The organism is Mycobacterium sp. MFM001, from assembly GCF_003402475.1.
In the GTDB taxonomy this organism is placed as follows: domain Bacteria; phylum Actinomycetota; class Actinomycetes; order Mycobacteriales; family Mycobacteriaceae; genus Mycobacterium.
Genome location: NZ_BFAB01000015.1, coordinates 1 through 56322, shown reverse-complemented (window position 1 = coordinate 56322; position 56322 = coordinate 1). Strand labels below are relative to the sequence as shown.

Below are 56322 nucleotides of genomic sequence, written 5' to 3'. Positions count from 1 at the left end.
GGTTCGCCAGGTAGCCGCGGAAGGTAGGGGTCACAAACAGGTCCAGAGACGGCTCAAACCCTTCGGGAAAAGCGCCGCTCATGGTGGCGATCAGCTCTTCGGCCGAGTGGAAGTGGTGTGCGATGATCAGCTTCCACGGCCCGTTGTTGTGCACAATGTCCAGCAGTCGTTCCCGTTGATCGTCCGTGTAGACGTCGCGGATCTCCTGGGGAGGCGATGCGGGCCGCAACACGTCGGACAGCTCTAGGCGCCGCTGATCGGTGAGCATCGGATCTCCTCTGGTTGTCGCTGGCCTCGATTTTGCGGTTGCCGCCGGTGCCGCAGCGACCAGGTGTCCGTTGACCGGGACGCCAAAGGCTCAGAACGGCAATGGGTGAGCAAATTTCGCACGCAGCAGGGCGCCGACTTCGGCGATGGCCAGCCGGCCCCGCGCGGTCGTGTCGGCGCGCATCAGGAACCCGTGGTACATACCTGGGTAGCGGGTCATGGTCACCTGTACTCGGGCCTCGCGCAAGCGGTTTGCGTAGCGCTCGCCCCAGTCGCGGATCGGATCGCACTCGGCGCTGACGACGATCGCGGCGGGCAGGCCGGACAAGTCGGTGGCGTATGCAGGTACCCGATACGGGTCGCGCGAGGTGCTTCCGCAGCCATCGGCAAGCTCGTGCATGTAATTGATGTCGTCGAGGCAGAGCATCGGTGCATCGGCCAGCGCCGTGATGGACGGCGCATCCATGTCGCGGTCTAACCCCGGATAGAGCAGCACCTGGCAAAGGATTGGCGGGCCGCCCCGGTCGCGGGCCGCCAGCGCCACGGCGGCCGCCAGCGAGCCGCCCGCGCTGTCGCCGATCACCGCAAGCCGAGCCGGATCAACGCCGAGTAGGTGGGCATTGCGCGCCACCCAGCCGGTCGCGAAGTAGGCGTCGTGGAATTGCGCGGGCGGCGGATTCTCTGGGGCGAGGCGGTAATCGACGGCCACCACGGTCGCGCCGCTCTCGGCCGCCAGCGTCCGGGCCAGCGGCTCGAACGAGTGATTGGAGCCGAGAACCATTCCGCCGCCGTGGAAATACACCAGCACTGGCGTCCGGGCAGCGCGAGTTGGGTGGTAAATGCGCAAGGGAATCGGTCCGGCCGGGCCGGGTGCCGTGCTGTTTGCCACGGTGGCCATTTCCGGCATCGCGTCGGGCAGGGGCGCCGATTCGATGGCTTTACGAATGGCGGCCAGTCCGCGCTGTCGCATCGGCGGAATATCGCCGAATGACGCGACACGGGCAGCGGCGTCGGGATCCAGCCTCACCGGCGCGCCGGATCGAATCGGCGGCCCCTCAGCGCGGGAGGACGCTGCGAGACAAGGGATTCGCCGCGCTCGGCCATCGCCGCGCCGACGTACTCGGGCTGCGTGAGCAAGTAGAAGCGCCCTTCGGTGGCTTGATCGAATATCGCCTCGGCGGCGGTAAGGGCATCCATCGCCCCGGCCTTGATCTCGAGCATCGCCGAGCGCTGCGCCTCGGCAGCGGCGACGTCGCCGTCATTCACCCCGCCGCCGGACTCGAAGATGTTGGATGCCACCGCACCTGGCAGTACGGCCTGTACGTGGATGTGATGATCGTGTCCGGCCAACTGCACCTCTAAGCGCAGGCATTCGGTGAGCGCGAGTACCGCATGTTTGCTCATGATGTAGGGCGCCTGCAGCGGAACAGTCGCGACGCCACCAATCGACGACACATTCCACACCCACGCAGGTTCCGGCAAGGGCAGCATCTTCGGCAGAAACGCGCGTACGCCGTGGAAGACGCCGCTGATGTTGATGTCGACGACGTGCTTCCAGTTCTCCACGGGGGTATCCCACAGGTAACCGAATTGCTCGACAGCGGCGTTGTTGACCAAGAGGCGCACAGGTCCGATATCGCGATATGTGCGCTCGGCCAGCTGCTGCATCGCATCCGATTCGCGTACGTCGCACACCGTGTCGACCGCGGTCGCACCTTGCGCGTTCAGTTCCCGGCGTAGCGCCGCGACGGCCTCGGCGTCGATGTCGGCGAGCACGACAGTCATGCCCAGTTTCGCGGCGTAACGGGCCAGGCCCGCCCCGATCCCGGCGCCGGCGCCGGTGATGACCGCCACGCCACCGTCGAACATGTTGCGCGCGGTCACAATCAGGTGCTTTTTGCAGTGCTGTCGACGGACAACTCGGAAAGCAACACAGAGTCCCGTGTGTCGAGCACGACCTCCATTTTGGTGAACTGCAGACTGGCACGTGCTCGCCGCACAGCGGCGTCGACGACGGCGGTGGAGTTGACGAATGGGACGGAATTGGCGATGTGGGATACCAAGAGGTAAAAGCGGACACTGGCCGCCTCGCCGTCGAACCCGGTGCGGAAGACATTGATGGCGTTGTGGCGCAACGGGTATGGACTTGCGTTCCGGTGCTCGACCAGCCACGCGAATGCCTCGTGGCGCCCGCGGACGTCAGCGGTCAGCAACTCCTCGAACGGGCTGGCTCCGCTGTCGCTGCGACTGACGTAGTGGATGTCGTCGGCAAATCGGACCGCCAGCTCGTCGTAGTGCGCCTCGTCGTAATGGAACCAGAACTCGGCGATGAATTCCTGCAACTCGGCCAGCGAGATGTCGTTGCTCACGATCCTGCAGTCAAGCAGCCGGTCGGCGTGCCGGCACCGCCGATGACCGGTCAGTGGGAGCCAAAACGCGTCCCGCTCAGTAGACACGCCGGGCGCTGTGGGCCCCGTCCGGGCCGATACTGGCGCCGTCATGCTTACCCAGACTGCGGCCGCCGAACTGCGCGCCAATCTCGAGCAGGCCGACCCTGGCGTGCTGGTGGCGGTATTGGCGCAACTGAGCGGTGATCCCGCCGTTGTCGACAAATTCGGGCCTGCGATCTCACATGTGCCTGATCCGCCCGAGCAGGCGGGTGTCACCGACCCCGAGACCGCCGCCACGATCGTTGACGCGCTGCTGGACATCCTGACCGGCGCGTCGGAACCCATCCGCGCCGTCCCCGCCGACGACCCGGTTCTGTTCGGCCGGATCGCGCCCATCGCGCTGGGCGTAGCCCTCGAGGATCGAAACGTGCCAATGCTGCTGGAACAGGGCGGTTTTCACAAGCCGCGGCCGGTACTGCCGCGCACCGCATCTGTCCGGTTGACGACGAAGATCGCCATCGTCGGATGTGGGATGGCCGGGATCGCCGCCGCGATCGCGGCCGCCGACGCCGGCGTCGCCTACGAGATATATGAACGCAATCCCGAGGTCGGCGGCACCTGGCTGACCACCACCTATCCGGGCATCGGGGTGGACACCCCGTCGACCTATTACTCGCTGTCGCGCGAGCTCAACCCCGACTGGTCCAACTACTACCCGATGGGATCGGAATACCAGTCGTACTTGCAGGCTGTCGCCGACAAGTACAAGATCCGCAACCATACCCGGTTCAACACCGAGGTCGAGGCGCTCTGGTGGGACGACGAGAACCAGCGCTGGCAGATTCGTGCCTGCTCGGCCGACGGTGCGCGCACCGTCAGCCACGCCAATGTGGTCATCACCGCGACCGGATACCTCAACAGACCGCGCTTCCCCGACCTCGACGGCCGAGAGACGTTCACCGGCATCAGCATTCATTCAGCGCAATGGGATCGCGAACTCGACTTGACCGGCAAGCGGGTCGCTGTCATCGGGGCGGGCTGCACGGCGGTGCAGATCGTCGACGCGGTCGTCGACGACGTCGCGCGCCTCACCGTGTTCCAGCGCCAGCCGCACTGGGTGGCGCCACGGCGGCGGCCGTCGGACGACGTGCCCGACTACCACCGCTGGTTGGCCAGGCATGTCCCGCACTACGCGAATTGGATTCGGCTGAAGTCCTATTGGTCGACTGCGGACAACAACTACCCGGTCATCCAAGTGGACCCCGAGTGGGCGGCCTCGCACCAGTCGATTTCGCCGGCCAATGATGTACTGCTGAAGTACTGCCTCGACTACATCGACCGCACCTTCGGCGCGGGCAGCGAACTGGCGAAGAAGGTCACCCCGGACTTCGCCCCGTACGGCAAGCGCATCATCCGCGATCCCGGCGGTTACTATGCCGCCCTCACCCGTCCCCACGTTGACGTCGAAGCAAGCGAGCCGGCGCGGGTCACACCTGACGGCATCGTGACCGAGGACGGGCGGGAGATCAGCCTGGATGTAATCATCTACGCGACGGGCTATTACCTCGACTTCCTGTCGACGATCGACATTCGTGGACGCGGCGGCCGTACTTTGCAAGACGAGTGGGCGGGCACTCCACGCAGCTATCGCGGCGGCACCGTGCCCGGATTCCCGAATTTGTTCGTGACGTCCCATCCCAACGGCAGCCCCGGCCACGGCGGCGGTCACAACTTCGGCGTCGAGGTAGCCGTGCACTACATCACGGAGTGCCTGCAATTGATGGCGTTGCGTGGGGCGCGGTCGATGGAACCCACGCGCGAGGCCTACGACGAGTACGTCGCTCGCCTCGACGATGTGATGGAAAACCTTGTGTGGCGGCACACTCCGACAGCGCACACGTACTATCGCGTGCCCTCCGGCCGCGTGGTGGTGGCCAATCCACTGCGGATGATCGACTGGTGGGAGGAACACCGCGCGCCCATCGAGGAGCACTTCCACCTACGATGACGCACTTGCTTTCCGGTAGAACAGCTCTGGTCACCGGCAGTAGCCGTGGCATCGGACGCGCGATTGCGCAACGGCTCTCGGCGGAGGGCGCCACCGTGGTGGTGACTGCGCGGTCCTATCGGCCGTCGGCGTCGGTGCGGGCGGGTAAAGCCGCCGCGCTGCCCGGGACGATCAATGAGACGGTCGAACTGATCAGGCAGGCGGGCGGCGACGCGCTGGGCATTGCCGCCGATCTCGAAGACGCCGAACAGCGCGAGCGGTTGATCGATCAGGTGCTCACCCGCACAGGGAGACTCGACATTTTGGTCAACAATGCCGGATACGCTGACTACTCGCTGGTGGAAGACATGAGCCTGGACACCTTCGACCGAACGGTGGAGCACTATCTGAAGGCGCCGTTCGTGCTGACGAAAGCCGCAGTGCCTCATATGCGTTCACAGGCAGCGGGCTGGATCGTCAACATCGGTTCGGTGACCGGGGTGCCGCCCGTCCGGCCGTATCGCGACTACAACAAGACCGCAGGTGACGTTGTCTACGCATCGATGAAGGCGGCGTTGCACCGCTTCACGCAAGGGGTGGCAGCCGAGTTGCTCGACGCGAACATCGCCGTCAACTGTGTCGGCCCGTCTACCGCGGTCCGTACTCCCGGTGCCGCACAGTTGATTCCGGATGGATTCCCGACCGAGCCTGTTGAGTACCTGGCCGAGACCGTGCTGGCAATGTGTCACCGGCCCGCTGCGGAGCGCACTGGGCTGGTGGCGTTTAGTCTGCACTATGCCTGGTCTGAGGGGTTGCCGGTGCGCAGCCTGGACGGCAAGACCTTGTTGCCTGCGATGGAACCACCGGTGACCGCCAACCCGAATGTCGCGCCCGCGGGCTTGTAGTACTCAGCCGAGTACCGCGCGATCGGCCCGACAGAAGCTGTGGCAGACACGATCCCGCACGATGACGTCGGGGCATTCCGGGTCGAACCAGCGATCCACATGGCCCCAATGAATCGGATGCATGAGATACGGGCCCATCAATCCCTCGACGTCGGTGAATTCCTGTTCGAACACATGTGTCCAGGGCGAGTCGCCGGTGGCATCTTCAACACGGCTCAGCTGCCAGGCGGCGATAGTGCGCACGTGGCGGGGCAGCAGCCGCAGGTCGGCCTCGAAGCGGGCGATGGTGGCGTCGTCGGTGCCGGGCGCCACGTGCAACAACAGCGCGCGGTAGACGGCACCCTGGCCGAGGGACCAATCGGTGCGAGCGGGATGACCCGTATAGCCGGCCCCGTTGACCCGGCTGACTGCCGGGTCCTGCAGCACGTCGTTGAATTCACCTGCGATGCGGTCCCATTCGCTTCGATCGGCCAACCGCAGATGCATCAGGATGTCGCCGCCGTTACGGCTGCCGGGCAGCGTCGACTCCACCAGCGCGGCTTCGGCGCTTACCTTCGTTGCCGCGCCCCGCAGCGCGGCCAACAGACGGTCGCGGCCGTCCTCTGCGACGTCGATGAGTTTGACGACGCTAAACATCGCAGAGTCCGTCCACGTCTTGGGCGTCCGAAGCGACGCTGCGAGTACGCTCGACGATCCACTCGGAGGTATCGGCCCACCACTGTCCAACAGTGGGATCCGGCCGCGCCTGCCACGTCATTGCCCACCACGCCCGCGGATCCGGAAGTGACCAGATGATCGTGACCGTGTTGGTCTGGTCGGCAAACCAGATCGGCGGACTGACCAACACCTGTTGCAACGTCATTCCCCGCTGACGGGCCCGCGGTGCGTAGCCGGAAAGGTAAGCGTCGACGAACTTTCTGGCGCAGCCGGGGCGAGTGATCACCCGGTCGATGACGTACACCCGACCGTCAGCCATTCGGCCGAACCTACGGTCGTCGACAGCCATGGGGCACGGGCGCTCCCGCCCATCGGGACGCCTCTGGGGCACCCTAACCACCGACTCGGCGCGAAACGTCCGGTGCCAGGCGACGCGACAGTTCGCCGCAGACCTCTACGCGTGCCCGCTGCGCCAGGCCGAGCATCGGCATCGTCATGAAGCCGTGGATGGCGCCGTCGTAGGTGCAGCACACCGTCTCCACACCCGCTGCCATCAGTGCGCGGCCGAACGCAAGGCCCTCATCCCGCAATGGGTCATGGCCGGCGACGACCACGACGGCCGGCGGCAGCCCCTCTAGATCGGCGTGCAGTGGCGAGGCATAGGGATGCATGCGGTCGGTGGGGGCGGGCACGTACTGATCCCAGTACCACTGCAGTGCGGGGCGCGGGTTGTAAAAGCCCTGGCCGAACAGCTGATACGACTCTGTGTCGAAGTCCGCCGCGATGATCGGATACAGCAGCAACTGGCCGGCCAGCGGCGGCCCACCACGATCGCGCGCCATCACCGCGGTCACGGCGGCCAGGTTGCCGCCTGCGCTATCGCCGCCAACGACGATCCGGCTTGCATCTCCGCCGAAATCCTCGGCATTGCTCGCCGCCCAGTGCGTCGCCGCGTAGACGTCCTCGGCGGCCGCCGGCCAGCAGTGCTCGGGTGCCAGCCGATAAGCCACCGAAACCACCACGGCTGGAATGCGATTCGCGATGCTGCGGCACAGCTCGTCGTGGCTGTCGAGGTCGCAGAACACGAACCCGCCCCCGTGGGCATACACCAGCACCGGCAGTGGCGAACCGGCCGCAGGTCGATAGATCCGGACGCCGACGCCGCCGGGGATGGTCTCGTCGCACACCATCCCGACCGGCTCCGGGTTAGCGGGAGCGACAAACCGAGCCCGAATCGCTTGCCGCGCTTGAGCACCCGTCATCGTCTCCACACGCGGGAAGCCGGCGTCGAGCGCCTCGAGCATGCCCGCGATTTGCGGGTCCACGGTCTTGGCGTCGCCGGCGCGCGTCATGCGTACTGCAGGACACGATCGCGGGGCGCCGGCCCGACCCGCAACGGGCGCACCTGCTGCAGCGTCGGCGCGACGCGTCGCGAACCGTTTTCCACGTTGTGCCAGATGCCCATTGCTGCCATCCGAACCGGCGCAGCCATCCGCTGATCGAACATCATCCGGCTCATCGGCCCGCATATCGACACCGCCGCGACGGCCTCGCCCGGATCGCCGATCGGTGCTGCGACACAACCGAATCCGGGCAGCGACTCCTCCCGGTCGAACGCCACGCCGCGCGCGCGAACCTTGGCCAGTTCGGCGGCCAGCTGCGCCGAACTGCTGATCGAGTACCTGGTCTTGCGGTTGGCGAGATCGGGGGTTTCGACGCCGTCGTTGTACGCCAGGATTGCTTTGCCCACCGCTGTGCAGTGCGCTGGCTGACGCCCGCCGACGCGGCTCGGGATCGCGGCGGCCATCCGGTCGCCGATCTTCTCCAGGTACACGACGTCGGTGCCGTCCAAGACGGCCAAATGGACCACCAGCCCGGTGACACGGTGTAAGTCATGCAGCACCGAGACTGCCGCGCGGTGCAGCCGGTCCTGGTGAACGGCCAGCGATCCGAGTTCGACCAGCCGCATGCCGAGTTCGTAGTCGCGACCGTTGCGCCGTAGCCAGCGCAGCTGCACCAGCCGCTCCAGCATCCGGTGTGCCGACGACCGCGGCAGACCCGTGCGGCGCACGATCTGAGCCAGATTCAGCCGACCCGGCCCGTCAAAAGCATCCAGTACCAACGACACCCGATCGATGACGGCACTGGGAGTAGCGGATTCCACGGTCACGCTCACGACGCCTCCTTGCGCGGCAGCATATGACTAATAGAAATATGTCTGTTTGTATCACACCGGTGTGGTCGCTGTCACACCGACAGCCGAAATCAACCCGGCACATGCCGGCTGACCTCGATGACGGGTTCAGCCCTTGGCGGCGGCTCGGCCGGCACGGCGCCCGTAGAAGCTGCCGTCGCCGAGCGAGATGCCACTGGCGTAACCCCACGCCGCCAGGCCTGCGGTGCAGCGGCCCGCCGCGTACAGGCCGGGGATCGGTTCGCCGCTGACATGCAGCACCTCGGAATCCAGCGTGGTCTTCAGACCGCCCAGCGTGAAGCCGCCGGTGCTCTCGCGCAGATCGATTGCCCCGACCGGAGATCCGATGGGCCGCAACCACTCCGCCTTCTTGTGCAGCAGCGGATCCTCGCCGCGCGCGGCGCCGTCGTTGTAGGCGGCCACGGTGGCCTGCAGCGAACCGGGCGCAAGTGCCATCTCCTGCTCGAGCTCGGCAACGGTTTCGCACACCCAGCTCGGCGGGCGCAGCATCAACTTCGGCGACAGCGACGCCATGGCCTCGTTCTGCGCGGCCTCGTCGATGACCAGGTATGCGGTGTTGTCCTGCTGGTAGAGCGTGAGCTGTCCGATGCGGCCCGGATAGGTGTCCTCGGCGACATAGCGCTGACCGCGGCCGTTGACCAGGATCCCGCGCACCAGTTGCTGTGGGTCGATGAAGATCGCCACCTCGGTGGCGTCCATGTGCGCCAGATCCGCGCCCAGCGCCTGCGCCATCCGGATGGCCTGGCCGTCGTGCTGCTCGATCGACGCGGCCGGGCGCCCGGCGATCCGCGGCGCGTACTGGGCAACCATCGCGTCGTTGTAGGCGAAGCTGCCCGTCGCGAGCACCACGCCGCGGCGCGCGCGGATCGTCACGTCATGGCCGTACTGGCGGGCGCACAGTCCCGCAACCCGGCCGTCGGACTCGACGACCAGCCGCTGCACTCGCACGTCGTAAATCGCCTGTGCGCCGGCCGCAGTGGCGGTCTCCACAAGCGGCTTCATCAGCATGTAGCCGGCGCTGGCCTCGCCCTGCTTCTTGTTCGACATCTGCGGCACGTGGCCGCGCGGTGCGGGGGTTGCGATGGTGTTGAACGGAAACGAGTTTTCCCCGCCGCTGTACATCAGGCCCTGATCGCCCATCGGCTCCCAGCCGGGTTCGGAGAAGAACTCGGCTTTGAACGGCACGCCGCAGTCGACCAGCCAGTTGAAGTGCTCGACGCTGCCGGCGCAGTAGTCGGCGATGCGGTGTTCGTCGGCACCCGGCCCCATCGCGACGTTCAAGAACGCCGCCATGTTGTCGACGGAATCGTCGAAGCCACAGGCCTTTTGCAGCGGCGTGCCGCCGCCGAGGTAGATGAACCCGCCCGCCATCGCGGCGGCTCCACCCCATGAACCGGTGCGTTCGAGTACCAGGGCGTCGGCGCCCGATCGAGCGGCTTCGAGCGCTGCGGCCGCGCCCGCCACCCCGTATCCGGCGACGACGACGTCGGCCTCGTGATCCCACGACCCGATCGACGACGCCGGGACGGGATGGACGTCGGTGTCGGGTGTCATAGGCGCATTGCGGCAGGCATCTCGCCGACCCACTGGTGGCCCCAGTAGCTGTCGGCAGTGATTTCCTCTGCGGTGTAATACGTTTCGTCGACACGCATGCCGTCGGTGCCGAACTCGATGTCCCAGTCGCCCGGTGCGCGCACGTAGAACGACACCATCTTGTCGTTGGTGTGCCGGCCCAGCGTCGACGACAATTGGAACCCTTCGGCGTTGACCCGGTCGAGTGCCTGACCGACCGCGTCGAGGGTGTCGACCTCGACCATGATGTGCACCAGGCGCGGATCCCGCTGATGCGCGGCGGGGACGATGGCCAGGCTGTGGTGTCGCGCGTTGATGCCCAGGAAGCGCACCCGCACCGGACCGAATTCCTTGGGCAGCGGTACGCGGAACGCGCCGCGGGAGCGGAAACCCAATACCTCGGTGTAGAAGTCGAACAGCCCATTGGGGTCGGTGGCCGGTACGACGACGTGGCCCATGCCCTGATCGCCGGTGACGAACTTCGCGCCGAACGGGGTGACGACCGGGCTGTGGTCCAGCACCGCACCGTGGAACACCTCGAGCGTCGTGCCCGCGGGATCCTCGAAGGTGATCACCTCTTCCACCCGGCGCGCCTCGGCCTCGTCGGTGGACAGCTGCTTGAACGGCACCCCGGCGCCGTCGAGGGCCGCTTTGACCCGCTGCAGCGCCGGGTGGTCACGCACTTCCCAGCCGATCGTGAGTACCCGGTCGGTCTCGCCGGGCACCACGATCAGTCGCGCCGCGCGTTCGTCCATCCGCAGGTACAGCGCCGATGGGTCAGGTCCCTTGCCTTCGGCGAAACCCAGCACGCCGAAGGCGAATTGCCGCCAGCGTTCGATGTCGTTAGTCGAGATAGTAACGTATCCAAGGCTTTTCAAGTCGGTCACGACTACTCCTAGATCAGGGCACGAAGCGGGCCCTCTGGTGGATCGATGCCCAGCGAGCTGAGCGCCGACGCGTGGAAGACGGTACCGGGGACGTGGATAGCGTGCAGGTGGCCGACGTGGACGTCGCGCCAGTATCGCTGCAGCGGCTTGTCCATCCGTGCCGCGTTGCCGCCCGAGCGGGCGAAGATCTCGTCGACCGCCGACACCGCGCGCCACGCCGCGCGGATCTGGGTGCGCCGGCCCGCAGCGCGGTCGGCGAACGACACCTCCTTGCCCGACGCCACGATGTCGTAGATGCGGTCCACGTTGGCCAGCAGCTCCTGGCGCGCGGCGTTGATGTCGGCCGCGGCCTCGCCGATGGCGTACATGACGTACGGGTCGTCTTTGATCGCGGTTCCGGTGGCGCCGACACGCTCGCGCTGGTACTCCAGGTGCGCGGCCAGCGCCCCCTCGGCGATGCCGACGACCGCGGCCGTGATGCCCAGCGGGAACATCGTCGACCACGGCATGAGGTAGAGCGGCTCGGTCATGCCGGCCTCGCGCTGCGCGGTGCCGTCCATCACCTTGGTCGCGTCCATGGTCCGGTAGGCCGGGACGAACGCGTCGGAGACGACGACGTCCTTGGACCCGGTTCCGCGCAGCCCCACCACATTCCACGAATCCTCGACGATCTGGTAGTCCTTGCGGGGCAAGATCATGTGCAGCATCTGGGGCGGCATCAGCGGCACACCCTTTTCGTCGCCGAGCATCGCGCCCAGGATGATCCAGTCGCAATGGTCGGTGCCCGAGCTGAACTGCCAACGGCCGTTGAAGATATAGCCACCGTCGACCGGCTTGGCCACGCCCTGCGGCGCGTACGGAGAGGCCATCCAGGTGTCGACGTCGTCGGCCCAAATTTCGGCAGGCACCTTCGGATCCGCGTAGGCCAGCTGGTAGGGGTGCACGCCCACCACACCGACGATCCATCCGGCCGCGGGGTCCAGCGCCGCAGTGGCCATCACCGTCTCGGCGAACTCGCGAGGGTGGGCCTCGAACCCGCGGTACTGCTTGGTTTGCAGCAGCCGGATCAGGCCGGCCCCTTTCATCAGCTTGACCGTGTCGTCGGTGAGCCGGCCGATCCTCTCGGCTTCCGCGGCCTGCTCGCGTAACTGGTCGGCGATGTCGGTCACCCGTTCGATTACCCGCTCGGTCATGGTGTGGTCCTTATGTCGTCGCTGCCAAGAGATGGTCTCCTGCCGGTGATGATGACACCGTTGGCGATCCCGGTGAGCGGAAATGTTGTTCACGCGGACAGTCGCAGTTCCCAAGCCCGATGCGCCGTGGCATGGTCGGCGGCGTGTGGGCGATGCAAGACTCCGCGTGGTGAGCACACCAGGATTCGACTCGTTCTTGGGTGACCGGCTCTAAGGCGAGCGTCCGATGACCGGGAAAGCTGGTGCCTGCGCGTGGTCGACATGGCCTACGGTCCCGTCGTGACCCTTGATGCAGTGGTTGTCGGCGCCGGGTTCGCCGGCCTGTACGCCTTGCACAAACTGCGCTCCCAGGGGCTGTCGGTGCGGGTGTTCGAAGCCGCCCCCGACGTCGGCGGCACCTGGTACTTCAACCGGTATCCCGGTTGCCGCTGCGACGTCGAAAGTGTCGACTACTGCTACTCGTTCTCCGAGGAGCTGCAGCAGGAGTGGAACTGGACCGAGAAGTACGCCAGCCAAGCCGAGATCCTGCGCTACATCAACTGGGTCGCCGACCAGCTCGACCTACGCAAGGACATCACCTTCAACACCCGCGTCTCCTCGGCGGTGCTCGACGAGCACACCCTGCAGTGGGCGCTGACCACAGATGCCGGCGAGGCCGTCACCGCCCGGTTCTGCCTGATGGCCACCGGCTCGCTGTCCGCCGCCCTGACGCCCGGCTTTCCAGGGCTCGACCGCTTCGCCGGCGAGGTGTACCACACCGCGCACTGGCCGCATGAGCCTGTCGACTTCTCCGCGAAACGTGTCGCCGTGATCGGAACGGGATCCTCTGGCATCCAGTCAATTCCGGTCATCGCCGAACAGGCCGGGCAACTCTACGTGTTCCAGCGCACCCCCAACTTCAGCGTCCCGGCGGGCAACAAACCGCTGACCGCCCAGGACATGGCCCAGATCAAAGCCAATTACCCGGAGCGACGCCGGCTTTCGTGGCGCAGCGGCGGCGGCTCACCGCACATCACTCACCCCAAGAACACCATGGAGGTGTCCCGCGAGGAGCGCCGGGCCGCGTTCGAAAAGCGTTGGCAGCTCGGTGGTGTGCTGTTCTCCAAGACATTCCCCGACCAGATGATCGACCCGGTCGCCAACGAGGAGGCCAAGCGGTTCTACGAGGAGAAGGTCCGTGCCATCATCGACGACCCGGAGGTCGCCGACCTGTTGATCCCGGACGACCATCCCATCGGAACCAAACGTATCTGCACTGACACCAACTATTTTCAGACCTTCAACAAATCACACGTCAAGTTGGTCAGCGTGCGTCAGACACCCATCGAGTCGATCGACGAGACCGGCATCAACACCACTGACGCGCATTACGACGTCGATATCATCGTCCTGGCAACCGGTTTCGACGCAATGACCGGTGCACTGGCCAACATCGACATCGTTGGCCGCGGCGGCGAACTGCTGCGCGACGACTGGAAAGACGGCCCACGAACGTATTTGGGCCTGGGTGTGGACGGGTACCCCAACCTGTTCATCATCTCGGGCCCGGGCGCGCCGGGCGTGCTGGCCAACATGGTGTTGCACGCTGAGGCGCATGTGAACTGGATTGCTGAGGCCATCGGCTATCTCGACAAGCATGGTTACACCGCGATCGAAGCCGCCGCGGACGCGGTGGACAACTGGATTGCGGAATGCGCCCAGCGGGCGCAGGCAACGCTGTTTCCAATGGCGAACTCCTGGTACCTGGGTGCCAACGTTCCCGGCAAGCCGCGCGTATTCATGTTGTTCGTCGGCGGATTCGCGGTCTACAACGACATCTGCGCCGAGGTTGCCCGGGCCGGCTACAAGGGCTTTAACCTGATCAAGAAGCCCTGAGTGATCCGACAGGAGTGCAGATGAAGCGTCTAGAAGGTAACCGCATCCTCGTGACCGGCGCCGGTTCGGGTATCGGGCAGGCCACCGCGCTGCGCCTGCTCGACGAGGGCGCCACTGTCGTCGCCGCCGACATCTCTGCGGACGGATTGGCCAAGACCCGGGCCGAGGCCGGCAGCAATGGGCGCCTCAGCACACTCGAGATGGACATCGGCGATGAGGAGTCGGTGGTCGATGGTGTGCGGTCGGCCGTCGACACATTGGGCGGCCTGGATTCGTTGGTCAACTCCGCCGGGATCTTGCGCGCCGCCCACACCCACCAACTGAGTCTCGACGACTGGAATCAGATCATCGGCGTCAACCTCACGGGGACGTTTTTGGTGGTGCGCGAGGCGCTGCCGGCGCTGCTGACCAACCCCCGAAGCGCCATTGTCAACTTCAGTTCGACGTCGGCGTCGTTCGCGCACCCCTACATGGCGGCCTATGCGGCCAGTAAGGGCGGCGTCCAGTCGTTCACCCACGCGCTGGCCCTCGAATACGCCAAGCAAGGCCTGCGCGCGGTGTGCGTGGCACCCGGCAGCATCAAATCCGGAATCACCGATGCCACAGCGGGTTACCTTCCTCCGGACAGCGATTGGTCGCTGTTGGCCAAACTGTCGCCGATCATGCCCACCACGCTGGAATCGAGTGGCGCGCCAATGGCCAGCCCCGACGCCGTCGCCGGCGTCATCGCCATGCTGGTCTCCGACGACGGCGCGTTCATCACCGGCACCGAGATCCGCATCGATGGCGGGACGCACGCGTGACGATCACGTACGAAGAAACACTAAGCGAAATCGCCACCGAGCCAGGCGTTCTGCGTTATCACGAAGCCGGCGACGGTCCGCCGCTGCTGCTACTGCACGGCTCCGGGCCGGGGGTGACGGGCTGGCGCAACTTCCGCGGCGTGCTCGACGCATTCTCGGAGTCCTTCCGTTGCCTGGTGCTGGAATTCCCGGGCTTCGGCGTCAGCGACGACTTCGGCGGGCACCCGATGATCACCGCGTTCGACGCGGTGGTGCGCTTTGTCGATGCGCTCGAACTCGACACCGTCGACATCATCGGCAACTCGATGGGCGGCGGTGTCGCGCTCAACTTCGCGATGGCCCACCCCGACCGGGTGCGCCGACTGGTGACCATCGGCGGCATCGGCCGCAACGTGTTCAGTCCCGGTCCGGCCGAAGGCATTCGGCTGTTGCAGGAGTTCACCGAAGAGCCCAGCCGCGAACGGCTGATCCGCTGGCTGCACTCGATGGTGTACGACCCGGCGGTGGTGACCGACGAGCTGATCGAGGAGCGGTGGAACCACGCCACCGATCCGGCGACCCTGGCCGGCGCGCGCCGGATGTACAGCCGCGAAGCGTTCGAGCAGATGACCAAGGCCATGGAGTCGTCCAAGGGCCCGCAGCCGTGGGCGATGATGCACCGCGTCAAGGCGCCGACGCTGATCACCTGGGGCCGCGACGACCGGGTCAGCCCGCTGGACATGGCGCTGATCCCGATGCGCACCCTACCGAACGCCGAACTGCACGTGTTCCCCAACTGCGGGCACTGGACGATGATCGAGGCCCGGGAAGCCTTCCAGAGCGTGGTGCTGGCGTTCTTGTTGCGTAAGGCGTCTGGCGCTTAGTTGACGCAGGGCACGCCGCCGCCGTCGATCGGGGCGCCCTGGTCCGGGGTGGGCTCGGTGCTGCTGGTGGAGGTGTGCGAGCCGTGGTACGAGCCGGCCACCGTCGACGCCGTGGACGTTTCCTCTTGCGACGGGACGGAGTAGTCGTCGCCGACGAAGACTTGAACCTTGTCGGCGCTTAGCGCGGAGTCGCTGTGATCGGCGACGTCGATGCCCAGCAGTGCGGCGATGGCCTGCGCTTCGGATTTGGCACCGGAGCCGTAGTCGACGGTGGTCGAGCTCGGCTCGCCATACTCGCGGTCGCGTACCGTGCCGGCGGTATACCCCTTCTGGCTGAGCGTCTTTGACACCTTGGTGGCGAGCCCGGAGGTGCTGCTGGCATTGACCACGTCGACGACGGTGGACGGGTTGGGCGCCGTGGTTGTCGTGGTGGTGGGCGCGCTGGTGCCGAACGCGGTCGCGACCTCAGCCTTGATCGCCTTGGGGTCGACGATGTTGACGTCTTGGCCGTCGATGTTGTCGTAACGGACTACCGGCAGCGTCCGGTACTCGACGTTGCCGCCGGCAAGCGCGCCCATTCGGCGGAACAGGTTTTCGTCCCAACCCGCCGACAGCACAACGTCTTTGCGCGCGACCGACATCAAGCCCTTGAGCTTGCTCAAGTCGGTGAACGTGCCCGAATCCTGGAGCTGATGCATGACCGACGACAGGAACGCCTGCTGGCGGTGAGTGCGGTCCAGGTCGCCGTTCTCCAAACCGTGGCGCTGCCGCACGAACGCCAATGCCTGTTCGGCGTCCAGCGTCTGACGGCCGGCGGGGAAGTCAGCCCCCGAATATGAGTCGTACACAGCGTGTTTCAGACACACCTGGACGCCGCCCAGGCTTTCGGTCAGGTCGTAGAAGCCGGCCAGGTTGACCTCGGCGAAGTAGTCGATCGGGACACCGGTCAGGTTTCGCACCGCCCGCAGAGTCGCCGAGCGGCCGGCCTCGCGGCCTTTCGTCTCAAGTTCCTTCTGACTGCTCACGCCCTTGTCCATGAGCTTCTGCTCGGTGTAGGCCTTCGTCAGCCCGTACGCTTCCTTGATCTTGATGTGGTTGTAGCCCGGCACGCCGCTGAACGGCACATAGTCGTCGCGGGGGATCGAGAAGGCGGCGACTTTGTCGTCGGCGCCCACGTGCACCAGGATCAGGGTGTTGGTGTTGTAGCCGCCGTCTTCCGAGTCGCCGGCGTGCAGATGCTTCAGCACCGCCCACGGCAGCTCGTCGCCGTCCTGGTCTTTGCGGGAGTCGAGACCGATCAGCAGGATGTTCATCGCGCCGCCGCTGGAATGCGGGTCTTCCGAACGCAGTGCTTCCGAAACGGTGATGCCGCCCAGCACGCCGTGCGCCATCCACCAGCCGGCACCGGTCGCGGCCACCGCCAGCACCGCAACCAGCGCCATGCCGCCGCGGGCCAGCCGTCGGCGGATCTGCCATGGTTTCGCACGACGGTGCTTGCCGCCGGATCGGTTCACCACAATCTCGACTCTGTCGGGAAGCGCCGCGCCTGCCCCCCGACGGCAACTTGCGGCGACAACATCTACTACTTGACGTTCTAGTATGCCGGAGCTTGCCCGAAAGTGCCTCGCCAAGGTGTCTGACCAGGCAGACTTTGGCAAATCGGCCAGTGAAGTGAGACCAGACGATGCATGCCGTTGCGATGGGAATGAGTTTGGCGACGGTAGCGGGCGGCGCAGTGATCATCACGTCCGCGCCGGGAGGCCGATGCGGTTGCCTGCCTGGTCAACGGTCCCTGATCTGTGGGACCGCCACCTAAGAATCCCGGGGGATAACCCCGTGAAGGGAGTCTGGCAGATGTTGAACACCGTTACGGTCCACAACAACCGGGTGTCTGAGCAGCACGCAGCCGATGCCGAGTTACTCAAGGACTCGGGCGTGCACAAGCTCGTCGTCGCAGACCGCGACGGCAACTGCCTGGCGTTCGTATTAGCTTGGGACAGCTTCGAATACGACGCCGAAACCGACACCTACGTATGCGTCGCCGACGCTGATGGCGGCGAGCTCATGACGATGTATGCCGCCGGGGAAATCAAGGCAGCACCCGGCGCGAACATGTATGTCGTGACGGCGCCGGATCGGCCGGCTGGCCGCAGGGCATTACGCCCCTGTTGACCCCGCGGGTCACCAGGTAAGCGCCAAGAGGCTAATCCCCGAAGCCGGCTCGCGCCCATCCGCAGCCGCTTCTGACGTGCATTTTCGATGCCGTCTTGCCGGATCCGGCGACTCGGAGGTTACTCGCGCGGCGAAAGTATGATAGACCGGTCGTACGGTTAGTTTGCCCCGAAGGGTCGAGATGCCCAGATCACCTGGCAGACGCAGCGAGATCCTGGATGCGTTTGTCCGCTACGTCGCCGAACGTGGCTATGAGAGAACGAATATCGGTGACATCGCCGACGAGCTCGGCATGTCCAAGGGCACCATCGTTCATCACTTCGGGACAAAAGCGCAGATGCTGCGGGAGCTCGAAGAAACCCGGTTGGCCCGTCAGCTCGACGTGCTGCGGCTGGTATGGGACCGTCTGGCCGCGCCGCACGAACGCCTCGCCGCGATCATTTACGCCTCCACCCTGCTGCAGGTGATTGCGCGCGATGCGACGGTGGCCAGCCAGCGCGAAGTGCTTCAGCTGTCAGATGATCCGGCGATGCAGCAGGTACGCAAGTCGCGCCGGCAGTTGCAAGCGTTGACGATTGACGAAATCCACAAAGGCGTGAAGAGCGGACTGTTCCGAAACGTGGACGTCGAACTGGCAGCACTCCAGCTGTGGGGATCGCTGGAGTGGATGTGGGTGTGGTTCGACCCCGCCGGTTCCCGGACCGCCGAAGGAGTCGGGGCCGCTTTCGTCGACGTTTTCCTCGGCGGCCTGCTCCTCGACCGCTTGGGGCTCGGCAAGTGGGCAGACCCTTCCACGGAGGTCGTCTCAGTGGTGCGCGAATGCCTTACTGCCGTAACCGGTGTGACGGATTGACCGCCTGACCGCCCTAGTGGCATATGACCGTACGTGTAGTCGGTATCTGAGGCCTGGGCCGACGTGGTCCGTGGAACCCGTGATCTCGCTAAAAGCCTGGTAAACACGGCAAAGGCGCGGGTGATCCTGCGATTGACCAGAGCAAGCCCCAGCCAGTTCTCAAGCTGATTATTGACTGACCGTACGGTCTGATGCCATAGTTGCGATGTGGCACACACGAGGGCGACATGGATTCAGGGCGCGGCCGCCGAAACTGCCCGCCGGGAATGTGACACCGTGTCAGGCCGCAGAGCCCGTCAAGAACCGTTGCGCCGCACTGTGAATCCAAGACGCTGGAGCCCTCCCGCATTCGCGGAAAGCTCGAAATACCTTCTGGTGCACCGCCGATGACTACCGCGGATATGGTCGCCGGCAAGATAGTCAACCGAATCCGGCCCGGAGCCGAAGTGATCGGCGGGTTCTTCCGGATGTGCGTGCTGACCGGCAAAGCCCTGATGAGGCCATTCGAATGGCGCGAATTCATCTGGAACGGCTGGTTTCTCATGCGGGTATCGCTGTTGCCGACCATCGCGGTGTCCATCCCGGAAACCGTGCTGCTGATCTTCACGCTCAACGTCCTGCTGGCCGAGTTCGGCGCGGCCGACGTTTCCGGCGCCGGCGCCGCGATCGGCGCGGTCACCCAGCTCGGCCCGATCGTGACGGTGCTCGTGGTCGCCGGCGCCGGTGCCACCGCCATCTGCGCCGACCTCGGCGCCCGCACCATCCGCGAAGAGATCGACGCAATGGAAGTGCTCGGCATCGAGCCGATCCAGCGGCTGGTGGTGCCCCGCGTCGTCGCCTCGATTGTGGTCGCCGTTTTGCTCAACGGCCTGGTGGTCGCCGTCGGCCTGGGGGGCGGCTACCTGTTCAGCGTGTACCTGCAGAACGTCTCGAGCGGTGCTTACCTCTCCACACTGACGGCGCTCACCGGCCTGCCCGAGGTGGTGATCGCGAATGTCAAGGCGGCGATGTTCGGCCTGATCGCCGGGTTGGTCGGCTGCTACCGGGGCCTGGTCGTCCGCGGCGGGTCCAAAGGGCTGGGCACGGCCGTCAACGAGACGGTGGTGTTGTGCTTCATCGCCTTGTTCGCGGTCAACGCGGCGCTGACGACCATCGGTGTCCGCTTCGGAACAGGACGCTGACATGTCGACCGCCGTCGCACCGCTTACTCGCTTCCCGCAGGCGGCGGCCATCTTTCGCCGATACCGCCGCGCCCCCGCGCACCAACTGACCGAGCTCGGCCAGATCGTCTGGTTCGCCCTGACCGCCGTCGGGCAAATCCCCTTCGCCCTGCAGCGTTACCGGCGAGAGTTGCTGCGCCTGATTGCCCAGATGGGCATGGGTACCGGCGCCATGGCGGTGGTCGGTGGCACCGCCGCGATCGTCGGCTTCATCACCCTGTCCGCCGGTTCGCTGGTGGCCATCCAGGGCTTCGCGTCCCTGGGCAACATCGGTGTCGAGGCATTCACCGGATTTCTGGCCGCCATGGTCAACGTGCGGTTCGTGGCGCCGGTGGCCGCCGGTCAGGCACTGGCCGCCACGGTCGGCGCCGGCGCCACCGCCGAACTGGGCGCCATGCGCATCAGCGAGGAGATCGACGCGCTGGAGGTGATGAGCGTCAGGTCGATCGCCTATCTGGTGTCCACTCGGGTGGTGGCGGGCTTCGTCGTCATCATCCCGCTCTACGGGCTGGCGATAACCCTGGCCTTCCTGTCCGCACAGGTCACCACGGTCTTGTTCTACGGGCAGTCCATCGGCACCTACGACCACTACTTCCACACGTTCCTGCGCCCCAACGACGTCGCGTGGTCGTTCGCCGAGGTGATCCTGGTCGCGCTGGTCGTGATGACCACCCACTGCTACTACGGCTACACCGCCAGCGGCGGGCCGGTCGGCGTCGGCGAAGCGGTCGGCCGGTCGATGCGGCTGTCGCTGATCACGATCGTCGTCGTGGTCGTGCTGACCGCCATGTCGGTCTACGGCAAAAACCCGAACTTCAATCTCACGGTGTAGTCGTGATGGCGACATACATCCAAGGCAAGCTCAACAAGCCTCGCATCCCCCCGTACAAGACCGCGGCCGTGGTCTTTTTGTTGGTCGCCGCGATGGTGTTGGCGTTCGTGTGGCTGCAGTTTCGCGGCCTGCTCACCCCGAAGACCACGTTGACCATGGTGGCTCCCCGAGCCGGTCTGGTGATGGATCCTGGCTCCAAGGTCACCTACAACGGCGTGGAAATCGGTCGGGTGTCCCGTATTTCGGAGGTCCAGCGGGACGGCGAGCCGGCGGCCCAATTCGCCATGGATGTGAATCCCAAATACATCCGGCTGATTCCGGCCAACGTGACCGCCAACATCAGGGCGACCACGGTCTTCGGCAACAAGTACGTGTCGCTGACATCGCCCAAACACCCTGTGACACAGCGCATCACGGAACAGCACGTGATCGATGCAAGGTCGGTGACGACGGAGTTCAACACACTGTTCGAGACGCTCACCTCGATCACGGAGAAGGTGGACCCGGTCAAGGTGAACTTGACGTTGTCCGCGGCCGCAGAGGCGCTGAACGGGTTGGGCGAGCGGTTCGGGCAGTCGATCGTCAACGCCAACGCCATCCTCGACGACGTCAATCCGCGAATGCCCCAGCTGCGCCACGACATTGCGCAGCTGGCGACGCTTGGCGACACGTACGCCAATGCCGCACCGGATCTGTTCGACGCCCTCAACAATGCGGTGGTCACGGCGCGCACGCTGCACCGGCAGGAAGCGGACCTCGATGCCACCTTGCTGGCCGCGGCCGGGGTGGGCAACACGGGCCAGGACATCGTCGCCCGCGGCGGCCCCTACCTGCAACAGGGGATCGCGGATCTGGTGCCCACCGCCGAGCTCCTCGACACCTACAGCCCCGAGCTCTTCTGCATGATCCGCAATTACCACGACGCCGAACCCAGGACCTATGAGACGACAGGTGGCGGCAATGGCTATGCGCTGAAAACCATGACCGAGTTGATGTCGGGCCTGGGAGGCATCCTGACTCTCCCGGGGCTCTTCGGCGCAGCGGCCACCATGGGGGCGCTGGGGCTCGCGGGGTTGGTAGGCGGCGCGCCGAATCCTTATGTCTACCCGGACAACCTGCCGCGAGTGAACGCCCGCGGTGGCCCGGGCGGCGCGCCGGGTTGCTGGCAGCCCATCACGCGGGATCTGTGGCCGGCGCCGTGGCTGGTGATGGACAGCGGAGCCAGCCTTGCGCCCTACAACCACGTCGAAACCGGTTCGCCGTACGCAATCGAGTACGTCTGGGGCCGCCAAGTGGGGGACAACACGATCAACCCATGAAAATCACCGGCAACGCAATCAAACTCGGCATCGTCTCGCTGGTGCTGTTGCTGATCACTGTGTCGATCATCGTGGTGTTCGGCCAGATGCGCTTCAACCGCACCAACAGCTACACCGCGGAGTTCAGCAACGCCAGCGGGCTGCGCAACGGTCAGTTCGTCCGGGCCTACGGCGTGGAGATCGGGAAGGTCAAGAAAGTCCGGCTGGTCGAGGGTGGCACGCGGGTGCGAGTGGACTTCGACGTCGACCGCGAGGTGCCGCTGTATCAGTCCACGACAGCACAAATTCGCTATCTCAACTTGATCGGTGACCGCTACGTGGAGATCAAACGCGGTGAGGGCGAGGGCGCGAACCGGGTCTTGCCCGCCGGCGGATTCATCCCGCTGTCACGAACGTCGCCGGCGCTCGATCTCGACGCTCTGATCGGCGGTTTCAAGCCGCTGTTCCGAGCGCTGGATCCGGAGAAGGTCAACACCATCGCGTCGGCCATCATCACCGTGTTCCAGGGGCAGGGCGGCACCATCAACAACATCTTGGACCAAACCGCCCAAGCCACTTCGCATATCGCGCAGCGAGACCAGGCGCTCGGCGAGGTGATCAAGAACCTGAACATCGTGCTCGACACCACCGTGCGGCACCGCAAGGAGTTCGACCAGACCGTCGACAACCTCGAGAAACTGATCACCGGGCTGCGCAACCACGCCGACCCGCTGGCCGCCGGCACCGCCCACATCAGTGACGCCGCGGGCACGATCGCAGACCTGCTGGCCGACAACCGCGCCCTGCTGCACAAGGAGATCGACTATGTGCAGACTCTTCAGCAGCCACTGATCGACCAAAGTGATCAGCTGAGCGATCTGATCCACAACTGGCCGATCGCGCTCAAACTGATCGGACGAAGCATCGGCCTCTACGGAGACTGGGTCAACTTCTACGTGTGCGACGTCACGATCAACTGGAACGGACTGCAACCCGGCGGCCCGGTCCGCACGGTCAGGATCTGGCAGCAGCCCACCGGCAGGTGCACGCCGCAATGAGAACACTGACCGAATTCAACCGCTTCCGTGCCGGGCTCACGGGCCTGGTCGTGCTGGCGCTGATAGTCGTTGTGGGACAAAGCTTCACCAGCGTCCCGATGCTGTTCGCCAGCCCCAGCTACTACGGACAGTTCGCCAACACCGGTCAACTGAACAAGAACGACAAGGTGCGCATCAGCGGCGTGGATGTCGGCACGGTGCAAGGGCTCAAGATCGACGGCGACCACGTCGTGATCGAGTTCTCGATCGGTGCCAACACCATCGGCACCGATAGCCGGCTGGCGATCAAGACCGACACCATCCTGGGTAAGAAAGTGCTCGAGATCGAGCCGCGGGGAGCCGAAACATTAAAGCCTGGAAGCGTTTTACCGCTGGGCCAAAGCACTACCCCGTACCAGATCTACGACGCTGTCTTCGACGTCACCAAGGCCGCCGCCGGCTGGGATGTCGACACCGTCAAGCGGTCGCTGAACGTCTTGTCGCAGACCATCGACCAGACCTACTCGCACCTGAGCCCTGCCCTCGACGGCCTGACCAAACTCTCCGACGCCATCGGCAAACGCGACGAAGAAGTCAAACATCTGCTCGCGCAAGCCAACAAAGTGGCCAGCGTGCTCGGCGACCGCAGCGAGCAGGTCAACCGGCTGCTCGTCAACGCCAAGACGCTGCTGGCCGCGTTCAACGAACGCGGGCGCGCCATCGACGCGCTACTGGGCAACATTTCCGCGTTCTCCCGTCAGGTGCAAGGCTTCATCAACGACAACCCGAATCTGAACACCGTGCTGGAGCAGCTGCGCACCCTCAGCGACGTGCTGGTGGCGCGCAAGGACGACCTTGCCGACGGCCTCAAGACTGTCGGCCAATTCGCTGCATCGTTAGGAGAATCCGTCGCGTCGGGCCCGTACTTCAAGATCGTGCTGGCCAATCTGCTGCCGTACTGGATCTTGCAGCCCTGGGTGGACGCCGCGTTCAAGAAGCGCGGCATCGATCCCGAACACTTCTGGGAGACTGCGGGATTGCCTGCGTTCCGGTTCCCCGACCCCAACGGCACCCGATTCCCCAACGGCGCCCCGCCGCCCGCGCCGCCGGTGCTCGAGGGTACACCGGATCACCCGGGACCGGCCGTTCCGCCGGGATCGGCCTGTTCCTACACCCCGCCACCCGACGCGCTGCCGCGGCCGTGGAACCCGTTGCCGTGCGCGGGCGTCGACGTTGGTCCATTCGGAGGCAGTTTCCCGGCGCCGATCGATGTCCAGACGTCACCGCCGAACCCGAACGGTCTGCCACCGACGCCGGGCATCCCGATCGCAGGGCGGCCGGGCGACGCGCCTCCGGCAGTGCCGGGTACACCAGTTCCGTTGCCTGCCAACGCCCCACCGGGAGCGCGTACCGAGAACCTGCAGCCGGCAGGTCCGACCCCGCCGCCGTCGACGTTCGCGCCGGGGTTACCGCCGGGACCGCCCGCCCGCCCGGGGCCGGGGGAGCAGTTGCCGGCCCCCTTCATCACGCCCGGTGGGACCGGAGGCAGCGGCAGCACGGGAGGTAGCCAGAATTGAGCAACATCTTCCGGACCCGCAACGTGCGGATGGCATCGGTGATCACCGCAACGCTTGCCGCCGTGGTGATCCTGGCTGTCGGCTTCGCCGGTCTGCGGCTGTATCACAAGTTGACCAACAACACCGTCGTCGCCTACTTCCCGGAGGCCAATGCGCTCTATTCCGGGGACAAGGTCCAGATCATGGGGATCCGCGTCGGCTCAGTCGACAAGATCGAGGCCGCCGGCGACAAGATGAAAGTGACCTTTCACTACAGCAACAAATACAAAGTGCCCGCAGACGCGTCCGCGGTGATCGTGAACCCCACCGTGGTGGCGTCGCGCAGCATCCAGTTGGAGCCCCCCTACAAAGGTGGCCCGGTGCTGGCCGACAACGCGGTGATCCCGATCGAGCGCACCGCGGTGCCGACGGAGTGGGACCAACTGCGCAACAGCGTCGCCAACATCATCGACAAGCTCGGGCCGACACCCGAGCAGCCCAAGGGACCCTTCGGGGAACTCATCGAGTCGTCCGCCGACGGGTTGGCCGGCAAGGGCAAGCAGATCAACACCACGCTGGAGAGTCTGTCGCGGTCGCTGAGCGCGCTGAACCAGGGTCGGGGCGACTTCTTCGCGGTGGCACGCAGTCTCGCGATGTTCGTCAACGCCCTGCACAAAGATGATCGGCAGTTCGTCGCGTTGAACAACAACCTGGCGCAGTTCACCGACCGGCTGACCGGCTCCGACCGGGATCTGGGCAATGCCATACAACAGTTCGACGGTCTGCTCTCCACACTGCGCCCGTTCCTGGCCAAGAACCGTGAAGTGCTTGCGCACGACCTCGACAACCTCGCCAACCTGACCACCACGCTGGTCCAGCCCGAGCCGCTGAATGGTTTGGAGACCGGCCTGCACGTGCTGCCGACACTGCAAGCGAACTTGGGTGGGATTTACCACCCGTCGCACGGCGCGGTCATGTCCATTCCGGCGATTCCGAACTTCACCAACCCAATGCAGTTCATTTGCAGCATGATTCAAGCTGGTAGTCGGCTCGGTTATCAGGATTCCGCCGAGCTGTGCGCGCAGTACCTGGCGCCCATTCTGGATGCGATCAAGTTCAACTACCTGCCGTTCGGTCTCAACCTGTTCAGCACCGCGGAGACGCTGCCCAAGGAAGTAGCCTATTCCGAGCCGCGCCTGCAGCCGCCGCCGGGATACAAGGACACCACGGTGCCCGGGATCTGGGTGCCCGATACGCCGTTGTCGCACCGCAATACTCAGCCCGGCTGGGTTGTGGCGCCGGGGATGCAGGGCGTTCAGGTGGGCCCGGTCACGGCGAGCCTGCTCACCCCTGAATCGCTGGCCGAACTGATGGGCGGACCCGACGCGCCGCCGCCGCCGTCAGGATTGCAAACCCCGCCGGGGCCGCCGAACGCGTATGACGAGTATCCGGTGGTGCCACCGATCGGCTTGCAGGCCCCGCAGGTGCCGGTACCACCGCCGCCGCCGGCACCGGGAGTGGTGCCCGGGCCGGTCGCGCCGGCGCCTGACGCGGCGCCGCTACCCGCGGAGGCCGGCTCATGAGGCGCGGGTTGGCGGTGTTGGCGGCTGCCGTCGCACTGACGTCGTGTGCGAATTGGCATGGTATTGCGAATGTTCCGATGCCCGGCGGACCGGGCACCGGAGCCGGTGCCTATACCATCTATGTGCAGATGCCCGACACGCTGGCCCTCAACGACAACAGCCGGGTGCGGGTAGCGGATGTCTTCGTCGGCACGGTCCGCGCGATCAAACTGAAGAACTGGGTCGCCACGCTGACGCTGGGCCTGAACAAAAACGTCAAGCTACCCAAAAACGCCACCGCCAAGATTGGGCAGACCAGCCTCCTGGGCTCTCAGCATGTGGAGTTGGCCGCGCCGCCCAACCCGTCGCAGGAGCTGCTGAAAGACGGCGACACGATTCCGCTGAAGAATTCGTCGGCGTACCCCACCACCGAACAGACGTTGGCCAGTATCGCGATCATCTTGCGTGGCGGTCACATCCCGAATCTCGAAGTGCTGCAGGACGAGGTCTACAACATTGTCAACGGGCGGGCCGATCAGATCCGTGCGTTCCTCAGCAAGCTGGATACCTTCACGGCTCGGCTCAACGAGCAACGAGAGGACATCACCCGCGCGATCGATTCCACCAACCGGCTGTTGGCATACGTGGGCTCCCGCTCGGATGTCCTGGACCGGGCCCTCACCGAATTCCCGCCGCTGGTCAAGCATTTCGCCGACAAACAGAACCTGTTGATCAACGCCGTCGACTCGGTGGGGCGGCTCAGCGAGCTTACCGACCAGTACTTGTCGCCATCGAGGGGCAACCTGCACCGGGATTTGGTGTCGCTGCAGTGCCCGTTGCGGGAACTCGGCCGTGGCTCACCGTATTTGATCCGCGCACTCAAATTGATTCTCGCCCAGCCGTTCGACGTCGACTCCGTGCCCAAGTCATTCCGCGGCGACTACTTCAACTTGTCGCTGACGGCTGACCTGACCCTCAGCGCTGTCGACAATGCGATGCTCACCGGGACCGGATTCTCCGGAGCGCTGCGAGCACTCGAGCAATCGTGGGGCCGTGACCCCGAGACGATGATCCCCGACGTGCGTTACACGTCCAACCCGAACGATGCTCCGGGCGGGCCTCTGGTCGAAAGGGCCGATCGGCAATGCTGACTCGCTTCGAGAGGCGCCAGCTGATCCTGTTCGGCATCGTGACCGTGATCATGGCCGTGGTGCTGGGCGGCTACTACCTTCGGCTTCCCAGCGTGGTGGGAATCGGTCAGTACACGCTCAAGGCGGACCTGCCCGCGTCGGGCGGTCTGTATCCCACGGCCAACGTGACATACCGCGGCCAAACCATCGGCAAGGTCACTGCCGTCAAGCCGACCGAGACCGGCGTCCAAGCGACGATGAGTATCGCCAGCCGGTACAAGATTCCGGTCGATGCGACGGCCAACGTGCATTCGGTGTCGGCGGTCGGTGAGCAGTATCTGGATTTGGTGTCGGCAGGCAACGCGGGCAAGTACTTCGCGCCGGGACAGACCATCACCGAGGGCAGCGTGCCCACGGAGATCGGGCCGGCGCTGGACGCCGCCAACCGCGGGCTGGCGGTGTTGCCCAAGGACAAGATCGCGGTGTTGCTCGACGAGACGGCCCAAGCCGTCGGCGGGTTGGGGCCCGCGCTGCAACGCCTGGTCGACGCGACCCAGGCGATTGCCGGCGACTTCAAGACCAATCTCGGCGATATCGACGACATCATCGAGAATTCCGCGCCAATCCTTGACAGCCAAGTCGATTCGGGCGGCGCGATCGAGCGCTGGTCGCACAACCTCGACGTGCTGGCGGCGCAGGCCGCAAAAAACGACCCGCATGTGCAGAGCATCCTGACCCAAGGGCCGCCCACCGCGGATCAGGTCGACGCGGTGTTCAACGACGTCCGCGACACACTTCCGCAGACACTGGCGAACGTCGAAATCGTGCTCGACATGGTCAAGCGTTACCACAAGAACGTCGAGCAACTGCTGGTGGCTTATCCGCAGGGCGCCGCGGCCGCCCAGACAGTGACGACGGCGTTCCCGGGCTACGCTTCGCTGGACAACGCGGTGACGATCAATCAGCCCCCGCCGTGTCTGACCGGATTTCTCCCACCGTCTCAGTGGCGGTCTCCGGCGGACACCAGCCCTGCGCCGCTGCCGTCGGGAACATATTGCAAGATCCCGCAGGACACTCCGGCCAACGCGGTGCGCGGGGCGCGCAACATTCCGTGTGTCGATGTTCCCGGCAAGCGCGCCGCGACGCCACGCGAGTGCCGTGATCCCAAACCGTATGTGCCGCTGGGGACTAACCCGTGGTACGGCGACCCCAACCAGATCCTCAACTGCCCGGCGCCGGGGGCACGCTGCGACCAACCGGTCAACCCGGGTCAGGTGATACCCGCGCCGTCGGTGAACAACGGTCTCAATCCCGCGCCGGCGGACAAGGTGAGCGGAACGCCGCCGCCCGTCAGCGATCCGCTGCAGCGGCCCGGGGCGGGGACCGTGGAGTGCAACGGTCAGCAGCCGAACCCCTGCGTCTACATCCCCAGCTGGCCGCCCACGGCGGTCTACAGTCCGCAGAGCGGTGAGCTGACCGGGCCCGACGGCGTCAAGTACGCGGTCGACAATTCGACCAAGACAGGAGACGAGGGATGGAAGTCGATGCTGGCACCGGGCCGCTGAGCGCGTTTCGCGGAATGGTGCTGCCCGCCCGCGTGGGGGCGTTACTGTCTGCGATGGGGACTAGCCAACAGGGCGGGGAGGGCGCATGACTGCCTATCAGACCGTGGTGGTCGGTACGGACGGCTCGCAGTCGTCGCTGCGGGCGGTCGAGCGTGCGGCCCGGATTGCCGCCGAGTCGAACGCGAAGCTGATCATTGCGACCGGGTACCTGCCCCACGAGGACGACAAGCGCGCCGCCGACATCCTCGGCGACGAGGCCTACAAGGTGCGCGGCAACGCCCCGATCTATTCGATCCTGCGCGACGCCCGCGACCGGGCCAAGGCGGCCGGGGCGACGAACATCGAAGAGCGGCCGATTCAGGGTGCCGCTGTAGAAGCACTGGTTGACGCTGCCGGGGCGGCTAACGCCGATCTGCTGGTAGTCGGCAATGTGGGACTCGACGCCCGATCCGCGATCATCGGGCGCGTGTTCTCGATCCCCGGCAGCGTCGCCAGCAAGGCCAAGGTTGACGTGCTGATCGTGCACACCACGGGCTGACCCGGCTGAGGCCTGCGGGCCCCGTCGTAGAATCGTCCTGGCTCATTGAGCCGACCCTGGCCGCGTTAGCTCAGTTGGTAGAGCGTCGCTCTTGTAAAGCGGATGTCGAGAGTTCGAGTCTCTCACGCGGCTCCAATTTCTGTCGGCGCTGACAGCCAGCTGCCGACGTACAAGGCGAGGAATCGCGGCAGGGGTCGCTACTACCGGCGACAGCGATACGCCGCGGGCCAGTCGTATTGATTATTCGTCGCCCTCGACGATGCGCTCGGAACGTATCTGCTGAGGCGGATAACGGCGTGGTGTGCGACGGCGCATCGGGATGCGTTCGGCGATGTTGCTCAGCGGGTTGACCACCATGGTCAGGGCGACGACCGCGTCCTGCAGGGTGGCGATGGCCGGCTCCAGCGCCTCCATCCCCGGTGTCAGCCGGGCCAGGGTGTCGGCGACGTCGGTGAGCTGCTCGAGCGGCCCGTGCCGCGCCGTCAGTTTGTCGATCAGGCCGCCCTCGGCCAGCAGCCGGTCGGCCAGCCCGTCCTCGGCGAGCACCCTCTCGATCAGCCCGTCGTCGGCGACCAGCTGGTCCACCAGCCCGCCGGGCTTCAACGCGCGCTCGAGGCCGCCGCCCTCCTCGGTCAGCCTGTCGAGCAGCCCGCCGGGCGCCGTCAGCAGGTCGACGATCCCGCCAGGTCGCAGCAACCGATCCACCGGACCGTCGGTGGCCAGCGCACGCCCGAGCGGGGCGTCGTCGTCCAAGAGCCTGGCCAGTCGGTTGGCGCGAGTGATCGCGTCGTCGATGCCGAACATGTGCGCGACGGCGTTCGGCCCGGTTTGCGCGCCCGCTTCGCCGAGCGTTCGGTGCGCCACGCCGAGGGCCGCCGTCGCCACACCCAGGCCCGCGTCGGCCGCCGCAAGCCCGACCCGCACGGGTGCGGTCGCGATGGTCACCAGGCTCTTGCCGAGGTTCATTCTTCGAGTCTAGGCATTCGGTCGTGCGGTTAACGCAGGTAAGACCGGACACGGCCGGTATTGGATTCACAGGAACTCCACAGGCGCTCTGGAGGTAACGTTCAACCAAGTGCGAGGGAATGAGCACATGGCATCGGCAACCACAGACGGAAACACCCCCGAGGCGCGGATCCTCGTCGTCGACGACGAGGACAACATCGTCGAGCTGCTCTCGGTCAGCCTCAAATTCCAGGGCTTCGAGGTCTTTACCGCGACCAACGGTCCGGCCGCCTTGGACCTGGCGCGAGAGGTCAAGCCCGACGCGGTGATCCTCGACGTGATGATGCCCGGGATGGACGGCTTCGGGGTGTTGCGCCGGCTGCGCGCCGACGGCATCGACGCACCCGCGTTGTTCCTGACCGCCCGCGACTCGCTGCAGGACAAGATCGCCGGGCTCACGCTGGGCGGCGACGACTACGTGACCAAACCGTTCAGCCTCGAAGAGGTGGTCGCGCGGCTGCGGGTCATCTTGCGCCGCGCCGGCAAGGGCGTCACCGAGCACCGCAACTCCCGGCTGACGTTCGCCGACATCGAACTCGACGAGGACACCCACGAGGTGTGGAAGGCCGGCGAGCCGGTGTCGCTGTCGCCGACCGAGTTCACCTTGCTGCGCTATTTCGTGATCAACGCCGGCACGGTGCTGAGCAAGCCGAAGATCCTCGACCACGTGTGGCGGTACGACTTCGGCGGCGACGTCAACGTCGTCGAGTCCTATGTGTCCTACCTGCGTCGCAAGATCGACACCGGGGAAAAGCGACTGCTGCACACGCTGCGCGGAGTGGGATACGTGCTGCGAGAGCCGCGATGACCGATGGCTAGACACCGTCGGGGAGCCCTGCCGCTGCGGGTGAGCCTCGTCGCGGCCACGCTTGTGCTGGTGGCGTGCGGGCTGGCAACCTCGGGCGTCGCCGTCACGTCGATCCTGCGGCACAGCCTGATCAATCGGGTAGACCAGAACCTGGAAGACGCCTCGCGCGGCTGGGCGCAGGCGCCGCGGCGGATGTCGTCCTACCCCAACGAGAGGCCCAACGCCGACCGTCCGCCCACCAACTTCTATGTGCGCAGCATCGGACGTGACGGGCGCACCTGGACCGTCGTCAATGACCGCAACGCCGAACCCGCACTGCCGGAGAACAACGACGTCGGTCCCGAACCCACCACGGTCGGTTCCGTCGACAGCTCCGGTGTGCAGTGGCGGGCGGTGTCGGTGCCGGGCCCGCTGGGTCGGGAAATCACCGTCGCCTACGACCTGTCCGACATCCAGCACACGGTCCGGTCGCTGGTGTGGTTGCAGGTCGGCATCGGCGCGGCGGTGCTACTGGTGATCGGTGTCGCCGGCTATGCGGTGGTGCATCGAAGCCTGCGGCCTTTGATCGAAGTGGAACAGATCGCCGCGGCCATCGCGGGCGGGCAACTGGATCGCCGCATCCCGGAACGCGATCCGCGCACGGAGGTGGGCCGACTTTCGTTGGCGCTCAACGGAATGCTGGCGCGACTGCAGCAAGCGGTGGCGTCGTCGGAGTCCTCGGCGGAGCAGGCACGCACCTCGGAGGAACGGATGCGGCGGTTCATCACCGACGCCAGCCACGAGCTGCGTACACCGCTCACCACGATCCGCGGCTTCGCCGAGCTGTACCGCCAAGGCGCTGCCCGTGACGTCGAGATGCTGATGTCGCGGATTGAGAGCGAATCGCGCCGGATCGGCCTGCTGGTCGACGACTTGCTGCTGCTGGCCCGCCTCGACGCGCAACGACCTTTGGAGCAGCACCGGGTCGACCTGTTGGCGCTGGCGAGCGACGCCGTGCACGACGCGCAGGCGATCGCTCCGGGGCGCACCATCGCGATGGACGTGCTCGACGGCCCCGGCACGCCGGAGGTGCTCGGCGACGAGGCCCGGCTGCGCCAGGTGCTGAGCAACCTGATGGCCAACGCGCTGCAGCACACCCCGGAAAGCGCCGACATCACCGTGCGGGTCGGCACCGACGGCGACAACGCCGTGCTCGAGGTTGCCGACAAGGGTCCGGGCATGAGTAAAGAGGATGCGGCGCGCGTCTTCGAACGGTTCTACCGCACCGACTCGTCGCGGGCGCGGACCAGCGGGGGAACCGGGTTGGGGCTGTCGATCGTCGACTCGCTAGTGCACGCGCACGGCGGCACGGTCTCGGTGACCACCGCGCCCGGCGAGGGCTGCCGCTTCCGGGTCAGCCTGCCGCGGGTGGCCGACGTGCCTGCTCATGTCGGCTGAGCCGGGCGATTGAGCCGGTTCGCGGAGATACAGTCACGCCATGGTCATGGCGAACGACGAAGACGGTTCGGCCCGCAGCCGTGACTCCACGGCCGCGCTCGCCGCGTTGTATGCGGCCGAGCGAACCGACGTGCAGAACATTCTCGGCCACGCACTGACCTTGGTGAGCGTGCTGGTGGCGTACGCCACGGTGATCGGTGCGGCCTGGGCGACGAGGCCGGATACCATCCCGCACTACTTGATTCCGGTGATTCCGATACCTGCATTGCTGGTGATCGCGTGGCACTCGCAGCTGAACAGTCGAGTGTGGGCGCACAATCAGGCCATCTTCATCCTCGAGCAGCGGCTCTTGGATCAGATCCCCAGCATCAAAAACCCGACCCGGCTCTGGATCGGGCACACGAGCGGGCGGCTGGTCAACGAGATCCCAATCTTGTTGAAAGAACGACGGTTTGGGATGGCTGCCGCGAGCATGATCACCTACGGCGGGATCCTGATAATCGTGTTGGCTTTGACGGTGGCGAGTCTGGTGGTGCCCATCGTCGTCTACCGGGATTGGCAATGGCTGGCATGGACGATGGCAGCGGTGTACGCGATCGCGCTGTTTCTCCTGGCCGCCTCGTACAAGTCCACCTTCGGCGTCAACATCGAGACGATGGACGAGTGGGCGAAATCCGCCCACGCCAGCTTTCCCGAGCAATTTCGGGAAGGCAGCTGATCAGGTCAGCTCGGCCAGTGCGGCTTTGATCTTGGCCTGCGCCTCGTCGAGCGATTCGGGCGACGGATTGCGGTCGACGTTGGCGAAGCCGAAATCGCTGAGGCTGCGGGTGGGGAAGACATGCACGTGCAGATGCGGCACCTCGAGGCCGGCGATGATGACGCCGGACCGCGTGGTGTTGAAGGCCCGGCAGACCGCCTTGCCGATCAGCTGCGCTACCGCCATGACCCGGCCGAACGTTTCGCGGTCGACGTCTTGCCAGTTGTCGATCTCGGCGCGCGGCACCACCAGCGTGTGCCCCTGGGTCATCGGCTCGATGGTCAAGAACGCCACGATCTCGTCGTCCTCGTAGACGAACCGACCGGGGATTTCGCCGTTGATGATCTTGGTGAAGACAGTGGCCATGCCTCACAGCATATTGCCGACAACCTCCGGCCTGCATCAAGGTGCAGTGATGATAAGGTGAGAAGATGCGAACTACCGTCGATTTGCCTGATGACCTGCACAAGCAAGTCCAGGCCATCGCTCGCGATACCCGCCGCACCCTCAGCGAGACGATCGCGGATCTGATGCGGCGTGGATTGGGATACGGCAAGACCACCACCGTGTCCAAGAGTCCGCGTACTGGTTTGCCGGTGGTCAGTCTAGGCATGGTCGTTACTTCCGAGGATGTCCGGTCCTTGGAGGATGAGGAATGACGACTCTCCTCGATGCCAACGTTCTCATATCGCTCGTCGTGTCCGATCACGTCCACCACGAGCCGGCCGAGAAGTGGTTGTCTGCGACCGCCAATCCGTTTGCGACCTGCCCGATAACCCAGGGCAGCCTCGTACGGCTATTGGTGAGGAATGGAGAACCGGCGAACACCGCGAAGGAAATCATCGAAGGGATGGCGCTCGATCCGCGCCACGAATTTTGGCCTGACAGCATCTCATTCGCAGATGTCGAGCTCGTAGGCGTCCTTGGTCATCGCCAAGTGACGGATGCCTACCTGGCACATCTAGCCCGGTCACACAATGGCCGCCTTGCAACTTTCGATCAAGGGCTCGCGCAGCTTCACCGCGATGTCGCAGAGCTCGTCCCGACCGACTAACCGGGTCCTCTACGAGAATCAGCTCATCAGCTTGGCGAGCTCGAGCACCGCCCATGGCGGCGAGTCGTGGTGGTCCCGGTACGCGATGACGGCGGGCGTGGGCCGCGGGTATCGCCCCACGAAACCGCCTGCGGCGACGAAGATTTCACCGGTTACCTGTGCGGCGAGGTCGCTGGACAAGTAGGCATACAGCGGCGCTACGTACTCCGGTGGTGCGACGTCCAGCGACCCGTGCATGCTGGCCTCGTCCAGCAGGCCCCGCCGGTGCAAGTCTTTGATGTGGGCTTCGTAGTCCGGGCCGGTGGACAGCCGTGTCCTTGCGCCGGGGCACACCACGTTGGCCCGCACCCAGTGTTGTTTGAGTTCCGCGGCGATCGCCAGCGTGAGACTGTTCACGCCGCCCTTGCCTGCCGGATAGCCGGTGCCGCCGTAGTCGCCGAGGAACGCCGACGAACCGGTGTTGACGATGCTGCCGCCGCCCTGCGCGACCATCTTCGGCGCGGCCGCTCGGCAGGTGGCGAACATCGTGCCGAGGTGCGCGTCAAGCAGTTCGCGGAACTGTGCCGGGGTGATGTCGAGGATCGACGACCCCGGCGGCTCGGCGATGCCCGCACAGTTCACCAGAATGTGGATGGCGCCGAATTCGTCAACGCAGCGCTGCACCAACGCTTCTGCGACAGCGTGATCGGCCGGTGAACCCGGGTGCGCGACTGCGCGGCCGCCGTTGTTGGTGATGGCTGTGGCGGTGTCATGTGCCGCCTCGGTGTCCCTCCCGTTGACCACCACGGCGGCACCGTGCTGTGCCAGAGATGCAGCCACCGCGGCACCGATTCCGCGTGAGCCGCCGACCACCACGGCGCCGCGGCCGGCCAGCAGCGGACTCACTCGGCGGTGCCGAATGTCATCATGTCGAGGTTCCAGTAGCCGCGCATGTTGGTGATCAGGCCGGCGTCGTTGACCTTGTAGGTGAACACGCCACGCACACTGCTGGTGATGCCGTTGTCGAACTTGCTGTCCAGCACCAGGATATGCGCGATCTCGTTGGGGGAGCTGGACGGAAAGGTCTCTTCGCAGGTGATCGTGAGCTGGTTGGCGGCGATGTTGGTGTCGTAGAACCCCGCGACGCCGTCCTTGCCCCGCACCCCGGTGCCGTCGGGGTTGGTGACGGCCTTGCCGATCGGGTCCTCGACCACGACGTCGTCGGCCATCAGTGCCAGCCAGCCCTCCCGGTCGTGGGCCTGCACGCAGCGCCACGATGCCTGTGAGGCGGCCAATGCGGGGGATTGCTGAACGGCTTCTGGCGACATTGCTGTTCCTTTCGTTAGATGGCGCAGGCGGCGCGGGCGCCGTCTTCGGTGGCTTTGCGGATCAGGCCCAGACCGGTGCAGTCACCGGCGGCGTGTATTTCGGTGTCGGGCAGGGCGGTTACCAGTGCCTCGAACAATGTGGTATCGGCCTGCGGGGTGCCGGCGACGACGACGGTGTCGGCCGGCAGGCGGCGCGTGGCCCCTTTCGCGGGGGTGAACATCACCGCGTCGTCGGTGATCCGCTCGACGGCGGCCCTCACGTGGACCGTCACGCCGAGACGGTCGAGACGATCCATGTGTTCGGTCCGGCGTTTGAGACCCACTTCGGGGGCAATCGCCTTGCCGGACTCCAGGATTGACACCAACCGGCCGCGGGCCGCCAGAAACTCGGCCAGCTCGAGGGCCACCAAGTCGCCCCCGATGACGGCGACGCGCCGGCCGACCGGCATCCATGCGCGGGTGGCCTTACGCATCAGTGTCGGTTGGACCAGCCGCTGCCTGCGCCCTGCAAACAGCTCGCGCAGCGCCGGCCCGGTCCGCACATGTGGAAGCTCCGCGCCGGGTATCTTCGGGACGGCGATTTTGCCGCCGGTTGCCACGACGACGCTCTCCGGCGACAAGCCCACGACATCCTCGGTCGAAACAGCGTGATTCAACACGACTTTCGCGTGGCTGCGGGTGATCTCGTCGCGCAGATACCGCAGGAACGGTTCGTTCTCCGGGTGCAGCACCGCCGCCCAGAGCAGCGCCCCGCCGAGTTGGCCGTGCCGTTCGAACAACGTCACCCGGTGCCCGCGTTCGGAGGCGACGCGGGCGGCTTCCAGGCCGGCCGGGCCGCCGCCGATCACCACCACCCGCTTGGGGCGCTTGGTGCGGCTCGGGGCCAGCTCGCGCTCCTTGCCGGTGCGGGGGTTGACCGCGCAGTCGACGGAGAAACGCTGTTCCATTGCGTCGATGCAGTTTTCGCATGAGATGCACTTGCGGATCCGGTTGGCCTGGCCGGTTTGCAGTTTGCGTGGTAGCTCGGCGTCGGCGAGCAGCGGGCGGCCCATCGCGACGAAATCGGCCCGACCGTTGGCCAGGATCTGTTCCGCCCGGGCCGGATTGTGGATGCGGCCGACGGCGATCACCGGCACGTCGACCACTTCTTTGACCGCGGCCGCGGCGCCCACGTTGAGCGCGTCCCCGTCGTCGGCGCCGTTGACCATCTGGGTGACCAGCCGGTCGATCACCCCGCCGCTGACATGGAAGGCATCCACCCCGGCGGCCACCAGTTCCGGTGCTACCTGGGCGGTTTCGTAGATCGGTCGCCCGCCGGCGACGCGCTCGTAGCCGGAGATCCGCAGCGTGATCGGCAGCGCGTCGCCGATCTCGGTGCGAATCGCGGCCAGTGTCTCCAGCACGATGCGAAGCCGGCCACGCACCGAGTCGCCGCGATAGTCGTCGGTGCGCCGGTTGCGTTGCGGGGCAAGGAAAGAGCCGAGCAGCATGTAGCCGTGCGCGGCGTGAAGCTCGATGCCGTCATAGCCGGCTTCGGCGGCCCGTCGCACCGCGGCCTTGAACAGGTCGAGTACCTCGGTCAGCTGCTCGGTAGTGATCTCCGCTGACGGCCGCCCGGTCAGATACGACGGGATCACCGACGGGCCCAGCGACATCACGCCGTGCATTTCCGGGCCCAGGCCGTCGGGTCCGGCGTGCACGATCTGCGGCTGGATCTTGGCGCCGTGTTCATGGACTGCCTCGACCAGCCTGCGGTGTGCGTCGACCGCGGCGTCGATGCCGAGATGCAGCCCGCCGGGGGTTTCGGGGTGTTGATGGTCAACACCGGTGGCGCCCACCGTGATCAGCCCGACCCCACCCTGCGCGCGGGCGGCGAAATAGTCGCAGGTGCGCTGCGACGGCAGGCCTTCGGGAGTGCCGTACATGGTCTCCATCGGCGACATCACCAGCCGGTTGCGCACCGACATGCCGCCGATGCGGCCGGGCTGCAAGAGGTTTGGGAAGGCGCTCACCGGCTGAAGCGACCCGCGAAGGCGCGCAGCGGCAGGTCGGCGCTGGTGAGGATGCCGGGCGGCGCGTCGACAACCGCCCGGATCGCGTTGAGCGCGGGCATGCCGGTGACGGTCATCCCGATCGCCGCGAAGGACTCGACCGACGAGAAGTCGGTGCCCGGCTTGGGCAGAATCAGGTGCTTGCTGTAGATGCAGGGGTCGCCCTGGATCTTGGTGATGTAGCAGCCCTGAATGTCCCAGTGCGGGTTGGTGTGCGGCGTCATCTGCCATTCCAGATGCAGCTCCACCCGCGGCACCCCGTCGAGGGCGCCGATGTACTGGAACGCCGCGCCGCCGACTGATCCCGCCGGCAGCCGATACCAGCCGAGGTCCACGTCCTTGGTGCAGGCACCCAACTCGTAGTGGAACGTGACCTCGTCGAGCGGGATGTCGAGAGAGTCGGCCATCAGCCGTATGCCGTCTTCGAATACCCGGGTGCCCAGCTCCAACAGCCGCGGCACCTCGGGGTCGTCGACGGGGCGACCGAACCCGCAGTTGGCCCACGTCGGTGCGGAATGGTGGCACGACACGTCGACCGATTCGATGCAGGTGACATTCTCGATGTCGGCCACGTCGGCGCTGTGCACGATCGTAAGGATCTGCGCCAGACCGGGATTCATCCCAGTGCCGTAGAAGCTGGACCGCCCGCGCCGGCAGGCATCCTGCAGTACCTCGGATTCGGTGCGGCCGTCCGGCAGGCGGTGGTTGGTGTTGCGGTGGTGCCCGGTCACCCAGTCTGCGGTGGTGACGACGTTGATGCCGGCCTCTAGCACTCGTTCGTAGAGCGCCAGGTCCGGCCACACCCCGTGGAAGGTCACGCAGTCCGGCCGCGCGGCGATGATCTGGTCGACCGAGCCGGTGGCCGTCACCTCCAGCGGTTCGACACCGGCGACCTCACCGACGTCGCGGCCCACCTTCTCCGGCGAATAGCAGTGCAGGCCAACCAGTTCCAGGTCCGGATGCCGGGCGATCCGCTTGATCATCTCGGTCCCGACGTTCCCGGACGCCACCTGGAACACCCGCAGCGGGCCGGCCATATCGCTACCGGTCGTCGTCGGTATAGCGGATGACGCCACGAATGTTCTTGCCGTCCAGCATGTCCTGGTAGCCGTCGTTGATCTGCTCCAGCTTGTACTGGCGGGTGATCATGTCGTCGAGGTTGAGCTTGCCCGCCTGGTACATCGACAGCAGCTGCGGGATGTCGAACTGCGGGTTGCCGCCACCGAAGATGGTGCCCTGCAGGTTCTTTTGCATCAGGGTGAGCATCGCGAGGTTCAACGTGACCTGGTTGTCGATCAGGCTGCCGATCGCGGTCAGCACGCAGGTGCCGCCCTTGGCGGTCATGATCATGTAGTTCTCGACGTCGGCGCCGTGCAGTTCGCCGACGGTGACGATCACCTTCTTGGCCATCAGGCCGTAGGTGACCTCCATGATGCCGGCCAACGCGGCGTTGATGTCCGGATAGACGTGCGTGGCACCGAATTTCAGCGCCTGGTCACGCTTCCACTCCACCGGGTCGATCGCGAAGATGTAGCGGGCGCCGGCGTTGACCGCTCCCTGCAGCGCGGCCATGCCGACACCGCCGATGCCGACGATGGCCACGTCGTCGCCGGGGCGGATGTCGGCGGTGCGGGTGGCCGAACCGTAACCGGTGGTGACGCCGCATCCCACCAGGGCTGCCACCTCGAACGGCACGGACGGGTCGATCTTCACCACCGAACTCTTGTGCACCACCATGTACGGCGAGAACGTCCCCAACAGGGTCATCGGGTAGACGTTTTGGCCGCGGGCCTGAATGCGGAAGCTGCCATCGGACACCGAAGCGCCGTTGAGCAGCCCGGCCCCCAGGTCGCAGAGGTTACGCATGCCCGCCTGACACGTCTGACATTTGCCGCAGGACGGGATGAACGACAGCACGACATGATCGCCCACCGCGATGTCCTCGACACCGGGGCCGACCTCCGTGACGATGCCCGCACCCTCGTGGCCGCCGAGCACCGGGAAGCCCGCCATCGGGATGCCGCCGGTGACCAGGTGATGGTCGGAGTGGCACATCCCGGCCGCTTCCATCTGGATCTTGACTTCGTCCTTGCGCGGGTCACCGATCTCGATCTCCTCGATCGACCACGGCTGGTTGAACTCCCAGAGCAGCGCGCCCTTTGTTTTCACCGCGAACCTGCTTTCAACTAGTTGGTGGGGGACCTGTGCGACAGCGTAGTGACGTGGGTCACCACAGCGGAACCGGGGCCTTACCTAGCGGGTAGTAGCCAGGTAGCTTCTCGCCGGCGAGGCTGCGTTCGATTCGCTTCTGCATGCCCGCCGACAGCTTGCCGGCCTTCATCAGGTCCATGTACAGCGTCTGGACGTGGCCGAAGTCGAAGAAGTCACGCTGCCATTCGATGAGCTTGGCCCCGTCTATCTCGGTCAGCCGAAACCAGCTGCCGCCGATGCCGTAGATCTCCTGTTGCCCGCCGTCGCCGTCGACAACCACCTGTTTCCAGAAGCCGACGATTTCGCCTTGCCGGTCGTCGATGATGACCTTCTGGTACGGGTACTGCCAGTTCTGTAGGCCCTCCATCTCCAAGCCGAGTGCGATGTCGCGGATCTCGTCGATCCCGACGCACATCACGTCCTCCTTCGGCCCGATGTTCCAGCCGTAAGTGGCCTCAGGGGCGTAGAAGTCGGCCAGCGGCTTCCAGTCGCCAGCCTTCTCGCAGTCCTTGTTGGCCTGAAGCCAGCGTTGTACCCAGTCGTCCAGTTCTGCACGCGGGAATGACGCCATGGTCAGTCTTCTTTCTCTTCGATGGACAGAGCCTGGGTGGGGCAGGCCCAGACGGCTTGCTCGATTTCTTTGCGGGCCTCGTCGGGCGGCTGGTCGTCGAGGATTTCGACCTGGCCGCGCTTGGGCACCCGGAAGTAGTCGGGCGCTTCCAGTTCGCACATCGCGTGTCCCTGGCAGAGATCCAGGTCGGCTTTCACCCTGTAACCCATCTCAACTCCTGCGGCGGTAGCGCACCTTGGCCGGTTGAGCCAGCTGCACCACCATCTTGGAATGATCGTTGCGGTAGCTCTCCGACGGCTGGGTCATCTCGAATTCGTACTCGCGCAACAACACCGAGAAGATGGCCTTGATCTGCATGGTGGCGAACGCCGCCCCCACGCAGCGGTGCCGGCCGGCGCCGAACGGGATCCAGGTCCACCGGTTGATCAAGTCTTCTTGCCGCGGCTCTTCGTAGCGCTCCGGCACGAAGTCGTCCGGGTCGGGGAAGTCCTCGGGGATGCGGTTGGAGATCGCCGGTGAGGCTGCGACGAAATCGCCCTCGTGAATCGGGTAGCCGCACACTTCGAATTCGCCCTTGGCGACGCGCATCAGAATGATCAGCGGCGGGTGCAGCCGCAGCGTCTCCTTCAGCACATTCTCCAGCCGCGGAATCTGGCGCAGCGCATGGAAACTCACCGACTGGCCGTCGCCATAAAGCTCGGTGAGCTCGTCGATCACCCCGGCGTAGACGTCGGGGTGGCGCATCAGCTCGATCAGCGTCCACGACGCGGTGCCCGAACTGGTGTGGTGGCCGGCGAACATCAGCGAAATGAACATGCCGGTGACCTCGTCGGCCGAGAAACGGGGATTGCCGTCGTCGTCCTTGATCGACACCAGAACGTCGAGCATGTCCCGGTCGCTCTTGTCGGCCGGCGGGTTGGCGATGCGCTGGTTCATGATCTCCTGGACCAGCGCCACCAAGCCTATTCGGGCCTCGTCGCGGCGACGGAAGCTCTCGATCGGCAGGTACGGATCGACGTAACACAACGGGTCGGTGCCGCGCTCGAGCTCGTGGTAGAGCTGGGCGAACCGATGGTCGAGCTGCTCGCGGAACTTCGGACCGATCAGGCACGCGGTCGAGGTGTAGATCGTCAACTTGGCGAAGAAGTCGAGCAGGTCGATTTCGCCTTCCTCGCCCCAGTTCTCGATCATCCGGCGCACTTCGCGCTCGATCGTGACGGCGTGGCTTTTCATGTGCTCGCCGCGCAGCGCGGAGTTGTGCAGCATCTCCTTGCGCCGCTCCGGGCTGGCGTCGAACACCACGCCCTTGCCGAAGATCGGCGTCATGAACGGGTAGGCTTCGGCCTGGTCGAGGTCGTCGTCGCTGGAGCGGAAGAAGAACTCGTTGGCCTCCGCCCCGGACAGCAACACGACCTGTTTGCCGGCGAGCTGGAACCAGCCGACGTCGCCGCATTCGTCGCGGACCCGTTTCATCAGCCCGATCGGGTCGGTGCGGAATTCTTCGAGGTGGCCGTGTTCTTCCTCGCCGCCGGATACCCGCGGAACTTCTTTGAGCTCTTGGCTTGTCACGATTCCTCCGGATACTTCAGTTGCTTGCGTTCCGCCGGCGCGTTGGACAGCGGCGCCTCGGGCTGGATCTCCATCGACGTGATGAACCCGCCGCGCGGGGTTTCGGCGACGAACGCGATCGCCCGGGCGAGGTCGGACGCACGCAGGAAGTAGTCGTGGCGGGCCTGGCCCCATTTGGCCCAGTCTTCGAGCATCGGGCCGATGGACTCCGGCGGCAGGCTCCAGCCCATACCGGTCTTGGTCGGGCCCGGGTGAACGATCGAGGCGCGAACGCCGGTCCCCTCCAGTTCCATCTGCAGGTTGGTGACCATCGCGGTCAGGGCCGCCTTGGCCGCGCCGTAGGCACCCATGTGCGGGCGCTGGCGCAGCGCGACGTCGGATCCGACGAAGATCAGGTCACCGCGTTGGCGTTCGAGCATGCCGGGCAGCACCGCGGTGGCCAACCGGTTGGCGCCGATCAGGTGGATCTGCACCTGGGATTCGAAGACGTCGGTGCTGATTTCGTGCAGGCGGCCGAAGAACGTGTCGCCGGCGCCGGTGATCAGCAGTTCGATGTCGCCGAGTTGTTCGGTCGCTTGGTGCACAAACGATTTCACCGACTCGGGTTCGGTGACGTCGAGGTGCAGCGCGACCGCTTCGCCGCCGTCGGCTTTGATCTGGTCGACCAGCTCTTGGCATTTCTCGACGCGGCGGGCGCCCAGGGCGACCGGGAAGCCGCGACCGGCGAGTTCGACGGCCGTCGCGGCGCCGATGCCCGACGACGCGCCGGCGACGATCGCGGGACGGCGGGCCGGATGTGGTTCGAAGCGAGGCATTTACACGGTCTCCACGGTGATCGGCAGGTGGGCGAATCCGCGGACGTTGCTGGAGTGGACGCGGACGGCGTTGTCCTCGTCGACTTCGTAACCGCGGATCCGCTGGAACAACTCTGTGAGCGCCACCCGCGCCTCCATCCGGGCCAGGTGCGCGCCCAGGCAGAAGTGCGCGCCGCTGCCGAAACTGACCAGCTTCGAGCCGATGTCGCGGCCGATGCGGTACTCGTCAGGGTTGTCGAACACCCGGTCGTCGCGGTTGGCCGAGCCCGGAAGCAGCAGCAGCACATCGCCTTCGGGGAGCGTGGTGTCATACAGCGTCAGTTCTTGCGCGACGGACCGGGCGAGGATCTGGCTGGACGTGTCGTAGCGCAGAGTCTCCTCCACCCACAGCGGAATCCTCGAGTGATCGGCGTACACCGTCGCCAGCTGGTCGGGATTCTTGAAGCCCCAATATGCCGCGTTGGCAAGCAGTTTGGTGGTGGTCTCGTTGCCGGCGACCACCATCAGGAACAGGAACGCCATGATTTCCTCGTCGGTGAGGCGGTCACCGTCGAGTTCGGCCTCCAGCAGCGCCGACGTCAAGTCGTCGCTGGGCTTCTTGCGACGCTGGGCGACCATGTTCGCGTAGTACACCATCAGATCGGCCGACGCCTGGATCGCCGACGGCGGAACATCCGCCAGACCGTCTTCGCGATGCATGACGCCGTCGGCCAGTTCGCGGATGTGTGCCCGGTCGGGTTCGGGCACGCCCATCAGCTCGGAGATGACGTCCATCGGCAGCTTGCCGGCGAATTCGGCGATGAAATCGAAGCTTTCGGATTGCAGCGCGGTGTCGAGGTGCATGCGGGCCAGCTCCACCACCCGCGGCTCGAGTTCGCGGATTCGGCGCGGCGTGAAGCCTTTGGAGACCAGCGTGCGCAGCCGCAGGTGCCCGGGGTCGTCCATCGCGAGGAACGACATCACCTTGTGCGCGTCGGGAGTGCGCGACACCGGATCCAGCGACACCCCATACTCATTGGACAGCGCGGTGCTGTTGCGGAAGCCCTGCAGCACATCCTGATGGCGCGACAACGCCCAGAACTTCAGCTCGTGGTTGCGGTACAGCGGGGCCTCGTCGCGCAGCCGCCGATAGTACGGGTAGGGATCCTCGTGGAAGTCGTAATCGTAAGGGTCGAGCAGTAATTCGGGCGTACCTACAGTCATTTGCCTTCTCCCAGTATTAGCCCCACGACATAGCCCAGCCGGTCGGCGATCTGGTGATAGCTGAACGCGCCGCTGCCGGCCTGCACCAGCGCGCCGAAGAACGTCATCTCCAGTGCGGCCACCGTGCGCGAATCGGCATCCGGCCCGATCGCCGACGTGACGCGGCGATGGATCTCTGCGCCGATCCGGTCGCGCACGGTGCGGACCGCCGCGTCGGCGCCGCCGCCGAGCAGTGCCGTCGTGCAGGCCGCGGCGACCTCGGGTTCGTCGGCGACCACCAGTGCCAGATGCCGTAGCGCCTTGTCCACCCGCACCGGCATCGGATCGTTGACGTCGGTGAAAAACGGCACCTGCCGGACCAGGTCGAGATAGACCTCGGCGATCAGGTGGTTCTTCGACGAGAAGTAGGTATAGGCCGTCGCCGGGGCCACCTTGGCGCGGGCGGCCACCGCGCGCACGGTCAAATCGGCGTACGACTTCTCCCGCAGGACCTCGATGCCGGCGGCCAGCACCTTGCGGAAAGTCTCTTCCTGCCTGCGGTTGCGCGGCGCTTCCCCGGCGTGGCGATCGGCATCCGACGTGATCGCCGCCACTGCATCGCTGGACACATGTCCAAGTTATCGGATGGCGCCGCGGGTAGGCAAGTCTCCAGTACAAACAGCAGGCACTTGCTCCGTCGGCAGCCAGGCGGCTATGGTTCGACTGGACTATTCCGGACAAGTGTCCATCGCAATGAGGCGGGAGCAGAAGATGGCGTTACTGGCCGACGGAGCGAGTGCTCTGCTCATCGACGGAAAGCTGTCGCCCGGCAGTGCGGGCACCTTCCCGACGATCAACCCGGCCACCGAAGAGGTGCTGGGCACGGCCGCCGAGGGCAGCGCCGACGACATGGGCCGCGCCATCGAGGCGGCGCGGCGGGCCTTCGACGACACCGACTGGTCGCGCAACACCGAGCTGCGGGTGCGCTGCGTGCGCCAGCTGCGCGACGCGATGCGTTCCCATGTCGAGGAGCTGCGCGAGATCACCATGTCGGAAGTCGGGGCGCCGCGGATGCTCACCGCGAGCGCGCAGCTCGAGGGACCGATCGACGACCTGGCGTTCAGCGCCGACACCGCCGAAACCTATTCGTGGAACCAGGATCTCGGTGAGGCCGCCCCGCTGGGCATCCCCACCCGCCGCACCATCGCCCGCGAAGCCGTCGGCGTCGTCGGCGCCATCACCCCGTGGAACTTCCCGCACCAGATCAACCTGGCCAAGCTCGGCCCGGCACTGGCCGCCGGCAACACCGTCGTGCTGAAACCCGCACCGGACACGCCGTGGTGTGCGGCGGTGCTCGGCGAGCTCATCGTCGAGCACACCGACTTCCCTCCCGGCGTGGTCAACATCGTCACCTCCAGCGACCACAGCGTCGGCGCGCTGTTGGCCAAAGACCCTCGGGTGGACATGATTACGTTCACCGGGTCGACGGCCACCGGCCGCAGCGTGATGGCCGACGCCGCCGCCACGATCAAGAAGGTCTTCCTGGAGCTAGGTGGCAAGTCGGCGTTCCTGGTGCTCGACGACGCCGAGCTGAACGGCGCGGTCTCGGTGTCGGCATTCTCGGCGTGTATGCACGCCGGGCAGGGCTGCGCGATCACCACCCGGCTGGTGGTGCCGCGCTCGCGCTACGACGAGGCGGTCGACATCGCGGCGGCCACGATGTCGTCGATCAAGCCCGGCGACCCGACTGATCCGGGCACGGTCTGCGGTCCGCTGATCTCGGAGCGGCAGCGCGACCGCGTCCAGGGATACTTGGATCTGGCTGTGGCAGAAGGTGGTTCGTTTGCATGTGGCGGCGGCCGGCCGGCAGATCGTGCGGTGGGGTTCTTCATCGAACCGACGGTGGTCGCCGGGCTGGGCAACGACGCCCGCGTCGCCCGCGAGGAGATCTTCGGCCCGGTGCTCACCGTGATCGCCCACGACGGCGACGACGATGCGGTGCGCATCGCCAACGATTCGCCGTATGGGTTGTCGGGCACTGTCTTTGGCGACCCTGACCGCGCCGCTGAGGTGGCGTCCCGGTTGCGGGTGGGCACGGTGAACGTCAACGGCGGCGTCTGGTATTCCGCCGACGCGCCGTTCGGCGGTTACAAGCAGTCCGGCAACGGCCGCGAGATGGGGTTGCTCGGCTTCGAGGAGTACCTGGAGGCCAAAACGATTGCCACGGCGGTTTAACGCGCCGAGTGTGCACTTGAAGCACGCTCTAACGGAAAAAGCGTGACACAACCCCACATTCGGCGGAAAGGAAGACATGAGATTCGAAAACAAGGTGGCCATCGTCACCGGGTCCGGCGGCGGCATCGGCCAGGCGTATGCCGAGGCGCTGGCCCGGGAAGGGGCAGCCGTCGTGGTGGCCGACATCAACGCCGAGGCGGCCGAGGGGGTGGCCAAGCAGATCACCGCCGACGGCGGTACCGCGCTGGCCGTCCCGGTCGACGTCTCCGACCCGGCGTCGGCCAAGGCGATGGCCGACCGCACGTTGTCCGAGTTCGGCGGCATCGACTACCTGGTGAACAACGCCGCGATATTCGGCGGCATGAAACTGGATTTCCTGCTCACCGTCGACCCCGAGTACTACAAGAAATTCATGAGCGTCAACCTCGACGGCGCGCTGTGGTGCACCCGCGCGGTGTACAAGAAGATGGCCAAGCGTGGCGGCGGCGCGATTGTCAACCAGTCGTCCACTGCCGCGTGGCTGTACTCGAACTTCTACGGTCTGGCCAAGGTCGGCATCAACGGTCTGACTCAACAGCTTTCGCGTGAGCTGGGTGGCCAGAACATCCGGATCAACGCGATCGCGCCGGGGCCTATCGACACAGAAGCCAACCGGACCACCACTCCCAAGGAGATCGTCGACGACATCGTCAAGGGTCTCCCGTTGTCGCGGATGGGAACTCCCGAGGACCTGGTCGGCATGTGCCTGTTCCTGCTGTCGGATGAGGCGTCGTGGATTACCGGGCAGATCTTCAATGTCGACGGCGGACAGATTTTCCGCTCATGAGTGAACAGATGAAGCTCGGCTACATCGGGCTGGGCAACATGGGTGCGCCGATGGCCAAGCGGTTGGTCGACTGGCCGGGCGGGGTCACGGTTTACGACGTGCGCACCGAGGCGATGACGCCGCTGGCCGAAGCCGGTGCCACCCTGGCCGACAGTGTGGCCGACGTCGCGGCCGCCGACATCATCAGCGTCACCGTCCTCGACGACGCACAGGTGCGCGAGGTAGTCGCCGAACTGACTGGCAACGCTAAGCCGGGCACCGTCATCGCGATTCACTCCACGATCAGTGACACCACCGCTGTCGAACTCGCCAATGAACTGAAACCGCAAGGCATCCATATCGTCGACGCGCCGGTCAGCGGCGGGGCAGGTGCCGCCGAGAAGGGCGAACTGGCCACCATGGTGGGCGCCGAGCGCGACGTCTACGAAAAGATCAAGCCGGCCTTCAAGCAGTGGGCGTCGCTGGTCATCCACGCCGGCGAGCCCGGCGCCGGAACGCGAATGAAGCTGGCCCGCAACATGTTGACGTTCACGTCGTACGCCGCGGCATGTGAAGCGATGAAGCTGGCCGAGGCGGCCGGGCTGGATTTGCAGGCGTTGGGCAGGGTGGTGCGCCACACCGACGCCCTCACCGGCGGCCCGGGTGCGATCATGGTGCGCGACGACATGAAACCCCTTGATCCAGACCACTTCCTGTACCAGCCCTTCCTGCACACCCGCGGGCTGGGCGAAAAGGATCTGAGCCTGGCGCTGGCATTGGGCAAGGCGGTATCGGTGGAGTTGCCGCTGGCCGAGGTGGCCCGGCAGAACCTTGCCGCCGGCCTCGGCCTGCCGCACTCGAACGGATAGGAGACGCCATGGACGAGTTGCGCCGCAAAGGCCTTGAGAAGATGAACGAGGTCTACGGCTGGGAGATGCCCAACGTCGAGGGCGACGCGTACTTCGACCTGACCGTCGATCACCTGTTCGGCAGCATCTGGACTCGGCCAGGGCTGTCGATGCGCGACAAGCGGATCATGACGCTGACCGCGGTGACCGCGATCGGAAATCGCGACTTGGCCGAGATCCAAATCAACGCCGCGCTTCTCAACGGCGAACTCACCGAGACCGAGCTGAAGGAGATGGCCGTCTTCCTCACCCACTATTTGGGGTTCCCGCTGGGATCGGCGCTCAACGGCGCCGTCGACGCCGTCGTGGCAAAGCGCAAGAAAGGCGCCGGCGAGGACAAGAAGGCCAACGTGGACGCCGCGGTGAAGATGCACAAGGGCGAGTAGCTAGCCAGCCACGGCCGACGCGACCCAGCGGCGCAGGTAGCGGCGTAGCTCCGCACCTTGCCGCGGCGGCCGGCCGGGGTCGATGACGAACGACTGGATGATGCGCAGCAAGTGCTCAGCCAGCTCGCCGACATCGGCGTCGGCTAAACCCGCTGCGGCCCAATCGACGTCGAATCGCCGCAGCATCGCGTTGGCGAATTGCAGGGCCACGTCCGAGGTGACGTCGGCGGTGAACGCATTGTGCCGGTCGGGCGCAAGCAGCAGCCCGATGTGTTTGTCGTTCGGCAGCCATTCCAGTGCGGTGGCGATTCCCTCGGTGACCGCGTCGACGGGATCGGTGATTCCCGACAGGTGCGCAGCCAACCGGTCGAGGAAGCCGGTCGCCGCCTGTGTCGCCGCCGCCACCAGCAACGCGTCGGTGCTGGGGAAGTACCGGTACACCGTCTGCCGGGTCACCCCGAGCGCCCGCGCGACGTCGGCGATGCTGATGTCGGCGCCGCGTTCGTCGATGGCCTTGCCGGCCGCGGCAAGGATGCGGGCGACGGCCTCCTCGTCGGACGCCGGGGTTGCGCCGGCCCAGCCGTGGGTGCGCACTACCCGTGATAGGAAACTTGCAGGTCTTTGATGCCGTTGATCCAGCCAGACCGGAGCCGTTCCGGCTCAGCGAGTTTGGTGATGTTCGGCAGCTGGTCGGCGATCTCGTTGAAGATCAGCTTGATTTCCATGCGGGCCAGGTTAGCGCCGATGCAGTAGTGCGCGCCGTTTCCGCCGAAGCCGAGGTGCGGATTCGGGTCGCGCAGAATGTTGAACTCGAACGGGCGGTCGAAGACTTCTTCGTCGAAGTTGGCCGAGCTGTAGAAAAGGCCGGCCCGCTGGCCTTCCCGGATCGTGACACCGCCGATCTCGACGTCTTTGCGCGCGGTCCGCTGGAAACAGTGCACCGGTGTTGCCCAGCGGACGATTTCGTCGACGGCGGTCTCCGGCCGCTCCCGCTTGTAGAGCTCCCACTGGTCGGGATAATCGGAAAACGCGTTGATGCCATGCGTCATGGCGTTGCGGGTCGTCTCGTTGCCTGCGACGGCCAGCAGGATCACGAAGAACGCAAACTCGGTTTCCCCCAGCGATTCTCCGTCGATGTCGGCCTGCACCAGCTTGGTGACGATGTCATCGGCCGGACAGCGACGGCGTTCCTCGGCCATGGTGTAGGCGTAGCCCATCAATTCGGCATTGGCCGTCGTCGGGTCGCTGTCGAAGTCCGGGTCGTCGGTGTTCATGATGGCGTTGGTCCAGGCGAACAGCCGCTCGCGGTCGGCCTCGGGTACCCCGATCAGGTCGGCGATCGCCAGCAGGGGCAGCCGCATCGCGATGTCGTCGACGAAGTTGCCGGAGTCCTTCTCGGCCGCGGCCCGCACGATGTCGCGGGCGGCCGACGCCAGCTTCTCCTCGAGGGAGGCCACCGATCGCGGTGTGAACAGCCGCGACACCAGTTTGCGCAACCGCGTGTGCTCGGGCGGATCGTGGTTGATCAACAGCGCCTTGGTCAGTTCCAGCTGCTCGGCAGTCACCCCGTCGGGCAGCCGCATCACGGCGCCCTTCGCGTTGGTGGACCAGACCTCGTTGTCCCGGGAGATCTCTTTGATGTCGCGGTGGCGGCTGATCACCCAGTAGCCGCCGTCGTCGAAGATGTTGGAGCCCGGCGCCTGCTCGTTCCACCAGACCGGCGCGGTCTTGCGCAGCTGGGCGAACTCCGCGACGGGCATCCCCCGTTTGAGCAGGTCGGGGTCGGTGAAGTCGAAGCCCGCCCCGAACGGACAGGCACGCTCGGTTGTCGTCATGTGTGGCCGCCTCCCTGAGTGATCTGACGCACACCCCAGTGTCTAGACCATACACATAGCTGTCAAGTGTATGGCCGTGACCAGCGATAGGCTGACGTCTCGTGCGCGTCCTGGTGATCGGTTCCGGTGCCCGTGAACATGCGCTGCTGGTAGCGCTCGGCAAGGACCCGCAGGTCGAGGCGCTGGCCATCGCGCCGGGCAACGCCGGCACCGCGGCGGTGGCCGACCAGTACCAGGTGGACATCACGTCAGGTGACGAGGTGGTGGCGCTGGCCCGCCGCGTCGACGCTGATCTGGTCGTCATCGGCCCCGAGGTCCCGTTGGTGCTCGGGGTGGCCGACGCGGTGCGCGACGCCGGCATCGCCTGCTTCGGGCCCAGCAAGGACGCCGCCCGTATCGAAGGCTCCAAGGCCTTCGCCAAGGACGTCATGACCGCGGCCGGTGTGCGCACCGCGTCCAGCGAAATCGTCGACAACCCAGCACATTTGGATGCCGCGCTGGACCGGTTCAGCGGGCAAGCCGCCTGGGTGGTCAAAGACGACCGCTTGGCCGCCGGCAAGGGCGTAGTGGTCACGCAGGACCGGGCCGTCGCTCGCTCACATGCCGCCGGGCTGCTCGAGGCCGGGCATCCGGTGCTGCTGGAGTCCTACCTCGACGGCCCCGAGGTGTCGCTGTTCTGTGTCGTCGACGGCAAAACCGTGGTTCCGCTGCTGGCGGCCCAGGACTTCAAGCGTGTCGGCGACGGCGACACCGGACCCAACACCGGCGGTATGGGCGCCTACGCCCCGCTGCCGTGGCTGCCCGACGAGGTGTATAGCAACATCGTCTCCGGGGTTGTGGAACCCGTTGCGGCAGAACTGGTTCGACGCAGCTGTCCGTTTTCCGGGCTGCTGTACGCCGGGCTGGCCATCACCTCCAACGGACCCGCGGTCATCGAATTCAATTGCCGCTTCGGCGATCCGGAGACGCAGTCGGTGCTGGCGCTGCTGGAATCGCCGCTGGGTCAGCTGCTGCACGCGGCGGCCACCGGCGGGCTGGCCGACTTCGGGGAACTGCAATGGCGCGACGCCGCCGCGGTCACCGTCGTGCTGGCCGCGGAAAACTACCCGAGCCGGCCCCGGCTGGGGGATGTCGTCGTCGGCGCCGACGCCGAGGGAGTGCTGCATGCCGGGACGGCCCGGCGCGACGACGGCGCGATCGTGTCGTCGGGTGGTCGAGTGCTGTCCGTGGTGGGGACCGGCGCGGATCTCGCCGCCGCGCGTGAGGCCGCCTATCGCACGTTGGGTTCAATCCGCTTGCCCGGTGGCCATTTTCGCAGCGACATCGCCCTGGCCGCCGCGGAGGGCACGGTCCGGGTCTAGAACCCCACGGCCTGACCGTCGCGGCGGGGGTCGCTGACGGCCAGGTAGCCGTCGTCGAGTCGCCAGATCGCTTGGCAGCTGCCGAACTGGTTGTAGTCGTCGACCACGACCAGTTCGTGGCCGCGGGAACGCAACTGGTCCAGCGTTGCCTGCGGGAAGCCGCCTTCGCAGGCGATCTGGTTGCCATACACCCAACGGAACCGCGGGCCGTCGCAGGCCGCCTGGGGGTTCTGGCCGTAGTCGACGATGCGCGCCACCACCTGCACATGACCTTGCGGCTGCATGGTGCCGCCCATCACCCCGAAACTCATCACCGGAGCGCCGTCCCTCGTCATGAAGCCGGGAATGATCGTGTGATACGGCCGCTTGTTGGGCCCGACCTGGTTCGGATGACCCTGCGTGGCAACGAAATCCGCACCGCGGTTCTGCAGAGCGATACCGGCACCCGGCACCACCACCCCGGACCCGAAGCCCATGTAGTTGGACTGAATCATCGACACCATGACCCCGGACGAGTCGGCGGCGGTGAGATACACCGTGCCGCCGCGCGGAGTTCCGGCCGACGCCGGCTTGGCTTGCTTCGGGTCGATCAACGCCGCCCGGTCCGCCAGATAGTCCTTGTCCAGCAGGCGTTCGGGGTCCACCGCCATGTGGTCGAGGTCGGCCACATAGGCCTGCGCGTCGGCGAAGGCAAGCTTGATCGCCTCGATCTGCAGATGCACGCTGTCGGCCGAATCCGGCGGATACGACGCCAACTCGAACTGCTCGAGGATGCCCAGCGCGATCAACGCGACGATGCCCTGCCCGTTGGGCGGGATCTCGTGGACCGTGTAGCCGCGGTAGCCGGCGCTGATTGTGCCGACCCAGTCTGCGCGATGAGCGGCCAGGTCGCTGGCCCGCATGGCACCGCCATTGACCGTCGAGTGCTCCTCGAGCGCGGCTGCCAGCTCGCCCCGATAGAACGTCTCGCCGTTGGTGGCGGCGATCTTCTCCAGCGTGGCCGCGTGGTCTGGAAACGTGACCCGCTCACCGGCCTGCGGCGCCCGGCCGCCGGGCATGAACACCTCCGCGAAGCCGGGCTGCGATTCGAAGATCGGCACCTGCGCAGCCCACTGCGCCGCCACGGTCGGCGACACGAGAAACCCGTTGCGCGCGTAGGCGATTGCCGGTTCGAAGAGCCGCTCGAACGGTAGCTTTCCGAACTTGGCGTGGAGTTCGACCCATCCCGACACTGCACCTGGCACTGTGACCGAATTCCATCCAAGGGCGGGAACGCCTTTGCCGCCGAAGTACTCCGGCGTCCACGCCGCGGGGGAGCGCCCGGACGCGTTCAGTCCGTGCAGCCGGCGGCCGTCCCAGACGACGGCGAATGCGTCCGAACCGATGCCGTCGGACACCGGCTCCAGCACGGTCAAAGCGATCGCGGTGGCCACCGCCGCGTCGGCCGCGCTGCCCCCGTCGGCGAGCATCCGAAGGCCTGCCTGCGCAGCCAGCGGTTGCGACGTGCACACCACGTTGCCGGCCAGGACCGGCGTCCGCGGCCACGCGTAGGGAAACTCCCAACCGAACGGCACGGTCACGCTCGGATCCTTTCTTTTCAGTGCACGGCGGTCGGCCGAACCTACGATTATCCGCTCCGGACGTTGGGACCGAATCCGTTTGCGGCAACATATCCAACGGCGCTGCCAAGTATCGCGAACTTGATGAGCGCAGCGATCTGCGCTAGCCGGGCATGGACGCGAATGTGTCTGTGGTCGAGTACCTTCAACAGCGAGACACCCTCGGCCGCGTCCGCGGCGACGGCAACGAACACTGCGGCGGGCAGGGCAGCCGGATCGCCATGACGTCGACGTACGCGGTCGACAAGGAGCCCCGTGAGTGTGCCGTAGGTTGCCATGTAACCGAAGTCGAGCCACAGAGATAACCGCGCGGCCCGCTGCCCGTCGCTGCCCCAGCGGGCCATGATGTCCTCAGCTCGAGCCGCGCTACCCGCCAGCTCAAATGGAATGATCCCGGGACCGCCGGACGCGCGCATGCGCCGTTCCACCAGCAGCATGACGGTTGTGTAGACGCCGAAGCCGACAGTAGCTGCCGCGAGACGCATGTGGTCACTCCTCCCAGACTCCTTTTGATGGAAATCGGCTGCCAGTTACGTTATTTGGAACGCGGCTACCGTCCATCGGCCCCAGTCATCGGCGACCCCACGCGGCCGCTCTTCGATGGCGTTACTCTCGCGCAGCTCGATCAAGCTCGAGAATATGTCGATTGCGGCGGTCGCCTGGCCGGCTGCGTACGTCTTTAACATGGACCGAGGCTAGTCCTGATCTGTTCGCAGTCGCTTGAATGGATCCGTCGTATCGGCAAGCACCGTCAATCCGTATGCGCGGATTCATTGCGAACGCTGCCGGATGAGGTCGACGAAGGCCTGGGCCGCCGCATTCACGCCGTCGTCGTCGTCGGTGGCAATGAGGTCAAGCAATAGGCCCCGGATCACGGCCAGGCCCAAGCGCGACAGGGCAGGATCGGTTGTGCCGTCGGCCATTACGTCGACTTCGTGCAACCAGCTGTCGATGACCCCCGGAATCATCCGCGTGTACGGACTCTCACCCTGCGCTCCCCGCGCGTAGCACTCGAAGAAGAGTCGCTCGAACGGGCGAAGCTCGGGGCGTCGAACGTCGGCCCACATCGCGGCCACTCCGTCGGCTGGATCGGCCGGCAGGTCATGGAGGATCGCCATCTGCCGGCGTTCGACCTCTTCGACTATGGCCAACAACAGCTCGTCGCGAGAGCCGAAGTGGTGCAGCAGCATTCGATGGCTAGTACCTACCGCTTCAGCGATGTCGCGCAGCGAACGGTCGCCGATCCCGCCCGACGCGAACTCCCGGGTGAGGGCGTCGAGGAGTTCGCGGCGCCGCTCCGCGTCAGGAGGCCGGGCCATCAATTTGCCGACGCTGCTCGCTGCGCGTCTTAAGACCTTGCGCCTCCAGTTCGAGGTAGCGGCGGGTCATCCCACGCATAATTCGACCCACCAACGCGCCGATCGGGCCGCGTTGATCGATCCGCTGCCGCACCAGGGTGCGCGCGTCGGTGGTGGCGACGACGTCGTGGCGGGCGATAGCCGTGCCACCAGTGGATCGCTGTACCCAGGTCCATGTGGAACCTGGGAGCACTTCGGTGACCTCCCACACGAGCTTGGGCATGCGTGGCTGCTTGATCTCGAACCGCTTGCCGACGGCCAGACCCAGTCCGTCGATGGCGACCAGGCGGGTGACCGAGGCGGTCCATTCCGGCCATCGCTCGACGTCGCTGAACACGTCCCAGACAAGTGCGGCCGGTGCGTCGATTTCGACGCTGCTGTCGGTAATCATGTACCAAATGGTACATGCTTTGTGAAGCGCTGTCCTGGTTATCGTCGTCGCTACGGTAATTGTTACGATTGCCCGCATGCCAAAGCCCGTCATCGTCAGTGCCGTCCGGACCGCAATCGGAACGTCGTTCAAAGGTTCACTGGTCAACACCCCGGCCGAGGTGCTGGCCACTACCGTGTTGCAGGAGGTCGTCCGCCGATCCGGCCTGGAGCCCGCGGCTATCGACGACGTGATCTTCGCCGAATCCCATTACGGCGGCGGCGATTTGGCGCGTTACGCTGCGGCCGCGTCGGACATGGTGTCGGTGCCCGGGCAGGCCGTCAACCGGCACTGCGCCGGCAGCCTCACCGCGGTTGCCAACGCCGCCGCCCAGATCGGCTCCGGTGTCGAGCGCGTCGTGGTGGGCGGGGGAGTGCAGTCACTGTCGACGGGCCCGCTGATGAACTGGCGCATCCCCGGGCCGACACTGGAGTTCGAAGAACGCTGGATGCCGCCCACCCACGTGGAGACCCCGGATGCGCCGACCCGCGACATGTCCATCACCGTGGGCTGGAACACCGCCCAAGCGGTCGGCATCACCCGCGAGGAAATGGATGCGTGGGCGCTGCGGTCGCATCAGCGCGCGATAAACGCGATCGATGACGGCAAGTTCGCCGACGAGATCGTCCCGCTGAAAATCCAAACGCCTGACGGATCGTTGGTGGAGTTCAGCGTCGACGAGCACCCGCGTCGCGACACCAGCCCGGAGAAGCTGGCGTCGCTGAAAGTGCTGCACCCCGAAATCGAGGGCTTCTCGATCACCGCGGGCAACAGCAGCGGCACCAACGACGCGGCCGCTGCGCTGACGCTGGCCGACGAGGAGTTCGCCCGGTCCGCCGGGCTCACCGTGCTGGGCGCCGTCAAGACCTGGGCGTCCGTCGGTGTCGAACCGCGAGACACCGGGCTGGGCGCGGTGCGGGTGATCGGCAAGGTGCTGGACCGGGCCGGCTTGTCGCCCGCCGACGTCGCGCTGTGGGAGATCAACGAGGCGTTCGCTTCGGTGCCGATCGCCGCGTGCCGCGAATACGGGCTCGACGAGGATCGGGTCAACATCTACGGCAGTGGGTGCAGCCTGGGCCACCCGATCGCGGCCACCGGCGCGCGGATGCTGACCACGCTGGTGCACGAGTTGGGTCGTCGCGGCGGTGGGATCGGGGTCGCCGCGATGTGTGCGGGCGGCGGTCAGGGCGGCGCTGTCGTCGTCGAGGTGTAGACCTCACGGCGAGCAGCTACCAGGGGAA

At 66.0% G+C, this 56322-nt stretch carries 58 protein-coding genes, 1 tRNA gene and 1 pseudogene (1 of these 60 only partly in view); 29 read left to right on the top strand and 31 right to left on the bottom strand.

Annotation, left to right across the window (positions count from 1 at the left end):
- The 4 genes from MFM001_RS20990 to MFM001_RS20975 all read right to left on the bottom strand — a co-directional run.
- On the bottom strand, nt 1-268 hold the 5' portion of the coding sequence (locus MFM001_RS20990; RefSeq protein WP_116377194.1) for a hypothetical protein. It extends 809 nt beyond the left edge of the window; the window shows 268 of its 1077 coding nt (coding positions 1-268); its start codon is at nt 266-268; its stop codon lies off the left edge, out of view.
- Between the two features lie 90 nt (nt 269-358).
- Entirely contained in the window at nt 359-1237 is an 879-nt protein-coding gene (locus MFM001_RS20985) for an alpha/beta hydrolase (RefSeq protein WP_116377245.1), read from the bottom strand.
- A 53-nt stretch (nt 1238-1290) separates the two neighbouring features.
- Nucleotides 1291-2151: an SDR family NAD(P)-dependent oxidoreductase gene (locus MFM001_RS20980; RefSeq protein ID WP_238159318.1), complete on the bottom strand. Its 861-nt coding sequence runs from the start codon at nt 2149-2151 to the stop codon at nt 1291-1293.
- 2 nt (nt 2152-2153) lie between these two features.
- Nucleotides 2154-2636, bottom strand: coding sequence for a nuclear transport factor 2 family protein (locus MFM001_RS20975; protein WP_116377243.1), 483 nt, complete (start codon nt 2634-2636; stop codon nt 2154-2156).
- A gap of 130 nt (nt 2637-2766) precedes the next feature.
- Between MFM001_RS20975 and MFM001_RS20970 the strand changes: the two genes are divergently transcribed.
- Both MFM001_RS20970 and MFM001_RS20965 read left to right on the top strand, forming a co-directional pair.
- Entirely contained in the window at nt 2767-4665 is a 1899-nt protein-coding gene (locus MFM001_RS20970; protein ID WP_116377193.1) for an NAD(P)/FAD-dependent oxidoreductase, read from the top strand.
- Complete coding sequence (locus MFM001_RS20965) at nt 4662-5549, top strand: SDR family NAD(P)-dependent oxidoreductase (RefSeq protein ID WP_116377192.1); 888 nt, start codon at nt 4662-4664, stop codon at nt 5547-5549. Before MFM001_RS20970 ends, MFM001_RS20965 begins: the two co-directional genes overlap by 4 nt.
- Before the next feature lie 3 nt (nt 5550-5552).
- Here MFM001_RS20965 and MFM001_RS20960 read toward each other — a convergent pair whose 3' ends face one another.
- The 7 genes from MFM001_RS20960 to MFM001_RS20930 all read right to left on the bottom strand — a co-directional run bounded on the left by MFM001_RS20960 (nt 5553) and on the right by MFM001_RS20930 (nt 12073).
- Complete coding sequence (locus tag MFM001_RS20960) at nt 5553-6185, bottom strand: Dabb family protein (protein ID WP_116377191.1); 633 nt, start codon at nt 6183-6185, stop codon at nt 5553-5555.
- A complete protein-coding gene (locus tag MFM001_RS20955) occupies nt 6178-6525 on the bottom strand; it encodes a hypothetical protein (protein WP_116377190.1) in 348 nt (115 codons plus the stop codon). The genes MFM001_RS20960 and MFM001_RS20955 overlap by 8 nt, the downstream gene beginning before the upstream one ends.
- Before the next feature lie 73 nt (nt 6526-6598).
- Nucleotides 6599-7558: an alpha/beta hydrolase gene (locus MFM001_RS20950; protein WP_116377189.1), complete on the bottom strand. Its 960-nt coding sequence runs from the start codon at nt 7556-7558 to the stop codon at nt 6599-6601.
- Nucleotides 7555-8376 (bottom strand): IclR family transcriptional regulator, encoded by an 822-nt coding sequence (locus tag MFM001_RS20945; RefSeq protein ID WP_371685594.1) that lies wholly within the window; start codon nt 8374-8376, stop codon nt 7555-7557. Before MFM001_RS20945 ends, MFM001_RS20950 begins: the two co-directional genes overlap by 4 nt.
- Nucleotides 8377-8508: 132 nt before the next feature.
- Nucleotides 8509-9975 carry an FAD-dependent oxidoreductase gene (locus tag MFM001_RS20940; RefSeq protein ID WP_116377187.1) on the bottom strand — a complete coding sequence of 489 codons (1467 nt, stop codon included), beginning with the start codon at nt 9973-9975 and terminating at the stop codon, nt 8509-8511.
- Nucleotides 9972-10880: a biphenyl-2,3-diol 1,2-dioxygenase gene (gene bphC / locus MFM001_RS20935; protein WP_116377186.1), complete on the bottom strand. Its 909-nt coding sequence runs from the start codon at nt 10878-10880 to the stop codon at nt 9972-9974. The genes MFM001_RS20940 and bphC overlap by 4 nt, the downstream gene beginning before the upstream one ends.
- Nucleotides 10881-10888: 8 nt before the next feature.
- On the bottom strand, nt 10889-12073 hold the full coding sequence (locus MFM001_RS20930) for an acyl-CoA dehydrogenase family protein (protein WP_116377185.1): 1185 nt from the start codon (nt 12071-12073) through the stop codon (nt 10889-10891).
- 279 nt (nt 12074-12352) lie between these two features.
- Between MFM001_RS20930 and MFM001_RS20925 the strand changes: the two genes are divergently transcribed.
- From MFM001_RS20925 to MFM001_RS20915, 3 genes are read left to right on the top strand one after another with little or no spacing between them, the layout of a single operon-like run.
- Complete coding sequence (locus MFM001_RS20925) at nt 12353-13948, top strand: flavin-containing monooxygenase (RefSeq protein WP_371685591.1); 1596 nt, start codon at nt 12353-12355, stop codon at nt 13946-13948.
- A gap of 20 nt (nt 13949-13968) precedes the next feature.
- Nucleotides 13969-14751 carry an SDR family NAD(P)-dependent oxidoreductase gene (locus MFM001_RS20920; RefSeq protein ID WP_116377241.1) on the top strand — a complete coding sequence of 261 codons (783 nt, stop codon included), beginning with the start codon at nt 13969-13971 and terminating at the stop codon, nt 14749-14751.
- On the top strand, nt 14748-15614 hold the full coding sequence (locus MFM001_RS20915) for an alpha/beta fold hydrolase (RefSeq protein ID WP_116377184.1): 867 nt from the start codon (nt 14748-14750) through the stop codon (nt 15612-15614). Before MFM001_RS20920 ends, MFM001_RS20915 begins: the two co-directional genes overlap by 4 nt.
- Here MFM001_RS20915 and MFM001_RS20910 read toward each other — a convergent pair.
- Nucleotides 15611-17056: an LCP family protein gene (locus MFM001_RS20910; RefSeq protein ID WP_116377240.1), complete on the bottom strand. Its 1446-nt coding sequence runs from the start codon at nt 17054-17056 to the stop codon at nt 15611-15613. The two genes, MFM001_RS20915 and MFM001_RS20910, sit on opposite strands and share 4 nt — an antisense overlap.
- A 412-nt stretch (nt 17057-17468) precedes the next feature.
- Here MFM001_RS20910 and MFM001_RS20905 point away from each other — a divergent pair, with 412 nt between their 5' ends.
- From MFM001_RS20905 to MFM001_RS24970, 13 genes and pseudogenes are all read left to right on the top strand, one after another.
- Nucleotides 17469-17786, top strand: a complete 318-nt coding sequence (locus MFM001_RS20905; RefSeq protein ID WP_116377239.1) for a hypothetical protein — start codon at nt 17469-17471, stop codon at nt 17784-17786.
- 181 nt (nt 17787-17967) lie between these two features.
- Nucleotides 17968-18639, top strand: a complete 672-nt coding sequence (locus MFM001_RS20900; protein ID WP_116377183.1) for a TetR/AcrR family transcriptional regulator — start codon at nt 17968-17970, stop codon at nt 18637-18639.
- Between the two features lie 401 nt (nt 18640-19040).
- Nucleotides 19041-19820, top strand: coding sequence for an MlaE family ABC transporter permease (locus MFM001_RS20895; protein ID WP_371685593.1), 780 nt, complete (start codon nt 19041-19043; stop codon nt 19818-19820).
- A gap of 1 nt (nt 19821) precedes the next feature.
- Nucleotides 19822-20691 carry an ABC transporter permease gene (locus MFM001_RS20890; protein WP_116377181.1) on the top strand — a complete coding sequence of 290 codons (870 nt, stop codon included), beginning with the start codon at nt 19822-19824 and terminating at the stop codon, nt 20689-20691.
- Nucleotides 20692-20696: 5 nt separating this feature from the next.
- A complete protein-coding gene (locus MFM001_RS20885; RefSeq protein WP_116377238.1) occupies nt 20697-22010 on the top strand; it encodes an MCE family protein in 1314 nt (437 codons plus the stop codon).
- Entirely contained in the window at nt 22007-23047 is a 1041-nt protein-coding gene (locus MFM001_RS20880) for a virulence factor Mce family protein (RefSeq protein ID WP_116377180.1), read from the top strand. Before MFM001_RS20885 ends, MFM001_RS20880 begins: the two co-directional genes overlap by 4 nt.
- Nucleotides 23044-24603, top strand: a complete 1560-nt coding sequence (locus MFM001_RS20875; protein ID WP_116377179.1) for a virulence factor Mce family protein — start codon at nt 23044-23046, stop codon at nt 24601-24603. The genes MFM001_RS20880 and MFM001_RS20875 overlap by 4 nt, the downstream gene beginning before the upstream one ends.
- Entirely contained in the window at nt 24600-26165 is a 1566-nt protein-coding gene (locus MFM001_RS20870; RefSeq protein ID WP_116377178.1) for a virulence factor Mce family protein, read from the top strand. Before MFM001_RS20875 ends, MFM001_RS20870 begins: the two co-directional genes overlap by 4 nt.
- Nucleotides 26162-27295, top strand: a complete 1134-nt coding sequence (locus MFM001_RS20865; RefSeq protein WP_116377177.1) for a virulence factor Mce family protein — start codon at nt 26162-26164, stop codon at nt 27293-27295. The genes MFM001_RS20870 and MFM001_RS20865 overlap by 4 nt, the downstream gene beginning before the upstream one ends.
- Nucleotides 27289-28839, top strand: coding sequence for an MCE family protein (locus tag MFM001_RS20860; RefSeq protein WP_116377176.1), 1551 nt, complete (start codon nt 27289-27291; stop codon nt 28837-28839). Before MFM001_RS20865 ends, MFM001_RS20860 begins: the two co-directional genes overlap by 7 nt.
- An 85-nt stretch (nt 28840-28924) precedes the next feature.
- Nucleotides 28925-29377: a universal stress protein gene (locus MFM001_RS20855; protein ID WP_116377175.1), complete on the top strand. Its 453-nt coding sequence runs from the start codon at nt 28925-28927 to the stop codon at nt 29375-29377.
- Nucleotides 29378-29436: 59 nt separating this feature from the next.
- A tRNA-Thr gene (locus MFM001_RS20850) sits at nt 29437-29512 on the top strand.
- Nucleotides 29513-29617, top strand: a pseudogene (locus MFM001_RS24970) (HNH endonuclease); the annotation flags it as partial.
- Here the strand turns inward: MFM001_RS24970 and MFM001_RS20840 are convergent.
- Nucleotides 29618-30343 (bottom strand): hypothetical protein, encoded by a 726-nt coding sequence (locus MFM001_RS20840; protein WP_116377174.1) that lies wholly within the window; start codon nt 30341-30343, stop codon nt 29618-29620. It abuts the pseudogene before it with no gap.
- A gap of 127 nt (nt 30344-30470) precedes the next feature.
- Here MFM001_RS20840 and MFM001_RS20835 point away from each other — a divergent pair, with 127 nt between their 5' ends.
- Genes MFM001_RS20835 through MFM001_RS20825 form a run of 3 tightly spaced genes read left to right on the top strand, consistent with a single transcriptional unit; the run spans nt 30471 to nt 33345 of the window.
- Entirely contained in the window at nt 30471-31190 is a 720-nt protein-coding gene (locus tag MFM001_RS20835) for a response regulator transcription factor (protein ID WP_045384777.1), read from the top strand.
- Between the two features lie 3 nt (nt 31191-31193).
- On the top strand, nt 31194-32627 hold the full coding sequence (locus MFM001_RS20830) for a cell wall metabolism sensor histidine kinase WalK (RefSeq protein WP_116377173.1): 1434 nt from the start codon (nt 31194-31196) through the stop codon (nt 32625-32627).
- Nucleotides 32628-32667: 40 nt separating this feature from the next.
- The gene (locus tag MFM001_RS20825; protein ID WP_116377172.1) at nt 32668-33345 is read left to right on the top strand and encodes a hypothetical protein; all 678 of its coding nucleotides are present in this window, start codon (nt 32668-32670) and stop codon (nt 33343-33345) included.
- On the opposite strand, the gene MFM001_RS20820 is transcribed toward MFM001_RS20825, so the two are convergent.
- On the bottom strand, nt 33346-33750 hold the full coding sequence (locus MFM001_RS20820) for an HIT family protein (protein WP_116377171.1): 405 nt from the start codon (nt 33748-33750) through the stop codon (nt 33346-33348).
- 65 nt (nt 33751-33815) lie between these two features.
- Here MFM001_RS20820 and MFM001_RS20815 point away from each other — a divergent pair, with 65 nt between their 5' ends.
- The gene (locus MFM001_RS20815) at nt 33816-34043 is read left to right on the top strand and encodes an antitoxin (RefSeq protein WP_116377170.1); all 228 of its coding nucleotides are present in this window, start codon (nt 33816-33818) and stop codon (nt 34041-34043) included.
- Nucleotides 34040-34438, top strand: a complete 399-nt coding sequence (locus MFM001_RS20810; protein WP_116377169.1) for a TA system VapC family ribonuclease toxin — start codon at nt 34040-34042, stop codon at nt 34436-34438. The genes MFM001_RS20815 and MFM001_RS20810 overlap by 4 nt, the downstream gene beginning before the upstream one ends.
- An 18-nt stretch (nt 34439-34456) precedes the next feature.
- Here the strand turns inward: MFM001_RS20810 and MFM001_RS20805 are convergent, their stop codons facing one another.
- The 11 genes from MFM001_RS20805 to MFM001_RS20755 are packed head-to-tail and all read right to left on the bottom strand — an operon-like array spanning nt 34457 to nt 44773.
- A complete protein-coding gene (locus MFM001_RS20805) occupies nt 34457-35323 on the bottom strand; it encodes an SDR family NAD(P)-dependent oxidoreductase (RefSeq protein ID WP_238159316.1) in 867 nt (288 codons plus the stop codon).
- The gene (locus MFM001_RS20800; RefSeq protein WP_116377168.1) at nt 35320-35745 is read right to left on the bottom strand and encodes a ketosteroid isomerase family protein; all 426 of its coding nucleotides are present in this window, start codon (nt 35743-35745) and stop codon (nt 35320-35322) included. Before MFM001_RS20800 ends, MFM001_RS20805 begins: the two co-directional genes overlap by 4 nt.
- Before the next feature lie 14 nt (nt 35746-35759).
- A complete protein-coding gene (locus MFM001_RS20795) occupies nt 35760-37757 on the bottom strand; it encodes an FAD-dependent oxidoreductase (protein WP_116377167.1) in 1998 nt (665 codons plus the stop codon).
- Nucleotides 37754-38833, bottom strand: coding sequence for a dihydrodipicolinate reductase (locus tag MFM001_RS20790; RefSeq protein ID WP_116377166.1), 1080 nt, complete (start codon nt 38831-38833; stop codon nt 37754-37756). The genes MFM001_RS20795 and MFM001_RS20790 overlap by 4 nt, the downstream gene beginning before the upstream one ends.
- 4 nt (nt 38834-38837) lie before the next feature.
- Nucleotides 38838-39965, bottom strand: a complete 1128-nt coding sequence (locus tag MFM001_RS20785; protein WP_116377165.1) for an NDMA-dependent alcohol dehydrogenase — start codon at nt 39963-39965, stop codon at nt 38838-38840.
- A gap of 58 nt (nt 39966-40023) precedes the next feature.
- Complete coding sequence (locus MFM001_RS20780) at nt 40024-40578, bottom strand: nuclear transport factor 2 family protein (RefSeq protein WP_116377164.1); 555 nt, start codon at nt 40576-40578, stop codon at nt 40024-40026.
- 2 nt (nt 40579-40580) lie between these two features.
- Entirely contained in the window at nt 40581-40787 is a 207-nt protein-coding gene (locus MFM001_RS20775) for a ferredoxin (protein WP_116377163.1), read from the bottom strand.
- A 1-nt stretch (nt 40788) separates the two neighbouring features.
- Nucleotides 40789-42147, bottom strand: coding sequence for a cytochrome P450 (locus MFM001_RS20770; protein ID WP_116377162.1), 1359 nt, complete (start codon nt 42145-42147; stop codon nt 40789-40791).
- Nucleotides 42144-42962, bottom strand: a complete 819-nt coding sequence (locus tag MFM001_RS20765; protein WP_116377161.1) for an SDR family oxidoreductase — start codon at nt 42960-42962, stop codon at nt 42144-42146. The genes MFM001_RS20770 and MFM001_RS20765 overlap by 4 nt, the downstream gene beginning before the upstream one ends.
- Nucleotides 42963-44165: a cytochrome P450 gene (locus tag MFM001_RS20760; RefSeq protein WP_116377160.1), complete on the bottom strand. Its 1203-nt coding sequence runs from the start codon at nt 44163-44165 to the stop codon at nt 42963-42965.
- A complete protein-coding gene (locus MFM001_RS20755) occupies nt 44162-44773 on the bottom strand; it encodes a TetR family transcriptional regulator (protein WP_116377159.1) in 612 nt (203 codons plus the stop codon). Before MFM001_RS20755 ends, MFM001_RS20760 begins: the two co-directional genes overlap by 4 nt.
- Nucleotides 44774-44915: 142 nt before the next feature.
- On the opposite strand from MFM001_RS20755, the gene MFM001_RS20750 reads away from it, so the two are divergent.
- From MFM001_RS20750 to MFM001_RS20735, 4 genes are all read left to right on the top strand, one after another.
- Nucleotides 44916-46379, top strand: coding sequence for an aldehyde dehydrogenase (locus MFM001_RS20750; RefSeq protein WP_116377236.1), 1464 nt, complete (start codon nt 44916-44918; stop codon nt 46377-46379).
- Between the two features lie 76 nt (nt 46380-46455).
- Nucleotides 46456-47205, top strand: a complete 750-nt coding sequence (locus tag MFM001_RS20745; protein WP_116377158.1) for an SDR family oxidoreductase — start codon at nt 46456-46458, stop codon at nt 47203-47205.
- Nucleotides 47202-48053: an NAD(P)-dependent oxidoreductase gene (locus MFM001_RS20740; RefSeq protein WP_116377157.1), complete on the top strand. Its 852-nt coding sequence runs from the start codon at nt 47202-47204 to the stop codon at nt 48051-48053. Before MFM001_RS20745 ends, MFM001_RS20740 begins: the two co-directional genes overlap by 4 nt.
- 8 nt (nt 48054-48061) lie before the next feature.
- Nucleotides 48062-48478, top strand: a complete 417-nt coding sequence (locus tag MFM001_RS20735; protein ID WP_116377156.1) for a carboxymuconolactone decarboxylase family protein — start codon at nt 48062-48064, stop codon at nt 48476-48478.
- Here the strand turns inward: MFM001_RS20735 and MFM001_RS20730 are convergent, their stop codons facing one another.
- Complete coding sequence (locus tag MFM001_RS20730) at nt 48479-49072, bottom strand: TetR/AcrR family transcriptional regulator (protein ID WP_116377155.1); 594 nt, start codon at nt 49070-49072, stop codon at nt 48479-48481.
- The gene (locus tag MFM001_RS20725) at nt 49072-50313 is read right to left on the bottom strand and encodes a cytochrome P450 (RefSeq protein ID WP_116377154.1); all 1242 of its coding nucleotides are present in this window, start codon (nt 50311-50313) and stop codon (nt 49072-49074) included. Before MFM001_RS20725 ends, MFM001_RS20730 begins: the two co-directional genes overlap by 1 nt.
- Before the next feature lie 101 nt (nt 50314-50414).
- Here MFM001_RS20725 and purD point away from each other — a divergent pair, with 101 nt between their 5' ends.
- Nucleotides 50415-51674, top strand: coding sequence for a phosphoribosylamine--glycine ligase (gene purD, locus MFM001_RS20720; RefSeq protein ID WP_116377153.1), 1260 nt, complete (start codon nt 50415-50417; stop codon nt 51672-51674).
- Here purD and ggt read toward each other — a convergent pair.
- The 4 genes from ggt to MFM001_RS20700 all read right to left on the bottom strand — a co-directional run bounded on the left by ggt (nt 51671) and on the right by MFM001_RS20700 (nt 55042).
- The gene (ggt, locus tag MFM001_RS20715; protein WP_116377152.1) at nt 51671-53254 is read right to left on the bottom strand and encodes a gamma-glutamyltransferase; all 1584 of its coding nucleotides are present in this window, start codon (nt 53252-53254) and stop codon (nt 51671-51673) included. The genes purD and ggt overlap by 4 nt on opposite strands.
- Nucleotides 53255-53301: 47 nt before the next feature.
- Complete coding sequence (locus MFM001_RS20710; RefSeq protein WP_116377151.1) at nt 53302-53778, bottom strand: hypothetical protein; 477 nt, start codon at nt 53776-53778, stop codon at nt 53302-53304.
- A 285-nt stretch (nt 53779-54063) separates the two neighbouring features.
- A complete protein-coding gene (locus tag MFM001_RS20705) occupies nt 54064-54612 on the bottom strand; it encodes a TetR/AcrR family transcriptional regulator (RefSeq protein WP_116377150.1) in 549 nt (182 codons plus the stop codon).
- Nucleotides 54596-55042, bottom strand: coding sequence for an SRPBCC family protein (locus tag MFM001_RS20700; RefSeq protein WP_116377149.1), 447 nt, complete (start codon nt 55040-55042; stop codon nt 54596-54598). Before MFM001_RS20700 ends, MFM001_RS20705 begins: the two co-directional genes overlap by 17 nt.
- A 76-nt stretch (nt 55043-55118) precedes the next feature.
- Here MFM001_RS20700 and MFM001_RS20695 point away from each other — a divergent pair, with 76 nt between their 5' ends.
- Nucleotides 55119-56294 (top strand): thiolase family protein, encoded by a 1176-nt coding sequence (locus tag MFM001_RS20695; RefSeq protein WP_116377148.1) that lies wholly within the window; start codon nt 55119-55121, stop codon nt 56292-56294.
- Nucleotides 56295-56322 lie beyond the last annotated feature (28 nt).

Bases quoted from the DNA above. Each gene is read 5' to 3' on its own strand.
- MFM001_RS20780 (WP_116377164.1), bottom strand. From the start codon at position 40,578: ATGGCGTCATTCCCGCGTGCAGAACTGGACGACTGGGTACAACGCTGG.
- MFM001_RS20970 (WP_116377193.1), top strand. From the start codon at position 2,767: ATGCTTACCCAGACTGCGGCCGCCGAACTGCGCGCCAATCTCGAGCAG.
- MFM001_RS20835 (WP_045384777.1), top strand. From the start codon at position 30,471: ATGGCATCGGCAACCACAGACGGAAACACCCCCGAGGCGCGGATCCTC.
- MFM001_RS20815 (WP_116377170.1), top strand. From the start codon at position 33,816: ATGCGAACTACCGTCGATTTGCCTGATGACCTGCACAAGCAAGTCCAG.
- MFM001_RS20865 (WP_116377177.1), top strand. From the start codon at position 26,162: ATGAGGCGCGGGTTGGCGGTGTTGGCGGCTGCCGTCGCACTGACGTCG.
- MFM001_RS20765 (WP_116377161.1), bottom strand. From the start codon at position 42,962: ATGCCTCGCTTCGAACCACATCCGGCCCGCCGTCCCGCGATCGTCGCC.
- MFM001_RS20960 (WP_116377191.1), bottom strand. From the start codon at position 6,185: ATGTTTAGCGTCGTCAAACTCATCGACGTCGCAGAGGACGGCCGCGAC.
- MFM001_RS20905 (WP_116377239.1), top strand. From the start codon at position 17,469: ATGTTGAACACCGTTACGGTCCACAACAACCGGGTGTCTGAGCAGCAC.
- MFM001_RS20910 (WP_116377240.1), bottom strand. From the start codon at position 17,056: ATGGCGCTGGTTGCGGTGCTGGCGGTGGCCGCGACCGGTGCCGGCTGG.
- MFM001_RS20930 (WP_116377185.1), bottom strand. From the start codon at position 12,073: ATGACCGAGCGGGTAATCGAACGGGTGACCGACATCGCCGACCAGTTA.
- MFM001_RS20710 (WP_116377151.1), bottom strand. From the start codon at position 53,778: ATGCGTCTCGCGGCAGCTACTGTCGGCTTCGGCGTCTACACAACCGTC.
- MFM001_RS20855 (WP_116377175.1), top strand. From the start codon at position 28,925: ATGACTGCCTATCAGACCGTGGTGGTCGGTACGGACGGCTCGCAGTCG.
- MFM001_RS20820 (WP_116377171.1), bottom strand. From the start codon at position 33,750: ATGGCCACTGTCTTCACCAAGATCATCAACGGCGAAATCCCCGGTCGG.
- MFM001_RS20880 (WP_116377180.1), top strand. From the start codon at position 22,007: ATGAAAATCACCGGCAACGCAATCAAACTCGGCATCGTCTCGCTGGTG.
- MFM001_RS20735 (WP_116377156.1), top strand. From the start codon at position 48,062: ATGGACGAGTTGCGCCGCAAAGGCCTTGAGAAGATGAACGAGGTCTAC.
- MFM001_RS20775 (WP_116377163.1), bottom strand. From the start codon at position 40,787: ATGGGTTACAGGGTGAAAGCCGACCTGGATCTCTGCCAGGGACACGCG.
- MFM001_RS20965 (WP_116377192.1), top strand. From the start codon at position 4,662: ATGACGCACTTGCTTTCCGGTAGAACAGCTCTGGTCACCGGCAGTAGC.
- MFM001_RS20725 (WP_116377154.1), bottom strand. From the start codon at position 50,313: ATGACGACAACCGAGCGTGCCTGTCCGTTCGGGGCGGGCTTCGACTTC.
- MFM001_RS20890 (WP_116377181.1), top strand. From the start codon at position 19,822: ATGTCGACCGCCGTCGCACCGCTTACTCGCTTCCCGCAGGCGGCGGCC.
- MFM001_RS20830 (WP_116377173.1), top strand. From the start codon at position 31,194: ATGGCTAGACACCGTCGGGGAGCCCTGCCGCTGCGGGTGAGCCTCGTC.
- MFM001_RS20760 (WP_116377160.1), bottom strand. From the start codon at position 44,165: ATGACTGTAGGTACGCCCGAATTACTGCTCGACCCTTACGATTACGAC.
- MFM001_RS20700 (WP_116377149.1), bottom strand. From the start codon at position 55,042: ATGATTACCGACAGCAGCGTCGAAATCGACGCACCGGCCGCACTTGTC.
- MFM001_RS20800 (WP_116377168.1), bottom strand. From the start codon at position 35,745: ATGTCGCCAGAAGCCGTTCAGCAATCCCCCGCATTGGCCGCCTCACAG.
- MFM001_RS20695 (WP_116377148.1), top strand. From the start codon at position 55,119: ATGCCAAAGCCCGTCATCGTCAGTGCCGTCCGGACCGCAATCGGAACG.
- MFM001_RS20885 (WP_116377238.1), top strand. From the start codon at position 20,697: ATGGCGACATACATCCAAGGCAAGCTCAACAAGCCTCGCATCCCCCCG.
- MFM001_RS20750 (WP_116377236.1), top strand. From the start codon at position 44,916: ATGGCGTTACTGGCCGACGGAGCGAGTGCTCTGCTCATCGACGGAAAG.
- MFM001_RS20900 (WP_116377183.1), top strand. From the start codon at position 17,968: ATGCCCAGATCACCTGGCAGACGCAGCGAGATCCTGGATGCGTTTGTC.
- MFM001_RS20810 (WP_116377169.1), top strand. From the start codon at position 34,040: ATGACGACTCTCCTCGATGCCAACGTTCTCATATCGCTCGTCGTGTCC.
- MFM001_RS20940 (WP_116377187.1), bottom strand. From the start codon at position 9,975: ATGACACCCGACACCGACGTCCATCCCGTCCCGGCGTCGTCGATCGGG.
- MFM001_RS20825 (WP_116377172.1), top strand. From the start codon at position 32,668: ATGGTCATGGCGAACGACGAAGACGGTTCGGCCCGCAGCCGTGACTCC.
- MFM001_RS20875 (WP_116377179.1), top strand. From the start codon at position 23,044: ATGAGAACACTGACCGAATTCAACCGCTTCCGTGCCGGGCTCACGGGC.
- MFM001_RS20985 (WP_116377245.1), bottom strand. From the start codon at position 1,237: ATGCGACAGCGCGGACTGGCCGCCATTCGTAAAGCCATCGAATCGGCG.
- MFM001_RS20790 (WP_116377166.1), bottom strand. From the start codon at position 38,833: ATGGCCGGCCCGCTGCGGGTGTTCCAGGTGGCGTCCGGGAACGTCGGG.
- MFM001_RS20745 (WP_116377158.1), top strand. From the start codon at position 46,456: ATGAGATTCGAAAACAAGGTGGCCATCGTCACCGGGTCCGGCGGCGGC.
- MFM001_RS20860 (WP_116377176.1), top strand. From the start codon at position 27,289: ATGCTGACTCGCTTCGAGAGGCGCCAGCTGATCCTGTTCGGCATCGTG.
- MFM001_RS20895 (WP_371685593.1), top strand. From the start codon at position 19,041: ATGGTCGCCGGCAAGATAGTCAACCGAATCCGGCCCGGAGCCGAAGTG.
- MFM001_RS20950 (WP_116377189.1), bottom strand. From the start codon at position 7,558: ATGACGCGCGCCGGCGACGCCAAGACCGTGGACCCGCAAATCGCGGGC.
- MFM001_RS20920 (WP_116377241.1), top strand. From the start codon at position 13,969: ATGAAGCGTCTAGAAGGTAACCGCATCCTCGTGACCGGCGCCGGTTCG.
- MFM001_RS20955 (WP_116377190.1), bottom strand. From the start codon at position 6,525: ATGGCTGACGGTCGGGTGTACGTCATCGACCGGGTGATCACTCGCCCC.
- MFM001_RS20840 (WP_116377174.1), bottom strand. From the start codon at position 30,343: ATGAACCTCGGCAAGAGCCTGGTGACCATCGCGACCGCACCCGTGCGG.
- MFM001_RS20705 (WP_116377150.1), bottom strand. From the start codon at position 54,612: ATGGCCCGGCCTCCTGACGCGGAGCGGCGCCGCGAACTCCTCGACGCC.
- MFM001_RS20740 (WP_116377157.1), top strand. From the start codon at position 47,202: ATGAGTGAACAGATGAAGCTCGGCTACATCGGGCTGGGCAACATGGGT.